General features: G+C 62.5%; 46 protein-coding genes, 2 rRNA genes and 2 pseudogenes (2 of these 50 cut by a window edge). 21 read left to right on the forward strand and 29 right to left on the reverse strand.

The window, feature by feature from the left end; translation table 11 throughout:
* The 9 genes from WJU18_RS25465 to egtB all read left to right on the forward strand — a co-directional run.
* Positions 1 to 111: the end of a PulJ/GspJ family protein gene (locus tag WJU18_RS25465; protein ID WP_423456614.1), read on the forward strand. 543 nt of this gene lie to the left of the window's left edge; only the last 111 of its 654 coding nucleotides appear in the window; its start codon lies beyond the left edge, outside the window; its stop codon occupies positions 109 to 111.
* A gap of 49 nt (positions 112 to 160) precedes the next feature.
* Positions 161 to 1186 carry a type II secretion system minor pseudopilin GspK gene (gspK, locus tag WJU18_RS25470; RefSeq protein ID WP_423456616.1) on the forward strand — a complete coding sequence of 342 codons (1026 nt, stop codon included), beginning with the start codon at positions 161 to 163 and terminating at the stop codon, positions 1184 to 1186.
* Positions 1187 to 1250: 64 nt separating this feature from the next.
* Positions 1251 to 2513: a type II secretion system protein GspL gene (gene gspL, locus WJU18_RS25475; protein ID WP_423456618.1), complete on the forward strand. Its 1263-nt coding sequence runs from the start codon at positions 1251 to 1253 to the stop codon at positions 2511 to 2513.
* Positions 2510 to 3025, forward strand: coding sequence for a type II secretion system protein GspM (gene gspM, locus WJU18_RS25480; RefSeq protein ID WP_423456620.1), 516 nt, complete (start codon positions 2510 to 2512; stop codon positions 3023 to 3025). Before gspL ends, gspM begins: the two co-directional genes overlap by 4 nt.
* A 60-nt stretch (positions 3026 to 3085) precedes the next feature.
* Complete coding sequence (gspN, locus tag WJU18_RS25485; RefSeq protein ID WP_423456622.1) at positions 3086 to 3802, forward strand: type II secretion system protein N; 717 nt, start codon at positions 3086 to 3088, stop codon at positions 3800 to 3802.
* A gap of 79 nt (positions 3803 to 3881) precedes the next feature.
* Positions 3882 to 6224, forward strand: a complete 2343-nt coding sequence (gene gspD, locus WJU18_RS25490; RefSeq protein ID WP_423456624.1) for a type II secretion system secretin GspD — start codon at positions 3882 to 3884, stop codon at positions 6222 to 6224.
* 15 nt (positions 6225 to 6239) lie between these two features.
* Positions 6240 to 7640: a GspE/PulE family protein gene (locus tag WJU18_RS25495; RefSeq protein WP_423456625.1), complete on the forward strand. Its 1401-nt coding sequence runs from the start codon at positions 6240 to 6242 to the stop codon at positions 7638 to 7640.
* 88 nt (positions 7641 to 7728) lie between these two features.
* Entirely contained in the window at positions 7729 to 8634 is a 906-nt protein-coding gene (gene egtD, locus WJU18_RS25500) for an L-histidine N(alpha)-methyltransferase (protein WP_423456627.1), read from the forward strand.
* Entirely contained in the window at positions 8631 to 9839 is a 1209-nt protein-coding gene (egtB, locus tag WJU18_RS25505) for an ergothioneine biosynthesis protein EgtB (protein WP_423456628.1), read from the forward strand. The genes egtD and egtB overlap by 4 nt, the downstream gene beginning before the upstream one ends.
* Positions 9840 to 9868: 29 nt before the next feature.
* Here the strand turns inward: egtB and WJU18_RS25510 are convergent, their stop codons facing one another.
* The 5 genes from WJU18_RS25510 to WJU18_RS25530 form a co-directional block, all read right to left on the reverse strand.
* A complete protein-coding gene (locus WJU18_RS25510) occupies positions 9869 to 10609 on the reverse strand; it encodes an ABC transporter ATP-binding protein (RefSeq protein WP_423456630.1) in 741 nt (246 codons plus the stop codon).
* A gap of 17 nt (positions 10610 to 10626) precedes the next feature.
* The gene (locus tag WJU18_RS25515; RefSeq protein WP_423456632.1) at positions 10627 to 11694 is read right to left on the reverse strand and encodes a dihydrodipicolinate synthase family protein; all 1068 of its coding nucleotides are present in this window, start codon (positions 11692 to 11694) and stop codon (positions 10627 to 10629) included.
* A gap of 102 nt (positions 11695 to 11796) precedes the next feature.
* Entirely contained in the window at positions 11797 to 12861 is a 1065-nt protein-coding gene (locus WJU18_RS25520; RefSeq protein WP_423456634.1) for an NAD-dependent epimerase/dehydratase family protein, read from the reverse strand.
* On the reverse strand, positions 12858 to 13682 hold the full coding sequence (locus WJU18_RS25525) for an ABC transporter permease (protein WP_423456636.1): 825 nt from the start codon (positions 13680 to 13682) through the stop codon (positions 12858 to 12860). Before WJU18_RS25525 ends, WJU18_RS25520 begins: the two co-directional genes overlap by 4 nt.
* Positions 13683 to 13790: 108 nt before the next feature.
* Positions 13791 to 14531, reverse strand: a complete 741-nt coding sequence (locus WJU18_RS25530) for a TetR/AcrR family transcriptional regulator (protein ID WP_423456638.1) — start codon at positions 14529 to 14531, stop codon at positions 13791 to 13793.
* 107 nt (positions 14532 to 14638) lie between these two features.
* Between WJU18_RS25530 and WJU18_RS25535 the strand changes: the two genes are divergently transcribed.
* A complete protein-coding gene (locus tag WJU18_RS25535) occupies positions 14639 to 15619 on the forward strand; it encodes an ABC transporter substrate-binding protein (RefSeq protein WP_423456640.1) in 981 nt (326 codons plus the stop codon).
* A gap of 60 nt (positions 15620 to 15679) precedes the next feature.
* On the opposite strand, the gene WJU18_RS25540 is transcribed toward WJU18_RS25535, so the two are convergent.
* Positions 15680 to 16420, reverse strand: coding sequence for an ArsR/SmtB family transcription factor (locus WJU18_RS25540; protein ID WP_423456642.1), 741 nt, complete (start codon positions 16418 to 16420; stop codon positions 15680 to 15682).
* Positions 16421 to 16524: 104 nt separating this feature from the next.
* Here WJU18_RS25540 and WJU18_RS25545 point away from each other — a divergent pair, with 104 nt between their 5' ends.
* Positions 16525 to 16881, forward strand: a complete 357-nt coding sequence (locus WJU18_RS25545) for an NIPSNAP family protein (RefSeq protein ID WP_423456644.1) — start codon at positions 16525 to 16527, stop codon at positions 16879 to 16881.
* A 79-nt stretch (positions 16882 to 16960) separates the two neighbouring features.
* On the opposite strand, the gene WJU18_RS25550 is transcribed toward WJU18_RS25545, so the two are convergent.
* Positions 16961 to 17830 (reverse strand): pirin family protein, encoded by an 870-nt coding sequence (locus tag WJU18_RS25550; protein ID WP_423456646.1) that lies wholly within the window; start codon positions 17828 to 17830, stop codon positions 16961 to 16963.
* Between the two features lie 150 nt (positions 17831 to 17980).
* Here WJU18_RS25550 and WJU18_RS25555 point away from each other — a divergent pair, with 150 nt between their 5' ends.
* Positions 17981 to 18925, forward strand: coding sequence for a LysR substrate-binding domain-containing protein (locus WJU18_RS25555; protein ID WP_423456648.1), 945 nt, complete (start codon positions 17981 to 17983; stop codon positions 18923 to 18925).
* Positions 18926 to 19440: 515 nt separating this feature from the next.
* On the opposite strand, the gene WJU18_RS25560 is transcribed toward WJU18_RS25555, so the two are convergent.
* Together WJU18_RS25560 and ffh are read right to left on the reverse strand one after the other, a co-directional pair.
* The gene (locus WJU18_RS25560; RefSeq protein WP_423456650.1) at positions 19441 to 19965 is read right to left on the reverse strand and encodes a low molecular weight protein-tyrosine-phosphatase; all 525 of its coding nucleotides are present in this window, start codon (positions 19963 to 19965) and stop codon (positions 19441 to 19443) included.
* A gap of 7 nt (positions 19966 to 19972) precedes the next feature.
* Positions 19973 to 21388 (reverse strand): signal recognition particle protein, encoded by a 1416-nt coding sequence (gene ffh / locus WJU18_RS25565; protein WP_423456652.1) that lies wholly within the window; start codon positions 21386 to 21388, stop codon positions 19973 to 19975.
* A 101-nt stretch (positions 21389 to 21489) separates the two neighbouring features.
* On the opposite strand from ffh, the gene WJU18_RS25570 reads away from it, so the two are divergent.
* The 7 genes and pseudogenes from WJU18_RS25570 to WJU18_RS25600 all read left to right on the forward strand — a co-directional run bounded on the left by WJU18_RS25570 (position 21490) and on the right by WJU18_RS25600 (position 32233).
* Positions 21490 to 22299: a cytochrome C assembly family protein gene (locus tag WJU18_RS25570; protein WP_423456654.1), complete on the forward strand. Its 810-nt coding sequence runs from the start codon at positions 21490 to 21492 to the stop codon at positions 22297 to 22299.
* A gap of 253 nt (positions 22300 to 22552) precedes the next feature.
* A complete protein-coding gene (locus WJU18_RS25575; protein WP_423456655.1) occupies positions 22553 to 24289 on the forward strand; it encodes a two-component system sensor histidine kinase NtrB in 1737 nt (578 codons plus the stop codon).
* Positions 24290 to 24389: 100 nt separating this feature from the next.
* Positions 24390 to 25915, forward strand: a pseudogene (locus WJU18_RS25580) (sigma-54-dependent transcriptional regulator).
* Positions 25912 to 26495: pseudogene (gene ampD, locus WJU18_RS25585) on the forward strand (1,6-anhydro-N-acetylmuramyl-L-alanine amidase AmpD). Before WJU18_RS25580 ends, ampD begins: the two co-directional pseudogenes overlap by 4 nt.
* Positions 26496 to 27263: 768 nt before the next feature.
* A complete protein-coding gene (locus WJU18_RS25590; RefSeq protein WP_423456657.1) occupies positions 27264 to 30182 on the forward strand; it encodes a ribonucleoside-diphosphate reductase subunit alpha in 2919 nt (972 codons plus the stop codon).
* A 107-nt stretch (positions 30183 to 30289) separates the two neighbouring features.
* Positions 30290 to 31486 carry a ribonucleotide-diphosphate reductase subunit beta gene (locus tag WJU18_RS25595; protein ID WP_423456659.1) on the forward strand — a complete coding sequence of 399 codons (1197 nt, stop codon included), beginning with the start codon at positions 30290 to 30292 and terminating at the stop codon, positions 31484 to 31486.
* A 198-nt stretch (positions 31487 to 31684) separates the two neighbouring features.
* Complete coding sequence (locus WJU18_RS25600) at positions 31685 to 32233, forward strand: histone (RefSeq protein WP_423456660.1); 549 nt, start codon at positions 31685 to 31687, stop codon at positions 32231 to 32233.
* An 84-nt stretch (positions 32234 to 32317) separates the two neighbouring features.
* Here WJU18_RS25600 and WJU18_RS25605 read toward each other — a convergent pair whose 3' ends face one another.
* The 8 genes from WJU18_RS25605 to WJU18_RS25640 form a co-directional block, all read right to left on the reverse strand.
* Positions 32318 to 33217, reverse strand: coding sequence for a carbohydrate kinase family protein (locus tag WJU18_RS25605; protein ID WP_423456662.1), 900 nt, complete (start codon positions 33215 to 33217; stop codon positions 32318 to 32320).
* Positions 33218 to 33290: 73 nt separating this feature from the next.
* Positions 33291 to 34493, reverse strand: coding sequence for a DUF3426 domain-containing protein (locus tag WJU18_RS25610; protein WP_423456663.1), 1203 nt, complete (start codon positions 34491 to 34493; stop codon positions 33291 to 33293).
* A 152-nt stretch (positions 34494 to 34645) separates the two neighbouring features.
* Entirely contained in the window at positions 34646 to 34939 is a 294-nt protein-coding gene (locus tag WJU18_RS25615) for a hypothetical protein (protein WP_423456665.1), read from the reverse strand.
* A gap of 317 nt (positions 34940 to 35256) precedes the next feature.
* A complete protein-coding gene (gene prmA, locus WJU18_RS25620) occupies positions 35257 to 36153 on the reverse strand; it encodes a 50S ribosomal protein L11 methyltransferase (RefSeq protein ID WP_423456667.1) in 897 nt (298 codons plus the stop codon).
* 163 nt (positions 36154 to 36316) lie between these two features.
* Complete coding sequence (accC, locus tag WJU18_RS25625) at positions 36317 to 37666, reverse strand: acetyl-CoA carboxylase biotin carboxylase subunit (protein WP_423456669.1); 1350 nt, start codon at positions 37664 to 37666, stop codon at positions 36317 to 36319.
* A gap of 16 nt (positions 37667 to 37682) precedes the next feature.
* A complete protein-coding gene (accB, locus tag WJU18_RS25630) occupies positions 37683 to 38150 on the reverse strand; it encodes an acetyl-CoA carboxylase biotin carboxyl carrier protein (protein WP_423456671.1) in 468 nt (155 codons plus the stop codon).
* A gap of 82 nt (positions 38151 to 38232) precedes the next feature.
* Entirely contained in the window at positions 38233 to 38787 is a 555-nt protein-coding gene (locus WJU18_RS25635) for a TlpA family protein disulfide reductase (protein WP_423456673.1), read from the reverse strand.
* Positions 38784 to 39368 (reverse strand): hypothetical protein, encoded by a 585-nt coding sequence (locus tag WJU18_RS25640; protein WP_423456675.1) that lies wholly within the window; start codon positions 39366 to 39368, stop codon positions 38784 to 38786. Before WJU18_RS25640 ends, WJU18_RS25635 begins: the two co-directional genes overlap by 4 nt.
* A gap of 230 nt (positions 39369 to 39598) precedes the next feature.
* Between WJU18_RS25640 and mpl the strand changes: the two genes are divergently transcribed.
* Complete coding sequence (gene mpl / locus WJU18_RS25645) at positions 39599 to 41011, forward strand: UDP-N-acetylmuramate:L-alanyl-gamma-D-glutamyl-meso-diaminopimelate ligase (RefSeq protein ID WP_423456676.1); 1413 nt, start codon at positions 39599 to 39601, stop codon at positions 41009 to 41011.
* 634 nt (positions 41012 to 41645) lie between these two features.
* Here the strand turns inward: mpl and WJU18_RS25650 are convergent.
* From WJU18_RS25650 to WJU18_RS25690, 9 genes are all read right to left on the reverse strand, one after another.
* Complete coding sequence (locus WJU18_RS25650) at positions 41646 to 42398, reverse strand: isochorismatase family protein (RefSeq protein WP_423456678.1); 753 nt, start codon at positions 42396 to 42398, stop codon at positions 41646 to 41648.
* Between the two features lie 38 nt (positions 42399 to 42436).
* A complete protein-coding gene (locus tag WJU18_RS25655; protein WP_423456680.1) occupies positions 42437 to 43195 on the reverse strand; it encodes a cysteine hydrolase family protein in 759 nt (252 codons plus the stop codon).
* Entirely contained in the window at positions 43188 to 44474 is a 1287-nt protein-coding gene (locus tag WJU18_RS25660) for an MFS transporter (RefSeq protein WP_423456682.1), read from the reverse strand. Before WJU18_RS25660 ends, WJU18_RS25655 begins: the two co-directional genes overlap by 8 nt.
* A 129-nt stretch (positions 44475 to 44603) precedes the next feature.
* The gene (locus WJU18_RS25665; RefSeq protein ID WP_423456684.1) at positions 44604 to 45599 is read right to left on the reverse strand and encodes an ABC transporter substrate-binding protein; all 996 of its coding nucleotides are present in this window, start codon (positions 45597 to 45599) and stop codon (positions 44604 to 44606) included.
* A gap of 101 nt (positions 45600 to 45700) precedes the next feature.
* Entirely contained in the window at positions 45701 to 46633 is a 933-nt protein-coding gene (locus WJU18_RS25670; RefSeq protein ID WP_423456685.1) for an ABC transporter permease, read from the reverse strand.
* 14 nt (positions 46634 to 46647) lie between these two features.
* Positions 46648 to 47445: an ABC transporter ATP-binding protein gene (locus tag WJU18_RS25675; RefSeq protein ID WP_423456686.1), complete on the reverse strand. Its 798-nt coding sequence runs from the start codon at positions 47443 to 47445 to the stop codon at positions 46648 to 46650.
* 125 nt (positions 47446 to 47570) lie between these two features.
* Positions 47571 to 48500, reverse strand: coding sequence for a LysR family transcriptional regulator (locus WJU18_RS25680; protein ID WP_423456688.1), 930 nt, complete (start codon positions 48498 to 48500; stop codon positions 47571 to 47573).
* A gap of 165 nt (positions 48501 to 48665) precedes the next feature.
* Positions 48666 to 48977, reverse strand: coding sequence for a hypothetical protein (locus WJU18_RS25685; protein WP_423456689.1), 312 nt, complete (start codon positions 48975 to 48977; stop codon positions 48666 to 48668).
* A 289-nt stretch (positions 48978 to 49266) separates the two neighbouring features.
* Positions 49267 to 50391, reverse strand: a complete 1125-nt coding sequence (locus WJU18_RS25690; protein ID WP_423456691.1) for a 3-deoxy-7-phosphoheptulonate synthase — start codon at positions 50389 to 50391, stop codon at positions 49267 to 49269.
* 372 nt (positions 50392 to 50763) lie between these two features.
* Here WJU18_RS25690 and WJU18_RS25695 point away from each other — a divergent pair, with 372 nt between their 5' ends.
* Entirely contained in the window at positions 50764 to 51420 is a 657-nt protein-coding gene (locus WJU18_RS25695; RefSeq protein WP_423456693.1) for a choice-of-anchor C family protein, read from the forward strand.
* A gap of 185 nt (positions 51421 to 51605) precedes the next feature.
* On the opposite strand, the gene tldD is transcribed toward WJU18_RS25695, so the two are convergent.
* The 3 genes from tldD to WJU18_RS25710 form a co-directional block, all read right to left on the reverse strand.
* Positions 51606 to 53066: a metalloprotease TldD gene (tldD, locus tag WJU18_RS25700; RefSeq protein WP_423456695.1), complete on the reverse strand. Its 1461-nt coding sequence runs from the start codon at positions 53064 to 53066 to the stop codon at positions 51606 to 51608.
* Positions 53067 to 53441: 375 nt separating this feature from the next.
* Positions 53442 to 53554, reverse strand: a 5S ribosomal RNA gene (gene rrf, locus WJU18_RS25705).
* A 117-nt stretch (positions 53555 to 53671) separates the two neighbouring features.
* A 23S ribosomal RNA gene (locus WJU18_RS25710) occupies positions 53672 to 55557 on the reverse strand; it runs 985 nt beyond the window's last position.

Raw genomic sequence — 55557 nt, forward strand, 5'->3', positions numbered from 1 at the left:
ATAACGCATGGACGAACCCTCTATCCAGCTCATCCGAAGGCAGCGATGCCACGGCCACGGTTCCTGACGGGGTACGGCTCATCATCACACTGGCACCGGGACAGGCCCTGACCGGCCCCTTGGTGGTGGACTGGATACGGCCCAACTTCGGGGGCGACTCATGAGCGCCGTGACCGCCGCAAGACAAAAAAGCTCCAGCGAGCGCGGCGCGGCCTTGCTGGCGGCCATGATCACCGTGGCCCTGGTGGCCACGCTGGCTGCCGCGGCGCTATGGCGCCAATGGCGTGGCGTTGAAGTCGAGACCTCAGAGCGGGCACGCGTTCAATCCAGTTGGATCCTGGGCGGCGCCCTGGATTGGGGACGGCTGATCCTCGCGGGCGATGCCCGGGAGTCCACAGTGGATCATCTGGGAGAGCCCTGGGCAGTGCCGCTGGAAGAGGCCCGCCTGTCCACCTTCCTGGCTGGCGGAGAAGCCAGCACCGAAACCGAGCGAGAAGCTTTTCTTTCAGGCCAGATCACTGATTTGCAATCACGCCTGAATATCATGAACCTGCTGATCAGCAAGGACACGGGGACAGATGACGGCAAGCAGCCTATCGATCGCTTCCGCCGCCTGTTCGAGCTCCTGGGCCTTCCCGCCGGGGAACTCGACGCCTTGCAGCGCAACCTGATCAATGCGCAGGCCGCGATGCAAAGCACCGAGACACAAAAGAGCGACGACGCGCCCCTGATGCCTCAGCGCTTCGATCAGCTCCTCTGGCTGGGCTTGACGCCCGCCACGCTGGAAACCCTGCGCCCCTATGTCACGTTGCTACCCCTGCTGAACAACAGCCCCACGCCAGTGAATCTCAACACCGCCAGCGCCCAGGTCATCTACGCTGCAGTCCCCGGGCTTGACCTGGCGGGTGCCGAAAAGCTCGTCAGTTCCCGCAGCAGCGCTTATTTTCAAGACACCCAGAAGGCCCTGAATATCGTGCAGCGCAGCGGCAGCGATGCCTTGACTTCCGACTGGGTCAGCACCACGACCAATTTCTTCGAAATTCGCGGCCGCCTGCGGCTGGACGACATAGCACTCCAGGAGATCTCGGTGGTACGGCGCATTGCCTCACCTCAGCGCCGCACCGTGCTGACATTGTGGCGCCAGCGGACCGCGCTCAATACCCTCGTGCCCGGCATGGGGCCGTAACGAAAGCTCTGGATCATGACCATGAATACGCATCCAGGCCTGAAGCGCCCTCTCACCCTCTAGAATGGCCCGCTCACATGAGCCTGCTTCTGATTGCCCTCCCCCTGGCCCGCCCGGCAGCTATGACTTCGCCACTTCGCGCGACGGTCAGACACTGGCCGCGCACGGAAGCGCTGCCCCAGCGCTGCTGCCGGATGCGGGGCGTGGGGTGGAAGTCGTCGCCGTGATTCCTTCTGCCCAACTCTCGTGGCAACGCGTGCAATTGCCCAAGGGTGTGGGTCCGGGCTCACCGCGCCTGCGCGCCACGTTGGCCGGCCTGCTGGAAGATCAACTGCTCGACGATGCGGAACAACTGCATTTCGCGCTTGAACCCGGCGCCAGCGGCGGCGGACAAGCCTGGGTGGCCGTGTGCGGCCGAGCCTGGCTCGCGGCCCACATGCATGCCCTGGAAGCAGCCGGCCGCGCGGTCAATCGCATTGTGCCCGAGCTAAGCCCCAGCAACGGGCCACTGCGCCTGCTCGTGACGGGCACGCCCGAGCGAGCCAGACTACTGGCCAGCGGCGATGCCGTACCCGGCGGCGTGCAAGCCCTTCCTTTTGAGCCAGGCGCGCTTTCGCTGCTGCCTCATCCGCCGGGCCATGCAGCCCCGCAAGCACCCGAGAGCGCACAAGGAACGCTCTCGACGGAACTCTTCGCCGAACCTGCCGTGGCGGCGCTCGCCGAGGAAGTCTTGGAACAACAGCCTGTCATTCAGCAAGCGGCGGACCGCCTGTTGGTGGCCAGCCGCTCACCTTGGGATCTGGCCCAATCCGATTTTTCGCGCGGCGGCCGCGCACGCGCAGCCAAGCGCGCTGGCGCGCTATGGCGCGACCTGATGCATGCGCCGGCATGGCGCCCTGCGCGCTGGGGTGTGGTCCTGCTGGTACTGGCGCAATTGATCGGGCTGAACTGGTGGGCCTGGGAGACACGCGCCGACCTGGCGGCACGGCGCACACGCATCGATGCCGCGCTCACCCAGACCTTTCCGAAGGTCAAGGTGGTCGTGGACGCGCCGGTACAAATGGCACGCGAAGTCGCCACGCTGCGCCAGGCCACCGGCGCCTTGTCGGCCCGCGATCTCGAACCTACCTTGAGCTCTTTTGCCTCGGTGGCACCGGAAGGCGCTGCGCCATCGGCCATTGAATTCGCAGCGGGTGAACTGCGCGCGCGCGGCGTGCAGATGGCCGCCAGCGCGCTTGCCGAAGCCAATCAACGGCTGCGGCCGCTGGGCTATCAGTTGCAGACAGAAGCCGATGCCGTGGTGCTGCGGCCAGGAAGCGCGCCATGAAGACAACCGCCCGCACAAGCCTTCAACTCGCGGCCGCGCAATGGGCGCGCCTGGATGCCCGTGAACGCCGGCTGATCAGTGTGGCGGCCACCGTGGTGGTGCTGGCCTTGCTGTGGTGGCTGACGCTTTCGCCCGCCATCAATACGCTGCGCGTGGCCGGCGAGCAACGCCAGGCGCTGGAAGCCCAGGCCCAGCAGATGCAACGCTTGCAAGCCGAGGCCGAAAAACTCAAGGCCTTGCCGAAGCTGAGCCAGAGCGAAGCCCTCAAAGCCTTGGAAACCGCCGTGAAGGATCGGCTGGGTACCGGCGGAAAGCTGAGTGTGGTTGGTGACCGGGCGAACGTGACCCTGAAAGATGTGCCCGCCGACGCCTTGGCCGAATACCTCGCCGATGCCCGCGCGAACGCCCGGGCCACGCCAGTCGAGGCGCGCCTGACCCGCGCCCCCGGCAGCGCCCCTGGCACGCCGGCACGCTGGAACGGCACGCTCTCATTGAGCCTTCCGCAACCATGAGCGCCAAGGAACGCCCCCTGGGGCTGGGCATTCGCCGGGCTGCTGATTGGCCTGCTGCTGGTGCTGGCCGTCACGGCACCAGCGCGCTGGCTGGCCGCAGCGGTGGCACTGGGGACCCGCGACATGGTTCAACTGCGCGACCCACAAGGCAGTGTCTGGTCAGGTTCCGCACGGCTGGTACTCACTGGCGGCGCCGGCAGCCAGGGCAGCGCGGCGCTGCCAGGACGGATGCAGTGGCGCCTGGAAACCTCCGGGTTGGGCGTGCGGGCGCGCGTCACCTCCGATTGCTGCACGCCGGGCGAGCCGCTCGATCTGCGCGTGATGCCGCGCTGGGGCGGCGCGCAACTGATGTTGGCCGACAGCAAGACCCAGTGGCCCGCGGCCGTGCTGACGGGCTTGGGGACGCCGTGGAACACCATTCAGCCTCAGGGGGAGCTGTCACTGTCCACCAAAGGGCTTTCAGTAGAATGGTTGGCTGGCCGGATAGCCATGGAAGGCGGCGCGGAACTTACCGCGCGCCATATGTCTTCACGGCTGTCCACCTTGCAACCCATGGGCTCCTACCGCATGACGCTCACCGGCGGCGACTCTCCCTCATTCGATCTGTCCACTCTGGAAGGCGCGCTGCGCCTGTCCGGCAAGGGCCAGTGGGTCGGCTCGCGCCTGCGTTTCAATGGGGAAGCCAGCGCGGCCCAGGGCATGGAAGCCCAACTGGCCAATCTGCTCAACATCCTGGGCCGCCGCCAAGGCGCGCGCGCCATCATCACGCTCGGTTAATCTCTGCATGAGTGCTCTACCTTCCAGCCATCCGGCAACGCCCCGATCTTCTGCCTGGCGGAGCTGGCCGAAGCAGCGGATGGCCGTGACCATCCTGGCCGCTTGTGCGAGCTCTTTCATCGCCGGCAGCCACGTGCACGCGCAGGACACCCCGAAAGCACACGGCGGTAACGTTACGCTGGATTTCGCCAATGCCGAAATCGATGCCGTGGCACGCACCATGGCCACGATCACAGGCCGCAATGTGGTGGTGGATCCGCGCGTCAAGGGCACCATGACGCTGACCTCCACTGCGCCAGTGAACGCCAGCCAGGCCCTGCGCCTGTTCCAGACCCAGTTGCGCACGCAAGGCTTCGCGCTGGTGGAAAACAACGGCATCTACCTGGTCATCCCCGAATCCGAAGCCAAGCTGCAAAGCGGCAGCGTATCGGCAGGAACCAAACCGGCGGGCGGCGGCCAGATCCAGACGCAGATCTTTCGCCTCACGCACGAGAACGCCAACAACCTCGTGCCCGTTCTGCGCCCGCTGATCAGCCCCAACAACACGATCAACGTCAATCCCGGCACCAACTCGCTGGTGATCACCGACTACGGCGACAACCTTCAACGTCTGGCGCGCATCATTGCCTCTCTCGACGTGTCCAATGCGACCGGCGTGGAGGTGGTGCGCCTGAATTACGCCGTGGCCTCCGATCTCGCACCGCTGATCGCCAGGCTGCTTGAAACAGGCGGCAGCGCCGGAGGGGCGGTCACGCCCAGCGCCGTGCCAGGCCAACCAACTCAAGCCACCGCCGCTGCCGCGTCGGCCGCCAGCGGCGGCGATGGCAGCTACCGCACCACATTGGTCCCCGAGCCGCGCAGCAATGCCATCATCGTGCGCGCCGCGAACTCTGCTCGGCTGGCCCAGGCCAAGGCGCTCATCGAGCAGCTCGATCAACCACCCGCTACCCGCCCAGATGGCTCCAACGGCAACATCCACGTGGTGTATTTGAAAAATGCCGATGCCACCAAGCTAGCAGTCACGCTGCGCGCAGCGCTGGCGGCGCTGCCTGGACAGAACTCCCCCACGGGTGCGGGCGGAGCTCCCAGCGCCATGGCAGCCAGCAGCAGCGGCCTGACCAACAGCACGCCCTCCTACAGCGCGAGCAACCAGAGCACGTTCTCAGGCACGAGCAGCAGTTCCAGCAGTGGCGGCAACGGCCTGGCCAGCGGGCCGAGCATCAATGCCCAGGCCAATAACCAGCCTTCCACGGGTGGCCAGATCCAGGCCGACCCGTCCACCAACTCGCTCATCATCAGTGCGCCCGAACCTGTCTACCGGGAGCTGCGCGCCGTCATCGACCAATTGGATCAGCGCCGCGCGCAAGTATTCGTCGAAAGCCTGATCGCCGAGGTGCGCGCCGACAAGTCGGCTGAACTGGGCATCCAATGGCAGGGGCTATTCAAGGGCGGCAATACCGTTGGCGTGCTGGGCACTAACTACTCCACTGCCAACGCCAGCGGCAGCGGGAGTACCACCAACCTGATCGACTTCGCGGCCCAGTTCTATGGCTATGGGACCAGTTCCTGGAAAGGACCCACGGTGTCACCCAGCAATGGATTCAATCTGTTGCTGGGTTCGAGTTCGCTGGGCATATTGGCCAACTTCCTCCAATCCACCGGCACGGGCAATGTGCTCTCGACCCCTACGCTGCTGACACTGGACAACGAAGAAGCCAAGATCATCGTCGGGCAGAACGTGCCTTTCGTTACCGGCAGCTATACCAACACCGGCAGCAGCAGCAACACTTCGGTCAACCCCTTCCAAACCTACGAACGCAAGGACGTGGGGCTGACCTTGCGTGTGCGTCCGCAGATCAGCGAAGACGGCACCATCAAGATGGTGATCTACCAGGAGGTGTCCGACGTGGTTCCCGGCACTACCAGTTCCGCCACGGGCCCGACCACCAACAAGCGCGCCATCGAATCCAGCGTGCTGGTCAACGATGGTTCCGTCGTGGTGCTGGGCGGGCTGCTCGAAGACAAGTTCTACCGCAACGAGGACAAAGTGCCGCTGCTGGGCGACGTGCCGGTGCTGGGCAACTTGTTCAAGTCGCAAAGCCGCGCGCTGATCAAGACCAATCTGATGGTGTTCCTGCGCCCCGTCATCGTGCGCGACTCCGCCGCCACCGAGAATTACTCTCTCAACCGCTACGACTACATGCGCCGCGCGCAGGAAGGCAACCAGCCGCCCTCCAGCGTGGTGCAGCATGCCAACCAAGCTCCCGTGATGCCTGCCGTAGTGCCGGTTCACCCTGACGCATGGAAGCGCCCCGCCCCTCCGGAGCCGATGATCCCCCCCACCAGTTCACCCATGCCTGCCAGCGGCGAGAACAACTACTACGGCGGCGACAACGAGCGCAGCGATCTCTTCAGAAACTAGGGGAAAAGGCCGTCCATGCGCTATCCCCTGCCCTATGCCTTCGCCCGTACCGCAGGCTTGCTGCTGGAAGACGACGGCCAGGGCCTGACCCTGTGGCACAACGGCCGCCCTGAGGCGAGCGCTCTCGGCGAGGTCATGCGCCGCTTCGGAACGACGGAGCCGCCCCTGACACTGCAACTGGCCGATCCACACACGCTGGCCCAGCGCATCAGCGCCGCCTACTCCCAGAGCGAATCGAGCGCCGCCGCCGTGGTGAGCGAGGTGGAATCCGATGCCGATCTCTCCCGCATCATGCAGGAACTGCCGGCCGTGGAGGATCTGCTCGAATCCGCGGACGATGCGCCCATCATCCGCATGCTCAACGCCCTGCTCACGCAGGCCGCGCGCGATGGCGCCAGCGACATCCATATTGAAGCCTACGAGCGCCACAGCGCGGTGCGCTTCCGCGTGGATGGCGCGCTGCGCGAAGTCGTGCGCCCCAATCGGGCCCTGCACGCCGCGCTGATCTCGCGCCTGAAGATCATGGCCGACCTGGACATTGCCGAAAAACGCCTACCGCAAGACGGCCGCATCAGCCTTCGGTTGGGTACCCGGGCGATCGATGTGCGCGTGTCCACCATTCCCAATGCGCACGGCGAACGCGCGGTACTGCGTCTGCTCGACAAGTCCGAAAGCAAGCTGAGCCTCGAATCGGTCGGCATGCTGGGCGATGTGCTGCAGAAATTCGAACGCCTGATTGCCCAGCCGCACGGCATCATTCTGGTGACCGGCCCCACGGGCAGCGGCAAAACCACCACCTTGTATGCCTCGCTTGCGCGGCTCGATGCCACGCGCAACAACATCATGACGGTGGAGGACCCGATTGAGTATGACTTGCCCGGTGTCGGCCAGACGCAGGTCAACCCGAAGATCGACCTGAACTTCGCCCGCGCCCTGCGCGCCATCCTGCGCCAGGATCCCGACATCGTGATGATCGGCGAAATCCGCGACATCGAAACCGCCCAGATCGCCATCCAGGCATCGCTCACCGGCCACCTGGTGCTGGCCACACTGCACACCAATGATGCCGCCAGCGCCATCACACGCCTGACCGACATGGGCGTGGAGCCCTTCCTGCTCAGTTCCTCCCTGCTCGGCGTGCTGGCGCAGCGGCTGGTCCGCAAATACTGCACCACGTGCCATGGTGCCGGCTGCGACACTTGCGGCGAAACGGGTTATGCGGGCCGTACGGGCGTGTTCGAACTGCTCATGGTCGACGACCAGATCCGCGCCCAGATCCACAATCAGACCGCGGAAGCCGACATCCGGAAGACGGCTCTGGCGCATGGCATGCAATTGATGCGTGATGACGGTGAACGGCTGGTGAAGCTCGGCATCACGAGCCAGGAAGAAGTGCTGCGCGTGACGCGGGATTGAAGGTGTCAAGTAAGGCATTGGCCTACACACACCTTCACCGAAGAAGTGCAGAATGAGGTTCTCTTTGGGCAGGCCCAAGACCCCACCTATGCATCAAGACATCATCGACGGCTTGCTCCAGCCGGTGGCCCGCATTTCACCCAAGTACTTCTACGACCAGTGCGGCTCCGAACTGTTCGAAGCCATCACGCGCCTGCCCGAGTACTACCCTACCCGAACCGAACGCACCCTGCTGAAGGAGCGCGCCCACGACATTGCGCAAGCGGTGGGCGCCGTACGCACCGTGATCGAGCCAGGCGCCGGCAACGGCGAGAAAGGCCGCGTGCTGTGCGGCATTCTGCAGCCGACGCATTTTGTCGGGGTCGACATTTCCACCGAAATCCTCCAGGAAGGCATGGCACGCCTGCGCCAGGAGCAGCCCACCGTCGATGCCCGCGCCGTGACGGCCGACCTCACCAACCATCTGGAACTGCCCGAAGACATTCCCTTCGCCCACCGCCTGGTGTTCTACCCAGGTTCGTCCATCGGCAACTTCGATCCGCCGCAAGCCCTGGAATGGCTGCGCCGCGCACGCACATGGATCGACAACACCGGCGGCTTGCTGATCGGCATCGATCTACCCAAGGAACTGGCGGTACTCGAAGCCGCCTACGATGACGCAGCTGGCGTCACGGCCCGCTTCAACCGCAATGTCCTGGCGCATGTGAACCGGTTGATCGGCAGCGATTTCGATGCATCGCAGTGGTCTCATCGGGCGTTCTTCAACACGAAGGCATCGCGCATCGAAATGCACCTTGAGGCCGACCGCGGGCAACTCGTGCGCTGGCCGGGCGGCCGCCGCGAATTCGCTCAAGGCGAGCGCATTCATACGGAAAACAGCTACAAGTATCCGCTGCCGGCATTCAGCGCCATGCTTCGTGAAGCCGGCTTCACACGCGCCCGCTGGTGGACAGATGAGCGCCATTGGTTCGCACTGATCCACGCCCAGCCATGAACTTCGCACATCATGCCCATCCGCTGGCCGCGCGGTATGACGCCGTACGCGCCCATACGTTGGCGCTCGTGGCGCCACTGTCCGCCGAGGACTGCGTGGTTCAATCCATGCCCGATGCCAGCCCTGCCAAATGGCATCTCGCGCATACCACCTGGTTCTTCGAAACCTTTGTCCTGGCGGCACACGAACGCGGCTTCGCGCTGTTCCGGCCTGAGTTTCGCGTACTCTTCAATTCCTACTACCACGCCGTAGGCGATCGCCATCCGCGCCCGCAGCGCGGCCTGCTCACGCGCCCCACACTGCAGGACATACTGGCCTACAGGAAACAGGTAGACGACCGCATGCGGGCTCTGCTGACGAGCAGCAGCGGCGACGCACCCTGGCATGCGATCGTCACCTTGGGCCTGCAGCACGAGCAGCAACACCAGGAATTGCTGCTGACCGACATCAAGCACCTGCTCTCCTGCAACCCTCTCTGGCCCGCCTACCAGGACGACGCGCCGCCCCCGGCTCACATGGGCGCGCCACTGGCATGGCAAAGCTTCGATGGAGGACTCGCCGAAATCGGCCATGAAGGCACGGCCTTCGCGTTCGACAATGAATCACCACGCCATCGCGTGTACCTGGCTCCTTATGAGTTGGCCTCGCGCCTGGTCACCAACGGCGAGTTCGCCCGCTTCATTGAAGCCGGCGGGTACGAGCAGTCGACCCATTGGCTGGCCGAAGGCTGGGATTGGCGCATCGCCGGCCACGCGGACCATCCGCTGTATTGGCAGCGCACAGCCGACGGAGCCTGGGAAGAATTCACGCTGGCGGGCCGCAAGCCGCTCGATACCGCGTCTCCTGCGCTTCACATTTCCTACTACGAGGCCGACGCCTATGCCCGCTGGGCCGATGCGCGGCTACCCACCGAAGCCGAGTGGGAACACGCGGCCTTCACCTCCGGTGCGCAGGATCAGCCGGCGAACCAATGGTTCGGCTTGGCCTGGCAGTGGACACAGTCCTCCTACGCTCCCTACCCCGGCTTTCGCGCCGCCGCTGGTGCCGTGGGGGAATACAACGGCAAATTCATGGTCAACCAATATGTGCTTCGCGGCAGCTCCTGCGCCACCCCGGCCGGCCATGCGCGGCTGAGCTACCGCAACTTCTTCCCGGCCACGGCACGCTGGCAATTCACTGGCCTGCGGCTGGCACGCGACGCTTGATGCGGCTTCGGCCCTGGCCTTTTCGGCCGCTACTCCACGCCAAGCAACGAATACACGCGCGACACATATTGGCCAAACTCCGGTGTCGTCTTGAGGTGCAGTTTTCGCGGTGACGGCAGATCAATGGGAAAGCTGTCGGCCATCCTGGCGGGACCGGCTGTGAGCACGGCACATCGCGAACCCAGGAATACGGCCTCCTGAATACTGTGCGTCACCACGACGAAGGTCTTGTGGGTCTCTTCCCAGATCCTCAGCATCTCGAGATTCATCTTCTCGCGGGTGAGCGCATCCAGCGCGCCAAACGGCTCATCCATGAGCACCAGTTTGGGATCGTGGATCAGCGCGCGGGCGATGGCGGCGCGCTGCTGCATGCCCCCCGACAACTCATACGGCATCTTGTCCGCAAAACCCGCCAGCCCGACCATATCGAGCAATTGACGGGCACGCGCCTTCGCCTGCCGCCGGTCCAAACCGAGAATGTCCGCCGGCAGCAGCACGTTGTCCAGGATGTTGCGCCACTTCAGAAGGAGCGGTTGCTGGAAGACCATGCCGACGTCCCGCCCCGGATTGAAGCGCGCTGCCCCGCCCATCTGCAGCTCTCCGCCGTCGTGCGCATGCAGGCCTGAGAGGATTTTCAGCAGTGTCGACTTGCCGCACCCGGAGGGCCCCACCAGCGAAACCATGTCACCCTCGAAGATGTCCATGGTCACATCGGAGACGGCGAGAAACTCGGTGTCGCGCTTGCGGTAGACCTTGCGAAGGTTGCGCATGCGAATCAAGGGCGCCTTCACGATAGCCACCGCTCCAGGTTGCTGCGGACGAAGGCATCGTCGGCGAATTCCCTGTGCTGCCTGTAGACGCGGTCTATCTCCTGCGCCTGCCCGCTGCCCAGCCCCTCCTGCGGATCCAGGCAGAGGATGTTGTCGAGCAAGCCCTGACGCCGCAGCACTTCATGGCATCCGGCGATGCAACCATGGAAGTTGTTCGCCACATCGAAGAAGGCCGCGTTGCAATCCGTGACCCTGGAATCCAACGCCAGCACCTCAGGCGGGAGCGCGCCCCCGGCTTTTGCCAGCGCGGCCTTGACCCACGCCAACTGTTTCACGGCGGTGGAAGTCCACACGGACCAATGCCCCAGGAGGCCACCCCGGAAACGCACCTCTATCGGCCGCCCTTCGCGCATGGCCGTGAAGGGTAGCGCCAGGTCCAGCACGATGTGGTCATCATTGCCGGTGTAGAGGAACACCCTGTCCTCCGCGCCTGCGTCGACCACACCGCGCACCACATCCAGGGTCCGGTAACGGTTGAACGGGGCCACCTTGATGGCCAACACATTGGGAATGAGGGCAAAGCGCCGCCAGAAATCGCTCGACAGCACGGGACCTCCGACCACCGTCTGGAGGTAAAAACCCACGAGCGGGATCTCTGCGGCCACTTCAGTGCAATGGGCGATCAGCTCGTCCTCGCTGGCACCCGCCACCGCCGCGAGACTTAACAGCCCCGCATGGTAGCCAAGACCCACCGCAGTCCTGGCTTCAGCCACGGCCTGCGCCGTCTGCCCGCACAATCCGGCGATCATGACCATGGGCCGGCTGCTCCACTGCAGCCTGTCTTGCATCGCCGACTCCAGCACCGCGGCATACAGGCCGCGCTCACGGATGGCGAACTGGGTGGTATGCACACCGACAGCCAAGCCGCCGGCTCCTGCATCCACGTAGTAACGAGTCAGGGCGCGCTGCCGCCGCCGGTCGAATTGACGGTTCGCATCCAGCGCGAGCGGATGCGCCGGAATGACCGTGCCCTGCGCCAGCAGCGAGAGCACGTCCTGCGGAAGATCGGATCGGTTCAGGGGCATCGGAATTCCTCGGTAACGTATGGGTCGGCCACAAAGTTCAAACGTATTCAGGGACGATGGCCGTTTCATCCCTGGGCAACTGAAGAGCGCTCCTGCTCCTGATCAATATTTGCCATCCCGCTGCTCGAATTTGGTGGGCTTGCCGTACATGCGCTGCTCGCGCGAGACCCAATCAGCCACCCAGGCCATCATCTGCTTGAGCGGCACCCGCGGATAACCGAACAGGCGCTCGGCTTCGCCGGTGTTCATCAGCCAGGCGCTGGGCGCCTCCTGCCCCTGGATTTCCACGGGACGGCCGAAACGGCGCCCGAACTCCTGTGCCAGCCAGCGAATGGAGGTCGTCTCCGGCCCGCTCACGTTGAGAGGGGAAGTGGGCACGGTCGCCACCTTCAGGCACCGCAGCGCTTGTGCGTTCGCATCGCCCTGCCAGATCACATTGACATGCCCCATGGTGACGTCGACCGGCTCACCGCGCCACACCTTCAGGGCCACATCCGCCAGGACACCGTAGCGCAAGTCGATGGCATAGCTCAGGCGGAACAGCCGCCCGGGTGTACCGTGTTGCTGAGAAAAATGCTCGAACATGCGCTCCCGGCCCACGCACGATTGGGCGTATTCGCCGGGCGGGTCAGGCGGCAGGTCTTCCGGTGCGCCCTGCCCGATAACCGGGACAAACGGGTAAACGCAGGCCGTCGAAAAGGCGACGATGCGGGACGCCCGGAAGTGCTCGGCCACCATGGCCGGGACTAGCGCATTCATGGCCCAGGTCAGCGGCAGGTTGCCCTCGCCACCGAATTTGCGCCCCGCCATGAACACGATGTTCTCGCAAAGGGGCAGCGCCTGCAGCGCCGCGCGGTCAAGAAGATCGCAAGCGATAGTTTCGACGCCGTAGGCATGCAGCGCCTCCTGCACGCCCGGCTCGCTGAACCGGGCCACTGCAATGACACGCCGGTTCTTCGCCAGGGCATTGCGCGCCAGGCGAGCCAGCGTGGGCCCCATTTTCCCGGCCGCCCCCAGGATCATCAGATCACCTTCCGTGGAGGCCAGGTCATTCGCGAGATCGCGTGACGGCAAGGCCAGGTAGTCTTCCAGTTCGGCTTCGGAGGCAAATTGCCCGGGCAAGGGCTGTTGATCCAGGAAAGGACCGTTCAAGTGATCAGTAGTCATTGGAGTCTCGCGTCACGAGTGATAAAGAGCCGCTCCAGAAGCAGAACCAGCCCATAGAGAACAACGCCCAGTGCGGTGATCAGCAGCACGGCCATGAAGACCGCAGGTGTATCCAGCGAAGCCTGCACCTGAATCATCAAATAACCGAGGCCCTTGTCGGAAGCAATGAATTCACCCACCACCGCGCCCGCCACCGCCAGCACAGTGGCGACTTTCATGCCCGAGAACAGATAGGGCAGCGATCCCGGCAACTGGATATAGCGGAACAGTTGCCAGCGCGAGCCTTTGAGCGCCTTGACGAGATCGAGCAGCTCAGGCTCCGTTTCATTGAGCCCGCGGATGGTGGTCAGCAGGATCGGGAAAAAGCACAGGCTGAAGGTAATAAGGATGTTGGGCCCGATGCCATAGCTGAACCAGACGATGATGAGCGGCCCCATGGCCACCTTGGGCACCATGTTCAAGGTGACGAGCACAGGAAAGAGCAGCAGCATGAGCCGCTTGCTTGTCACGAACAGCAGCGCCCCCAGAACGCCCGCCACCAGGCCGAGCGCATATCCCCCGAACACCTCTGCGGCGGTCACGAGCGTGTTGGAAAACCAGGCATGGTTGGGGTTGCCCAATGTCGCCAGGATGGCCGACGGCGCCGGCAGCACAAAGCTGCGCACATCGAATGCGCGCACAACCACTTCCCACAACACGACAAGCGCGGCGTGAACACCCACGATGCCGGCCCATCTGTACCAGGCCGGGCTCTCTCCCGCTGCCGGCATTGGCATGCCGCCGGCCTCCACGGATGCACCTACTGCAGGGGAAATGCTCATTCGCACGGTTCCTTGACGGCGGGCTTTACCTCCGAAAGCCCATGCGCCGGATCTTAGGATTTGCCCGCGCCAATGTCAACTAATTAGTTGATAAGAATTTTTCTGGCCTCAGGAAGCATCCGGACGCAGCGCGTGGAGGGCGAAGTCGATCACGTGCTTGCGGCGGTTGGCGAGCGCGGCCCGGGAATCGAGGCGCTTGCCGAAAATGACCGACAAGGTATGGTTGTTGGAGAAGAAGAAGTACGACAGGCCTGCCACTGAGATGTAGAGATTGACCGCGTCGTAGTCGCTGCGGAATACGCCGCTGGCGACACCCCGGGCCAGTGTGGCTTCCAGCAGTTCCACCAGCGGCAGATGCATTTGCAGAAGCGGCTGAGACTCTTTTATATGCTGGCCCTTGCTGCGGTTCTCATCGGCCAGCAGCGATATGAATTCCGGGTGCTCGTTCAGATAGTCAAAAGAGAAGCCCACCAGCGCGCTCATGGCCTCGGCCGGCGCCATGTCGGCCAGCGACAAGGCCTGCTCCTTTTCCCGCAGTTGGGCGTATACGGTCTCAAGCGCCTGACGGTACAGGCCCTCCTTGCTGCCGTAGTAGTGATAGACCAACTGCTTGTTCACACCTGCCGAAGCGGCAATCACATCCACGCGCGCGCCCGCGAAGCCGTTTCGCGCAAACTCTTCTGTCGCTGCCGACAGCAGCGCTTCCTGCGTGGCGGCGGCGTCCCGGCGCGGCAGATTGGCCAATGCGCGGGCTCTGCCCCGCACCGGTGGCATATCCACGGATTCAGCAGGCGCTGGGGTTTCGCGGACGGCGACGGCCCGCGGCGCCTTTCGCTGTGAAGTACTCATCAAAGTCTCCGGCGTTTGAAAAAGCGAAATGCGGCGTCTTACCCATTGCCTATCAACAAAACAGTTGATATAAATGATACACGAATCACCCCGTTGGAACCTGTGCAATGAAACTTCTGATCACCGCCCTGTGCGCCGCCTTCACGACTTTATCCGCATCCGCGGCGGATCTGAGCCTGATGCTCAACTGGACGCCCACGGCGGACCATGCACCTCTTTACTTCGCCAAGGCCCAGGGCTGGTACAAGAAGGAAGGCATTGATCTGAACATCGAGACCGGCAAGGGCTCGGCCGCCACGGCTCAACGGGTAGGCGCGGGAGGCACGCCGCTCGGTATCGTCGACCTGCCCACCGCCATGCAGGCGCGCGGCAAGGGCGCGGACCTCACCGCACTGATGGTGATCTACGCCAACAGCCCCCAAGGTTTCTACTGGCTCAAGTCCTCCGGCATCACCGGCCCCAAAGACTTCGGCGGCCGCAAGATCGGCAACCCTCCCGGCGATGCCGCGCGTCTCATGTGGCCGGCCTTCGCCAAGAAGGCGGGGCTGGAGCCCACGGCGGTGAAGTTCGTCAACCTGAGCCCGCAGGCGAAGGTCGCTGCCCTGAAGGCGAAATCGGTGGACATCATCAGCGACTTCTACAACGAGCATGACCAGAAGATCAAGGAGTTCGGCAACGACCTTGGCTTCGCGCCCTGGAGCTCGGTCGGGCTGAACGTCTATGGCAACTCCATCGTCGTCAATCACGCTTTCCTTGAAAAGAACAAGGATGCCGTCGCGAAGTTCACGGCCGTCACCCAACGCGCCTATGCGGCCTGCGTGCAGGCATTCGACCCCTGCCTGCAAGCCTTGATGGCGGGCGCGAGCGGGTTGAACGCCGACAACCAGCGCGATCAGTGGGAACGCATCAAGACGCTGATGCGTGATGAGACGACCACCAAGGTCGCCTTGGGCGCTATTGACGGGGCGCGCGTGAAATCAGACTACGATCTGGTGAGCTCGTTGATCGGCATCGACAAGGCTTTCGATCCGGCCCTGATGTTCACGAACGAGTTTCTGGACAAAAAGACACGCATGGCAGCGCAGTGAGCGCGCGCGGAGAGAAGATGGCGGCAAGAGTCCATGCCACCGGATGGCCTGCCGTTGAAGTCATTGACCGCCTTCCCGGTCGGGAGCCTCTATCGCAGCCCAGCGCTCCGCACCTAGCCACGCGCTCAAAGCCTTCGCCCCAGGAGGCGTGATCGCAAGCGACCGGTTTGCCGTTTTCGTGAGCCACCCCTTCTCCAGGCAATGACGGCAGATCACAGCGCCCAGGCGTCCGGCCACGTGCATGCGCCGCTCGCTCCAATCCAGGCATGGGCGGCAAAGCGGGCGGTCATGGGCGCGGCGAGCCTGGCCCGCTTCGGCCTTAACCATGGAAATACCCATGTGTTCCAGCACCGCCTGCGCCGCGGGAGTGACGAAGTTGCCGCTCAGGTCATCCCAGATGATCGCGCCGGATTGCTGCAAGGCCTCGGCAATCGCCACCCCCAATCTCCCCGCGATATGGTCATAGCATAGGCGCGCGACACGCATCGGCACGTCCTTGGGGCCGACGAAAGGCCTCGCGGCACTTGCCTGAACGGAGAGCTGCATGATGCCCTCCAGAGTCTGAGCGACTTCCGGGGACGACAGCCTGAAATACCTGTGCTTGCCCTGCTGAACCACATGAAGCAGAGAAGCCTCCACCAGCAAGGCGAGATGGCGGCTGGTGGTCGCCGCGGACAGGTGCGCGGCGCGGGCCAGTTCCCCAGCCGTGAGCGCCCGCCCATCCATCAACGCCACCAGCATGGCGGTGCGCGCCGGCTCCCCCATCAACGAAGCGATCCGCGCAATCTGGTTGGTATTCATGAGCCCAAGTATGGCCCCGTGCGCTGAATCACGCTTCGTTCCGGAGCGAAGCATGAGGCTGCCCGCATGGACGACGATGAAGTCCTACTACCTGGAGCTTCTTCATGTCCATGACCTGTTTCATCCGCTATGAAATCGACCCTTTCCAACTCGGCGCCTTTCGCGAGTATGCGAACAACTGGGGAAAGATCATTCCTCGATGCGGAGGGCACCTGATCGGCTACTTTCTTCCCTGGGAAGGAACCAACCATGAAGCATGGGGGCTCATCGCCTTTGAAAGCCTGGCCGCCTACGAAACCTATCGCCAGCGTCTTCGCGACGATGCCGAAGGCAAGGCCAACTTCGAGTTCGCGCAGCGCCAACGTTTCATTCTGCGAGAACATCGGACCTTCACGGAGGTAGCTGAGCAGACCTTCGGAAAACCTGCTCGGCCAGTACCCGATCCGATGGTTCAGGCCTGACCCAGGCGTGCGAAAAAGGGGAAAAAGGGGGAAAGGGCGGGGGTAGTGATAAGCCCGCCTTTTCTGCCCGCCTTTTCTTTCAGTGCTCCGCGAAGCGCCCGCTGTTGAAGTCGTTGATCGCCTCGCGGATCTGGGCTTCGCTGTTCATCACGAACGGCCCATAACCCACGACCGGCTCCTCAATCGGCTCCCCCGACAGCAGCAGCAGCTTCGCGTCGTTGTTGGCCTCGATCTCCACGCCAGCACCCGCCGTGGACAGCGTCGCCATCTCGGCCGCGCGCAGCACCGTATCGCCGTTGACCGCCACCGTGCCGGCCAGCACCACCAGCAAGGTGGTCCAGCCTTCGGGCTGCGGCAACTGCACCGTGCGCCCCGCTGCCAAACGCACGTCCAGCACGTTCATCGGCGAGAAGGTGTGCGCCGGGCCTTTGGCATCGCCATAGGCCCCTGCGACCACGCGCACCTGCCCCGCTCCATCAGGCAAAGCCACTGAAGGGATCTGCCCATCCGTAATGGCCTGGTAGCCTGCCGGCGCCATCTTGTCCTTGGCCGGCAGGTTGACCCACAGCTGCACCATCTCGAAAGGCCCGCCCTTGCGGCCGTACTCAGGAGAGTGGTACTCCTCATGGATGATGCCGCCGCCGGCCGTCATCCATTGGACGTCACCCTTGCCGATCACGCCGCCACCGCCGGTGGAGTCGCGATGCTCGACCTCGCCGTCATAGACGATGGTCACCGTCTCGAAGCCGCGGTGCGGGTGTTGCCCTACGCCACGCCGTTCAGTGGTCGGCTCGAAGCGGGTCGGCGCCGCATAATCAAGCAGCAGAAACGGGCTGCGCTCCGCCACGCCGTCGCCGTTGTAGCCGAACATGCCGTGGACCGGGAACCCATTGCCAACCCAATGCCTGCCAGGGGCGCTGCGGGTGTTCAAGACTGTTTTCGTGCTCATATCAAGCTCCTTTGCTCGACTTCGTGGGGCGCTTGGCCGTTCTGCCAGCGCATGTATTCATAGTAGAGGCAGGATGAACAGAAGAAAAGCCGTCAAAATGCCACACATCGTTCCACATGCGCAACAGTGATCCGATGTGCCGATGAACCCATGCAAGACCTGAACGATCTCGCCTATTTCGCGCTCGTGGCTGAGCATGGTGGCTTTGCCGCTGCCGAACGCGCCACGGGCATCCCGAAATCCAAGCTCAGCCGGAGGGTGGCCGAGCTGGAAGCCCATCTGGGTGTCCGGCTGATCCAGCGAAGCACGCGGCGCTTTGCCGTCACCGACATCGGCCAGCGCACACTGCAACATGCCCGCGCCATGTTGGCCGAGGCAGAAGCCGCGCAAGCGCTGTCGGCCGAGGAGATTTCCGAACCGCGCGGCACAGTCCGCTTGTCCTGCCCACCGGCTCTGCTCCAGCACGCTGTGGCCGATATGCTCGCGCAATTCCTGCGGGCCTGGCCCCAGGTCGCGGTGCGCGTGGAATCCACCAACCGCAATGTCGATCTATGGCACGACGGTGTCGATCTGGCGCTGCGCGTGCGCTTTCCCGCCGCAGACGGTACCATCCCTTCCCTGCACGCCGACGAAATCGTGAAATCGCTGGCGCAAAGCCCGCACGTGCTCGTGGCTGCCCCGGAGTTGCTGACCAACGCAGCGCCGCCCGCCACGCCAGCCGATCTGGCCCGCCTGCCCACGCTGGGCCTGGGCAACTCGGCCGACGAAACACGCTGGACACTGATCAATCTGGCCGGAGCCCACGCCGAAGTCGATCATCAACCGCGCCTGGTGGCCGATGACATGGGCACGCTGGTCTGTGCCGCGCTGGCCGGCGTGGGCTGTGCGGCGCTGCCGCGCCTGATGGTCCATGAAGCCTTGATCGAGCGCCGGCTCCTTGAGGTTCTGCCTGGCTGGGCGCCTCCTGCGGGGATGGTACAAGCCGCCTTTGCGTCGCGCCGCGGCATGCGGCCCGCGGTGCGCAAACTGCTGGATTTTCTGGCGGAGGAATTCGCCCAGTTGGCGCATCAAAAACGCTGCCTGCAGGCAGCGTGAGTCAAGACACTTCGACTGGGTCGGACGGCCGGTGTATCGCTATTTTCGGAGGACGTTGAGCACGGAAATGCGGAGAATGGGAAAGGAACAGCCGGGTGGAAGTGGCGCTGTGAAAGCCCCCATCCCCGCCTTCCCCCAGAGGGGGAAGGAGTAATACAGCGAAGCCCGTTGATTCGCGGGCCGAGCGCAGCGATGGCCCGAGCCACGGGTCCCCTCTGGCCGTGCCGAGGAGCGCAGAGCGTGGGGTGGGCAAGGGCACTGCAAGATGCCCTTGCTTCGTGCTCTGACTTGCCGGCGTTGTTTGAGCGGCGTGAACGAAGTGAACATAGCGAGTTCGACGGCACCACCCCTCGATTGAGCACCACAGGTTGCCCGGAGCGCAGCGCAGGGACACGTCCAGTGGGGTCGCCTTTCTTCTGCCTACTCTTCTTTGGCGACGCAAAGAAGAGTAGGTGCACTGCCGGGGGCAATCCCGGCCTCCGACCTCAAATCAAATAACTGAAAGCCATCAAGAATCAAGAGCGAAGGGCCCGATCTGCTGTCTTCAGTATTTGCAAAAGCCGCTCGCACCCGTTCTCCACCAGATCCAGCACACGCTCGAATCCGGCGGCGCCGCCATAGTAGGGATCAGGCACCTCATCGACCCCGTCCGCCGCACAGAAATCCGTCAACCGATGGAGCTTGTGCCGCAGCCGCGGCGGGCATAGGGCATGGGCTGCGCGCTCGTTGGCGGCATCCATCACCAGAATCAGATCGAAGTCCTCGAAATCCCGTGCCGTTAGTTGGCGCGCGCGCTGCGCGCTCAAATCCACACCGCGCCGTGCCGCATGCTGCTGCGCGCGCTCATCAGGCGGCGCGCCCACGTGGTAGCCATGCGTGCCGGCCGAATCCACATGGATGCGCTCCTGCTGATCAGCGGCCTTCACCCATTTTTCCAGCACGCCCTGCGCCGTGGGGCTGCGGCAGATATTACCCATGCACACCATGAGCACCCGCACCACGCCGGCGCCGTTCAGATAGGACAGATCAGGAGCGGCCATCACGTTCCTAGAACGGCAGCTTGCCCCCACCGCCAGGACCGCCCATGCCCGGCGGCAGGCCACCGCCGCCGCCCATCAACCCCTTCATGCCCCCCATTCGGCGCATCATCTTCATCAGGCCGCCGCCCTTCATCTGCTTCATCATCCCCTGCATCTGCTCGAACTCCTTGAGGAGGCGGTTGACTTCCTGAACGTGAACACCCGCGCCCGCAGCGATGCGGCGCTTGCGGCTGGCCTTAAGCAGTTCGGGTTTGCGGCGCTCGCCGGGCGTCATGCTGTTGATGATGCCCTCCTTGCGCTTGATGTCTTTCTCGGCGCGGCTCAGATCGGCATCGGTGGCCTTGGCCGTCATTTGCGTGGGCAGCTTGTCCATCAGGCTGCCGAGCCCGCCCATCTGCTTCATCTGCTGGAGCTGGCCCAGAAAATCCTGCAGATCGAAGCCGCTGCCGCTCTTGACTTTCTCGGCCAGCTTCTTGGCGGCCTCCAGATCGACGCCGGTCGCCACCTGCTCCACCAGCGCCACGATGTCGCCCATGCCCAGGATACGGCCCGCATGGCGCTCGGCATCAAATACTTCCAGGCCGTCGATTTTTTCCGAAACGCCCGCGAACTTGATCGGCGCGCCCGTGATCTGCCGCACCGACAGCGCGGCACCGCCGCGGGAATCGCCGTCCATCTTGGTCAGCACGATGCCCGTGAGCGGCAACGCCTCCTTGAAAGCCTTGGCGGTGTTGGCGGCATCCTGGCCCTGCATGGCATCGACCACGAACAAAGTCTCGACCGGGTTCAGCGCGCCATGCAGGGTCTTGATTTCCTGCATCAGCGCCTCATCGATCGCCAGACGGCCGGCGGTATCGACCAGCAGCACATCGTAGAAATGGCGCCGGGCGTGATCGAGCGCGGCGCGTGCAATGTCCAGCGGCTTCTGGTCTGGCGTGGAGGGGAACCAATCGGCGCCCGCCTGCTGGGTCACCGTCTTCAATTGTTCGATGGCAGCCGGGCGGTAGACGTCGCCTGACACTGTCAGCACCTTCTTCTTGCGCTTCTGGATCAGGTGCCGCGCCAGCTTGGCCGTGGTGGTGGTCTTGCCGGCGCCCTGCAGGCCGGCCATCAGGATCACGGCCGGCGGCTGAGCCGCCAGATCGAGGTCGGCCACGCCCTCGCCCATGGTGGCCGCCAGTTCTCGGTTGACGATGCCCACCAGCGCCTGGCCGGGCTTCAGGCTGCCCAGCACCTCCTGGCCCATGGCCTTGTCTTTCACGCGGGCGATGAAATCGCGTACGACGGGAAGCGCCACATCGGCTTCGAGCAGCGCCATGCGCACCTCCCGCAGCATGTCGGAGACGTTGCTTTCGGTGATGCGCGCCTGGCCGGAAATCTTCTTGACCAGACTGGAGAGTTTGTCGGTGAGTGCGGTGGCCATGGGGGAAAGGGGCACGCGCGGCAGATATCGCGTGCAAAAAAGCCGTATGAAGAGCACGGCTGGAACCTCTTGAGGGGAGGCCGAGCCGCTAAACTGTACCCATGATTTTAGCCAGCGCTTCCCCAGTCGGCCTGCTGCTTGGCGCGGCAGCGGCGGTAGCCTATGCCGTGCCCGCGCTGGCGGCACGTACTCTCGGCACCCTGAGCGCCCGGCGGATGCTGCTGCTGGCCTGGGTTTTGCACGGGGCGCAACTCGCCTGGAGCCTGCTCGGCGAGGCCCCGCGCTTCGGTTTTGCGCCGGCCCTGTCCATCACGGTATGGCTGGTGCTGACCGCCTACGTGGTGGAAAGCCAACTCTACCCACAGCTTCGGGCGCGCTGGGCGCTGGCGGGCTTCGGAGCGCTGGCCATTGTCCTGGCGCTGCTGTTCCCGGGCACGGCCTTGCCGGCCACTTCCTCGCCTTGGCTGCCGCTGCATTGGGCGCTGGGCATCGCCGCCTATGGCCTGTTCGCCGCGGCTGTGGCGCACGGCTGGCTGATGACGCGAGCCGAAGCGCAGATGCGGCACGCCCCGCAGGAGAACGATGGCGGTGTACCGCTGCTCACACTGGAGCGGCTGATGTTCCGCTTCGTCGGTGCCGGCTTCGTCTTGCTGACCCTCACACTGCTGGCCGGCACGCTCTTTGGAGAAACGCTCTACGGCACCACGCACAAGCATTGGCAGTGGGACCACAAGCGCGTGTTCACTCTCCTCTCATGGGTGGTGTTCGCGGTGCTGCTGCTGGGGCGTTGGCTCTGGGGCTGGCGCGGGCGGCGCGCGGTGCGCGTGCTCTACGTCGGTGCGGGCCTGCTGCTGCTGGGCTATGTGGGCTCGCGTTTCGTTCTTGAAGTCTTGCTGGGGCGTGCGGTATGAAGCTCTTGATCCTGTTGCTCGCCGTGCTGGGCGGTGTCTGGCTGTGGAAGCGCGGACGGCGTCTGGAACAACCGCGGCAAGCCCCCCTCAGAAAAAAGGACGCCAGGAGATCCTACCCATGCTGAGCTGCCCGGTCTGCGGCGTGCACGTGCCGCAAACCGATGCGGTAAAGGGCCAGCGTGGCAGCTATTGTTCCGCTGCGCACCGCCGCCAGGCGGAAGGTGCCTGAGCCGCTCGTCACGGAACTGATCCAGTGACCTCATCGACCACAGACTCCTCATCGTGGTTCGGCTCACTGCCGAACTCCACGGGCCGGCCTTCCCGGCGTGACGCGGAGCCCCCTCCGGGCGACGTGGAAGACTCGGATTTCGCGCGCCTCTGGAAAGCCTTCATGGGCGCGCGCGTGGTGATCGCCTTGGCGCTCCTGGGCCTGCACCTGGCTCTCTACGTACTGGGCAACGCCACACCGGCATGGCTGGTGGCCCTGTGCATCGGCTACCTCCTGCTCACCTCGGCGGTGGCGCTGCTGGCGCGGCCGCGGCAGCAGGGGCGGCACTTCGATGCGCAATGGCTGTACACCGTGGGCGCCGATCTGGCGCTTTTCAGCCTGATGTACTGGCAGCAGGTCGGCAGCATCAATTTCTCGCCGCTGCTGGCGCTGCCAGTGCTGATGGCCGCCATTCTGGGCTCGCGCGCACTGGCGCTCGGCACGGCGGCCCTGGCGGCGCTGTGCCTGCTCGGCCACGCGGCCCAATCGGCAGGGCTTTCCGAATGGGCCGGCCGAACGGAATGGGTCCAGGCGGCCCTGGCCGGCGGCGGGCTGATGATGCTCGCCTGGTTGATCAGCTACCTGTCGGAGCGCCTGGCGCTCGAAGAGCGGACCTCGCGCCGCAGCCAGGCGGAAGTGCGCGAGCAAGCTCTGGTCAACAATATGGTGATCGAAACCCTCTCCGATGGGGTGCTGGTCGTCGACGCCACTGGCATAGTGCGCGCGGCCAACCCGGCGGCCCGGTTGATGCTCGGCTCCGATCAGGACGTCACACCGCCCATCTTCAATCTTGACGACAACCCGGCCTGGATTCAGCTCGCCCAGATCGCCCAGATGAGCTTTGCCGAGACGCCGGTGGATTCAGCCAAGGTCATCTTGCGCCATGCCGACCTGCAAAGCTCCTATCTGCAGGTGCGCACCCTCCTCACGCCCTCGATGAACGACGGCAGCAAAAGCCTGTGCGTGATGTTCCTGCAGGATCTTCGTGAAATGGAGGCCCGCCTGCGCACCGAGAAACTCGCCGCCATGGGCCGCATGTCGGCGGCCGTGGCGCATGAAATCCGCAATCCGCTGGCCGCCATCAGCCAGGCCAACGCGCTGCTGGAAGAAGACCTCGAGCAGCCTGCGCAGCGGCGCCTCACGGCCATGGTGCGGCAAAACGCCCAGCGCCTGGATGATATCGTCGATGATGTGCTGGCCATCGCGCGCGCGCAGCATCATGGCCATGACAGCCTCGGGCAATCGCTGCCGCTCAACGCCAGCGCCGACACTTTCTGCCGCGATTGGGCGCAGCAGAACCATGCCATCCATCTTCTACGCCTGGAGTTGCGCGCGCCGGAGGTACAGGTGCGCTTCGCCCATGACCACCTGAGGCGCCTGCTGGTCAACCTACTCGACAACGCCCTGCGCTACAACAGCCGCTCCGCCGGTTCCATACAGGTCAGCATGCGCGCCATGCGCGACGGCCCGGTGCGGCTCGCGGTCTGGAGCGACGGCCCGCCCATGGAGCCAACCGTCCGGCGCCACCTGTTCGAGCCTTTCTTTTCTTCCGAGAGCCGCTCCAGCGGCCTGGGTCTCTTCATCTGCCGCGAATTGTGCGAGCGCCACGCCGCCACCATCAGCTACGAACGCGCGCCGCGCGAGCGAGAAGGGGGTATGGTGGAGGGCAACGAATTTTCCGTGAGCTTCCAGCGCATGCGCGGCGGCTTGCCCAGACTCTAAGAACGTGTTCACGATCTAAAGACCTCCACGCCATGACCAATGGCCCCACTTACACCCAGCCGCGCAGCGCCGTCAAGGCTACGCCGCGAGCTTATTCGCCATGAGCGCCACTTCATCCTTTCCCGCGCCGGCACACGTGCTGGTCGTCGACGACGAGCCCGACCTTCGCACGCTCTATGAACTGACCTTGCTGCGCGAAGGCCATCGCGTGCAGGCGGCCGGCACCCTGGCCGAAGCACGCGGACAACTGGATCAGCAGCGCTTCGACATCATCATCACCGATATGCGCCTGCCGGATGGCCTGGGGCTGGAGCTGCTGCGCGAAATCACTGCGGCGCGGCGGCAGGAGCGCAGCATCATGATCACCGCGTATGGATCGGCCGAGAACGCGGTGGAAGCGCTGAAGGCCGGCGCTTTCGACTATCTGACCAAACCGGTGGATCTCAAGCAGTTCCGCGCCGTGGTGGCCTCGGCGCTGCAACCGCCCAGCGCCGCGCCAACCGCCCCCGCTGTGCCCCTGAACCTGCCCATCCATACGCCCGCCCAGTCGAATGCAGCCTCGGTCCCCCCAGCCAGCGACACCGCCGGCACCGCGCTGGCGCGATTGGTCGGCGAGTCCGCCGCCATGCGCGGCGTCAAGCAGCGCATCGCCAAGGTCGCCACCAGCATGGCCCCGGTGTTGGTACAGGGCGAATCCGGCACGGGCAAGGAACTGGTGGCCGTGGCCATCCACGCCTGCAGCCATCGCGGCACGGGGCCGTTCGTCCCGGTCAACTGCGGTGCCATTCCCGAGAGTCTTCTGGAAGCCGAATTCTTCGGTGCCCGCAAGGGCTCCTATACCGGCTCGGTGCAAGACCGCGAAGGTTTTTTCAGGCCGCGCGCGGCGGCACGCTGTTCCTGGATGAAATCGGCGACCTGCCGATGGCCATGCAAGCCAAATTGCTGCGAGCCATTCAGGAGCGGCGCATCCGTCCGCTTGGCGAAACACAGGAAGAACCGGTGGATGTGCGTATCGTGAGCGCCACCCACAAGGATCTGGCGGCGGAAGTGCAGGCTGGCCGCTTCAGGCAGGACTTGTTCTACCGCCTCAACGTGATCGAGATCCTCGTGCCGCCGCTGCGCGAGCGCCGCGAAGACCTGCCCTCGCTGTGCCAGGCCTTGCTCGCGCGCATCGCCGCTGATTCAGGCATTCCGGCTCCCCCAGTCTCACAGCGTCTGCTGCAGGAAGTGAATGAAGCGCCGCTGCGCGGCAATGTACGCGAACTCGAGAACTTGTTGCACCGCGCGCTCGCGCTGGGTGATGGCAGCGAATCCGGTCTCGACGATCTGTTGGCGGCGCCCCCGAGGATGGCCCCGCCACCGGCCGAGCCCGCTGCATTCGCGGCCTCCGTAGACCCCGGCCCCAGCGCATGCCCCATCCCCAACGATCTACAAGCCTGGCTCGACGGCCAGGAAAAGGACATGCTCGTGCGCGCGCTCGACGAAACCGGCTTCAACCGCACGGCCGCGGCCACGCGCCTGGGGCTCAATCTGCGCCAGATACGCTACCGGATGGCGCGCCTGGGCATCACGGCGCCAGGCGGCAGCGACGCCGGCGACGACAATGACCCTGGAAACGGCAGTTGAGCACACCTGAAGCCTCTTCCGCGTTATGGGATGCGGGCTGGTACCGGCACGCGCGCCTTCTGCGCTCGCCCAATTTCGGCCCTCGCCCCGCGGGCATGGATATCAGCCTGATCGTCGTGCATTCCATCAGCCTGCCCCCGGGCAATTCGGAGGAGAGAACGTACAAGCGCTCTTCACCAACACCCTCGACTGGAGCGCACACCCTTACTTCGAGCTCATTCGCGGTATCGAGGTATCGGCTCATTTCTATATACGCAGGGATGGCGCCCTGTGGCAGTTCGTCAGCTGCGACGACCGCGCCTGGCATGCCGGCGCCTCAAGCCACGGTGGCCGCCTGAACTGCAATGATTTTTCCATTGGGATCGAACTGGAAGGCCTTGAGGGTGGCGCGTTCGAGCCGATGCAGTATGAAACCCTGGCCAGCCTCAGCGCGGCCGTCGCCGGCCAGTATCCGATCAATGCCATCGCCGGCCATGAGCATGTAGCCCCCGGCCGCAAGCAGGATCCAGGTCCGGGGTTTGATTGGCCATTGCTGCAGCGCACATTGGGCTGGCCGGCTGAGCAGTTTCCTGTGCGCTGAGAAGCCGGGCGCGGGGAGTAGCAGCGGTCAAGAGGTGGCGCGGTGAAAGCCCCTCCCTAACCCTCCCCCAACGGGGGAGGGAACAAGACCACCGAGCGTAGCGAGGTCTGTTGATTCGCGGGCCGAGCGCAGCGATGGCCCGAGCCGGGCCCCCACCCCTCTGCCCGCGCTGAGAAGCGCAGGGCAAGGGGCGGGCAAGGGCACTGCAAGATGCCCTTGCTTCGTGCTCTAGCTTGCTGCAGCTGTTTGAGCGGCGTGAACGTAGTGAACATAGCGAGTTCTGCAGCACCGCCCCTTGACCGAGCATCGCAGGCTGCCCGGAGCGCAGCGCAGGGACGCGGGCAGTGGGGTCGCCTTTCTTTGGCCTACGTTTCTTTGGCGACGCAAAGAAAGGTAGGTGCACTGCCGGGGGCAATCCCGGCCTCCGACCTCAGATCAAATAGCTGAAGGTCATCAGGGAGCAGAAGGCCGTTCTGATCGACCTCCAGTGAAAGCCCTCACCCCAACCCTCTCCCAGAGGGAGAGGGAGAAGAAGAGAGAGAGAAGAAGAAAGATTCAAAAGAAAAACGTATCAAATTTTCTCTAACGCTCTTTTTCACGCCTCTTAGTAGATACACTACAGATAGTGGCTTGAACTCAAAGCCGACACTATATATAGTGTGTATTTGAACCCCGCGTTGAACACCCAAAAAGCGCCCACCCAAGCAGTGGCCGCCTCGAACTCATCTGCACCACAACGCCACAACAACGCTTTACCGAGAGGATCTCATGCAAACAGCCCATGGCACCGCGCCCGCCCATTCCCCCCGCCTCCAAGCAGCAGAAGACCACTCCTCCAGCGCCCCGAACGCTGGGAAAGCACTCACCAGCTACCAGATCATGCGGCGCAATGGCGCCGTTGTCGCTTTTGAGCCCAGCAAAATTGCCGTGGCCATGATGAAGGCCTTCCTGGCTGTCCATGGCACGCAAGGCGCGGCCTCCGCCAGCGTGCGCGAGGTCGTCGACGGCCTCACGCAAACCGTGGTGCGGGCCCTGATGCGCTCGCGTCCGGGCGGCGGCACCTTTCATATTGAAGACGTTCAGGACCAGGTCGAGCTCGGCCTCATGCGCGGCGGCCACCATGAAGTCGCCCGCGCCTACGTGCTCTACCGTGAGCGCCGCACGCAGGAGCGCGCGCAGCACAAGGCCGAAGAAGCCGCCATCCAGGCGCCTGTGCTCCACGTCATCGACAAGGGCGAGCGCGTCGCGCTCGACATGCAGGCACTGAAAGTGCTCGTCGACCAGGCCTGCGCCAACCTCGGCACTGAAGTCCAGGGCGCCCCCATCCTCACGGAAACCCTGCGCAACCTGTATGACGGCGTGCCCGTGGAAGAAGTCTACAAGGCCGCCATCCTGGCCGCCCGCACGCTGATCGAGAAAGAGCCCGACTACACCTACGTCACCGCCCGCCTGCTGCTGCACACCATCGCCAAGGAAATCCTGGGCGAAACCGTGAGCCTCACGCAACTGGCCGAGCGCTACGCCGACTACTTTCCGCAGTTCATCAAGAAGGGCATCGAAGGCGGCCTGCTGGACGAGCGCCTGCAGCAGTTCGATCTGGCCCGCCTGGGCGCGGCCCTCAAGCCCGAGCGCGACCTGAAGTTCGACTACCTGGGTCTGCAAACGCTCTATGACCGCTACTTCCTGCACCTGCGCAAGATCCGCATCGAGCTGCCCCAGGCCTTCTTCATGCGAGTGGCCATGGGCCTGTCGCTGAACGAGATCGACCGCGAAGCGCGCGCTATCGAGTTCTACGAAATCCTGTCCTCGTTCGACTTCATGAGCAGCACCCCCACGCTGTTCAACAGCGGCACGCTGCGCTCGCAGCTCTCCTCGTGCTACCTGACCACGGTGCCTGACGATCTCGACGGCATCTACGAATCCATCAAGGAAAACGCGCTGCTCTCCAAATTCGCTGGCGGACTGGGCAACGACTGGACGCGCGTGCGCGCCCTCGGCAGCCACATCAAAGGCACCAACGGCGAATCGCAGGGCGTGGTTCCGTTCCTGAAAGTGGTCAACGACACCGCCGTGGCCGTCAACCAGGGCGGCAAGCGCAAAGGCGCCGTCTGCACCTACCTGGAAACCTGGCACCTCGACATCGAGGAATTCCTGGAGCTGCGCAAGAACACCGGCGATGACCGCCGCCGCACCCACGACATGAACACCGCTAACTGGATTCCGGACCTGTTCATGCGGCGCGTCATGGAAAAAGGCGAGTGGACGCTGTTCTCCCCCGCCGACGTGCCCGACCTGCACGACAAATTCGGCGCCGACTTCGAGCAGGCCTATACCGCCTACGAGGAGCGCGCGCGGCGCGGCGAGATCAAACCCAGCAAGGCGCTGCCGGCCGTTGATCTGTGGCGCAAGATGCTCTCGATGCTGTTCGAGACCGGCCACCCCTGGATCACCTTCAAGGACGCCTGCAACGTGCGCAGCCCGCAGCAGCACGCCGGTGTCGTGCACTCCAGCAACCTCTGCACAGAGATCACGCTCAACACCAGCGACACCGAGACCGCCGTCTGCAATCTGGGCTCGGTCAACCTCCTGCAACACCTGAAAGATGGCGGCATCGATCACGCCAAGCTCCAGCGCACCGTGACCACGGCCATGCGCATGCTCGACAACGTGATCGACATCAACTACTACGCCGTCAAGAAAGCGCGCGACTCCAACATGCGCCACCGCCCCGTCGGCCTCGGCATCATGGGCTTCCAGGATGCGCTGTATGAACTGCGCATCGCCTACGGTTCGCCCGAAGCGGTGGCCTTCGCAGACCAATCCATGGAAGCCGTGTGCTACCAGGCCTACTGGGCCTCCACCGAGCTCGCGGCCGAGCGCGGACGCTACTCCAGCTACCACGGCTCGCTGTGGGACAAAGGCATCCTGCCCCCCGACACGCTCGATCTGCTGGCTCAGGCCCGCGGCGGGTATGTCGAAGTCGATCGCTCCTCCACCCTCGATTGGGATGCGCTTCGCCGCAAGATCGCGCAAGACGGCATGCGCAACTCCAACTGCGTCGCTATCGCACCCACGGCCACCATCTCCAACATCGTCGGCGTCGATGCCTCCATCGAGCCGTGCTTCGGCAACCTCTCGGTCAAGAGCAACCTCTCCGGCGAGTTCACCGTCATCAACCATTACCTGGTCAAGGACTTGAAGCGCCTGGGCCTGTGGGACGACGTGATGGTGATGGATCTCAAGCACTTCGATGGTTCGCTCGCGCCCATCGACCGTGTGCCGCAGGAGATCAAGGCGCTCTACGCCACTGCATTCGAAGTCGAGCCGCAATGGCTGGTGGAAGCCGCATCACGGCGCCAGAAGTGGATCGATCAGGCGCAGAGCCTGAACATCTACATGGCAGGCGCCTCCGGCAAGAAGCTGGACGAAACCTACAAGCTGGCTTGGCTGCGCGGTCTCAAGACCACCTACTACCTGCGCACCACCAGCGCCACGCACGCTGAGAAATCCACCGTGCAATCAGGCCGCCTCAACGCGGTCTCCTCCGGCAGCGCCGCCCCCTCCAGCAGCGCCAAACCACAAGCAGCACCTGCTGCTCAAACACCGCAAGCGACGGAGATCGAGACACCTGCCACAGACATCAAGTTCTGCGCGATCGACGATCCAGGTTGCGAAGCCTGCCAGTGAAAAATCTACGTGGCGATGCCACATAACAACAGAAAACGGGTAGCAACAGGCACGAAGACTTTTCAATTCGTGTTGTTGCTCCCATAATTGAAGCATTGGAAATTTCTATGTTGACCTGGGACGAAGAAGCACGGCCTGCGCTGCAACCCGCAGTGCAGTCTCTTACGCCAACACCAAGCCACGAACGCGGTGCTGGTGATCGCCTTTCTGCCTCCGCTCCTTTCTCTTCCGCTGCGTCTTCCACTTCGGCGGCAGCCCCCACTACCTCCACCCACACATCAGGCGCACGCCGCGTCAACGCGGCGGACAAGCGCATCATCAACGGCCAGACTGACGTCAACCAGCTCGTGCCGTTCAAGTACAAGTGGGCTTGGGAAAAGTATCTCGCCACCTGCGCCAATCACTGGATGCCGCAGGAGGTCAACATGAACCGCGACATCGCCCTCTGGAAAGATCCGAACGGATTGACCGAGGACGAGCGCCGCATCATCAAGCGCAACCTGGGCTTCTTCGTCACCGCCGACTCGCTGGCCGCCAACAACATCGTGCTGGGCACCTATCGCCACATCACGGCGCCCGAGTGCCGCCAGTTCCTGCTGCGCCAGGCGTTCGAGGAAGCGATCCACACGCACGCCTACCAGTACATCGTCGAATCCCTCGGCCTCGACGAATCGGAAATCTTCAACGCCTACCATGAGGTCTCCTCGATCCGCGAGAAGGACGAGTTCCTGATCCCGTTCATCGACGCCATCATGGATCCGCAGTTTGAAACCGGCACACCCGAGGCCGATCAAACCCTGCTGAAGAGCCTGATCGTCTTCGCGTGCCTGATGGAAGGCCTGTTCTTCTATGTCGGCTTCACGCAGATCCTGGCCATGGGCCGACAGAACAAGATGACCGGTGCCGCCGAGCAGTACCAATACATCCTGCGCGACGAATCGATGCACTGCAATTTCGGTATCGATCTGATCAACCAGATCAAGCTGGAAAACCCAGGCCTCTGGACGCCTGAGTTCAAAGCCGAGATCAAAGGCCTGTTCGACAAGGCCGTCCAACTCGAGTACCGGTATGCCGAAGACACCATGCCGCGCGGCGTGCTGGGTCTCAACGCATCCATGTTCAAGGGCTATCTGCGCTATATCGCCAACCGGCGCGCCACGCAGATCGGCCTCGACCCGCTCTTCCCGAACGAGGAAAACCCGTTCCCATGGATGAGCGAAATGATCGATCTGAAAAAAGAGCGCAACTTCTTCGAAACCCGGGTGATCGAGTATCAGTCGGGCGGCGCTCTTTCCTGGGACTGAAGGAAAACAGCCTCATTTCATGTGCGTTCACGTGGTCACTTTTTCGCAGCCTCTCATCTCCGCCGCCAGCGGTGGGGATGGCGCTGCACCCGTGTTCATGGCGCTGAAGCCCCTGCTTCAGCGCCATGAATCGCTTCGTGCGCTCAACAGGCACGAAGTGTTCCCTGTTGATAGTTCAACTTGATCAAGGAGAAAAACATGGCAACTGCGAAGAAAGCGGCCGCAAAGAAGGCCCCAGCGAAGAAAGCCGCACCGGCTAAGAAGGCCGCACCGGCCAAGAAAGCCGCACCGGCGAAAAAGGCAGCTCCCGCCAAGAAGGCCGTAGCGAAGAAAGCCGCACCAGCGAAGAAGGCAGCGCCTGCGAAGAAAGCGGCCCCAGCGAAGAAAGCTGCTCCGGCTAAGAAAGCCGCTCCGGCCAAGAAAGCCGCTCCGGCGAAGAAGGCCGCACCGGCTAAGAAAGCCGCTCCAGCCAAGAAGGCAGCACCCGCCAAAAAAGCAGCACCCGCTAAAAAAGCGGCTGCTAAAAAGGCCCCGGTGAAGAAAGCCGCTGCGAAGAAAGCAGCGCCTGCCAAGAAAGCGGCTCCGGCGAAGAAAGCTGCAGCCAAGAAAGCGCCTGCTGCCAAGAAAGCTGCCCCTGCGAAAAAAGCGGCAGCTAAAAAGGCTCCTGCCAAGAAGCCTGCCCCTGCGGCTCAGACGACCCTGAACCCTCAAGCAGCTTGGCCGTTCCCCACGGCCAGCAAGCCCTGAGGTTGACTTCATCAGCCCTCACAGGCTGATGAACGAAAGCCCGGCACTACGTGCCGGGCTTTTTTGTTTCGGTACGTCAGGTGTTCAGGATGTGACCACGCCGTCCAGGTTGTAATTCTGCGGCCCCCGCGACGCGATCTTCAACGCGCCCACCTGATTGCCCAGGGCCGCGCACTTGAGCAGCGGCCAGCCTTGCTCCAGGCCATACAGCAGCGCACCGCGCCAGGCATCGCCACAACCGGTCGGATCAACTATCTCAGCGGCCTTCACGGCAGGCACATGGGTCTTCTGCCCGTCTTCCCAGAGCTCGCATCCTTCGCCACCCAAGGTCACGATCAAGCCCCGCACACGGCGCGAAAGCTCCGCCAAATCGACACCCATGCGGTCGCACAGCATCTTGCCTTCGTAATCATTGACGGTGACCCAAGTGGCCAATTCGACAAAGTGCGCCAGATCTCGCCCGTCGAACATCGGCAAACCTTGACCCGGATCGAAGACGAATGGAATGCCTGCGGCATGGAATTCCTCCGCGTGCTGCAGCATGGCGTCGCGCCCATCGGGCGAAATGATGCCCAGGCGAATATCCTCACGCGGTGCGATGTGCGTGATATGGGCCTGCATCATCGCGCCTGGATGGAAGGCGGTGATCTGGTTGTTGTCCTGATCGGTCATGATCATCGCTTGCGCGGTGTAGGTGTCCTCCACTTCCCGCACGAACTCCGTCGAAATACCCAGCGTGCGCAGGCGCTCCATATAACTTGCACCGTCATTGCCGACCGTGGCCTTGGGCAGCGGCGTTCCGCCGAGCAGGCGCATCGCGTAGGCGATGTTGCCGGCGCACCCACCAAAATCACGGCGCAGCGTCGGCACCAGAAATGACACGTTCAGGATGTGCAACTGCTCAGGCAGGATCTGGGCCGCAAAACGCCCCTCGAAGCTCATGATGGTGTCGAATGCGAGCGAACCGCAGATCAGGGTAGCCATGGAATGGGGCAGGTCCTATTGAAAAGAAGGCTGAAAGAAGGCTGAAAGAGGGCTTCAGAACGTGTTCACGTTCTTAGGGATAAAAAGCGACGAGCCTATAGCCGACGATCGCCGTAGGGTCGGCGACATCCACACTGAGTGCGCTGGTGCCGTTGAATTCACCTTGCGCCGCCAGGGTGGCTGGAGCAGACAGATCCTGCACCTTTAGAACACGGCGCAGCAGCGCCTGATCCTGCGCATCGGTCAACGTCAGCTCCAGCGCGGGCGTGGCCACGGGCAAACTCCCTTTGTTGCGCAAACCAAAGCCGAGTTGAAACGAGTTGGGCGACATACGTTGAAAACTGGAGCCATCGATCACGATGGCATTCAGATCGCGATAAGGCGCAATGGCGCATCCCGCCGGTCGGCAAAGCAGCTCCAGCATGGGCGTCAGGCGCGGCTCGCGCGCGGCCAACCAGTCACGCTGTTGAACCATCCATTGCCACCCCAACCCCAATGCCACCAGCACCACGGCCAGCCCAATAGCCGAACGGACGCCACGCGAACGCCAGAAGGCATTACGCTGGGCTTGCCGCACGAAGGACGGCACCTCCTCCGCCGGCTCAAGGGTCTCATCTTCTGCCGACGCGTCTTGGGCGATGGCATCGAGCCACGATTCCGAATCCGACGGTGCCGTATTCTTTTTCTCGGCTGGCGCGGCCTCCTTGCGAGGCCGCCCTGGGGCAAAACGGGCGTACCCGCTTTCATCTGGAGGAGCAGCTTCCTGCTCCGGCCCCGACACAGGTTCTTCCACGCTGGCCGGACGCGCGAACAGCGCATCGGCACGGGGCGGCGTCTGATGGAGCGCCTGATTGAAACCGTTGCTACCGGCGGGTGGCGCAGCAACAGCGGCGCCCACGGACTCATCGGCAAGCTCGGCAACAGGTTCGTCGGCGGATGGCTCAACGGATCCGCTCCTCGGCTCCGCCACTACAGCCACATCAACGACCGGTAACTCCTGATCCGCCACGTTATCGAAGCTTGAAGGGCGGCCACTTTGCTCAGCAGGGTCCTGGGCCACCTCCGAGGGCTCCGACGGCAATATCTGAACGACAGGTATGGAAGCCGACACCGCCGACTCCAACTCCTTGCTTTCAGCGGCCAACAGCATCTGCGCCGCGGCGTCGAACACCTCGGCGCACACGCCGCAACGCACCCAGCCGGCCGAAATGCGCAGCTGATCGGGGACGACCTTGAACATGGTCGCGCAGGCTGGGCAACGCGTGATCAGACTCATAAAGAGAGAGCTGATTCTAAGCTGCCCTTGGGCCTCTCACGCACCCTCTCCCACCAAGGAATCGCTATCTGCGCGCGCAAAAAAAACGAGATGGCGATCCATCTCGTTCATTCTTTGCCTTGAGCGGCCTCAAGAGACCGCTGCGAGAACGATCAGCCCGCGTCGCCGCTCTGCACGCGATAACCATGAGCGATGGCTTCACGGGTTTGCTTGCGCACTTCAGCACGGGTGTACTGGCTCTTGATGTTGCCGGTGAAGACGGTCGCGTTGGTCGCAGGCGGGTTGGCAATGGCTTGCTTGGTCACTTCAGCACGGGTCAGGGTGCTGGCCACCACCGGCTCGTTCAGAAACAGAGGGCCTTCGCCAGACTCAGGCTGGGCTGCGAAAGCGCTGCCAGCGAAAGTGGCTGCCAGCAGAGTAACGAGGGCGATGTTCTTGGCTTGCATGATTTTTCTTCCTTCAATTCAACTTGGTACAGCGACAGGCTGTCTACCGGACAACCTCATATTCGTTGAGTCCGCTTAAATGCATATGGACTCACCGCGGAAATGGGGCTTGACTTTTAAGGGTTTTACCCAAGAGTCTTCTTGCCGATTCCGTGGTATGAATTTTGAGGGTATTGAACTGTTTTAAAAATCACCAAGATGGAACAAGACTATTTCCATTTAGGAAGGAATCTTTTCCAAGGAATCTAATCCACGCTATATGTAACCGAATTTCTCTTGGCCTCTCCTACAAGGGCAGGGAAAACCGAAGGCCAGGCTCAGCGGGCCTTGCCCACCAGCAAAACCCACCCTTCCTGGGTATCGCCCACCTGGAGGTCGATGAAGGGTCTGTAGGCCTCCTGCAATTCAGCCGTCTGCCGCTCCAGCACGCCAGCCAGCACCAGCGAACCGCCGGGTGCGACATGGCTGCATAGCAGGGGCGCCAACACCTTGAGCGGCGTAGCCAAAATGTTGGCCAGCACGACGCCATACGCTCCCTCCGCCTTGTCCGGCAAGCCCGCCATCAGCGTCACGCCGTTGGCCTGGGCGTTGTCAATGGTGGAAGTGACCGCGGCTTCATCAATGTCCACGGCATCCACCGACGACGCGCCGTGCAGGGCGGCACCGATAGCCAAGATACCGGAGCCGCAGCCGTAGTCGAGCACGCGCTGCCCCTCCATGCCCCCGCCCGCCGCCTGAGCCGCGATCCAGCGCAGGCACATCCGGGTCGTCGGGTGAGTGCCCGTGCCGAAAGCCAAACCGGGATCAAGCCGGATCATGCGCACGGCGCCCGCGGGCGGCTCATGCCAGGTGGGCACGATCCAGAATTCGGGCGTGATTTCCACCGGCGCGAACTGCGATTGCGTCAGACGCACCCAGTCTTCATCAGGCACCGCCGCCACAGATTGCACATTGCAGCCACTGAAGAAATCCTGAACGGCCAGCAATGCCGCAGCCTCCTGCGCCGCAGCTTCGGAGACGAACAAAGCCACCACGCGCGAACGCTCCCAGCTATTGGCTGGCGGCGGCAACCCCGGCTCACCGAACAGCGCCTGCTCCGCGTCGGTGTCGGCATCTGCGTCCTCCACCGACACGCTCAGGGCATCGAGCGCCTCCAGCGCCTCGCAAATCGGCTCAACCCGGTCCTCAGGGCAGATCAGTCGCAATTCGAACATCTCAGTCATCCATGGCGTTGCGTGCCACCCACATCGCATGAAACACAAAGATTCGAAAGGCCGCGGAGCAGGCCATTCAAGGGCACCCGCGGAGCTGGCTTTGCCAGGCCGCGAGGTGCGTCCCCCTGGGGGAAGGCGCGTCAGCGCCTCAGGGGGGACCACATCATCGCTGGTGATCGCTCAGCCACTTTTCCAGGTAGTGGATGTTGGTGCCGCCAGCGATGAAATTGGCGTCCACCATCAACTCGCGATGCAGCGGAATATTGCTGCTGATGCCTTCGATCACGGTTTCGGCCAACGCCGTCTGCATGCGGGCGATGGCCTGCTCACGCGTGTCACCGTGCACGATGAGCTTGCCGATCATCGAATCGTAGTTGGGCGGAACGAAGTAATTGTTGTACACGTGCGAATCCACCCGCACCCCCGGGCCGCCCGGCATATGCCAGGTGGTCACCCGGCCCGGCGAAGGCGTGAACTTGAAGGGATCCTCCGCGTTCACCCGGCATTCGATGGCATGACCCCGGATCTGGATCTGCCGCTGCGTGAAAGGCAGCTTTTCGCCAGCGGCCACCATGATCTGCGTGCGCACGATGTCCACGCCGGTGACGCATTCGGTCACCGGGTGCTCCACCTGCACGCGCGTGTTCATCTCGATGAAGTAAAACTCGCCGTTCTCGTACAGAAACTCGAAGGTGCCGGCACCGCGATAGCCGATTTTCTTGCAGGCGGCCACGCAACGTTCACCGATACGCTCGATCAGGCGGCGCGGAATCCCGGGCGCCGGCGCCTCTTCGATCACTTTCTGGTGGCGCCGCTGCATGGAACAATCGCGCTCCCCCAGGTAGACGGCATTGCGGTGCTTGTCCGCCATCACCTGGATCTCAATATGGCGCGGGTTCTGGAGGTATTTCTCCATGTAGACCGCCGGATTGCCGAAAGCCACTCCGGCCTCGGCCTTGGTCATCTGCACAGCGGCGAGCAGCGCCGCCTCGGTGTGCACCACGCGCATGCCGCGCCCGCCACCGCCGCCGGCCGCCTTGATGATGACCGGATAGCCCACCGACTTCGCGATGCGCTTGAGCGCGGCGGCATCGTCCGGCAACTCGCCTTCGGACCCGGGCACGCAGGGCACGCCCGCCTTGATCATGGCTTGCTTGGCCGACACCTTGTCGCCCATGATGCGGATCGACTCGGGCGTGGGGCCAATGAACTGGAAGCCGCTCTTTTCCACCCGCTCGGCGAAATCGGCGTTCTCGCTCAGGAAACCGTAACCGGGGTGAATGGCCTCGGAATCCGTCACCTCGGCGGCCGAGATGATGGCAGGCATGTTCAGGTAACTCTGACCCGATGGCGCCGGGCCTATACACACCGCCTCTTCCGCCAGGCGCACGTACTTGGCATCGCGGTCAGCCTCGGAATACACCATGACGGCCTTGATACCCAGCTCACGGCAGGCGCGCTGCACCCGCAAGGCGATCTCGCCCCGATTGGCGACCAATATCTTTTTGAACATCCGCGTTCCCTGGGGCTTATTCGATCACGAACAGGGGTTGACCGTACTCGACCGCCTGCCCGTTTTCACCCAGGATCTTGGTAATGGTGCCGGATTTATCGGCTTCGATCTCGTTGAGGATCTTCATGGCTTCGATGATGCACACCGTATCGCCTTCCTTGACCTGCGAGCCCACGTCGACAAAAGGCTTGGCGCCCGGGCTGGCTGCACGGTAGAAAGTACCGACCATGGGCGACTTGACCGTGAAGCCGGTCTCGGAAGGCGCAGCCGCCGGAGCAGCCTCCTTGGCCTCGGCCAGCGCAGGCGCGGCAGCCGCTTGCGCTGCAGGCGCAGGAGCCGGCATGGGTGCGTACACCACAGGCTGGGCTACTCCCGTGCCACCCTTGACGATGCGAACCTTGCCTTCGGCCTCGGTGATTTCCAGCTCGGAAACGTTGGACTCCGACACGAGGTCGATCAGGGTTTTGAGTTTGCGCAGATCCATGAAAAGAATGCTTTTATGTGAAACAGGGCGAATTTACATCAAATTACCATCAATTCCGGTAATTTAACAATATTTCGCTCAGTCAGAATTTCGAACGCCAAGCTTGCAGGTCCGCTTCCTGCACTTGCCCAATCTTACGCTCTGCGACTCGCCCGTTCGGCCCGAAGACCACGGTATAGGGCAATCCTCCGGCTGCATTGCCAAGCGACCGGGCCAGTTCCGTGCCTTGCATGCCGGCCATGCCCACGGGAAAATCGAGAGGCAGGCGGGAGAGGAAGCGCTTGACCGGATCGGTCTTGTCGACCGCCAGACCGATCAGTTGCCAGCCTTTGTCCTTATTTTCGCCGTAAAAGCGGTTCAAAAGAGGCAACTCTTCCACGCATGGCGGACACCAGGTCGCCCAGAAGTTGACCAGCAGGGGGCGCCCCTTGAAAGCCTCGAGCAGAAGCGGCGCGCCGCCATCTGGCGGCGGAAAACTGAGTGACCAGAAGTTGTCAGGCTCCTCGGCATGGGGCTCGAAGCGCTGCCAGGCTATACCGGCACCCGCCGCGGCCGCCACCACGCCCACGGCGCCGGCCATCAGCCAGCGGCGGCGGTCGTTGGAAGGCGGCGTGCTCATGGCTGGGGACTCACTCATAGCTCGGGCTCCTGCAGAAGCTTGCGGACCGCCTTGGCATCGCCGCGAAGGGCTCGGGCATCGGGGCCGCGCGGCAGCAGGGCGCCGCGCAAATCGTCGTGGTCGTAGATCATCAGGTGAATACCGATCGTTTCGCCCAGTTCAGGGCAAAGGCTTGAAAAGCTCAGCGCTTCCACCGGTTCGCCGTGAAAGCCGCGCACCGTGCGGGGCTCATAGGCAATGCGATGGTCGATGAGGGCAATTTCAGCCGACTTGGGATCATCGCAGAATAACTGCAGATGAATGTCAGATAGCCGCGTGGCGGTTCCGTTCCATACCGCTCCCGTCAGATACGGCCGGAACTCGGCGAGGCGGTCCATCCAGAGCAACGCCTGCTGCCTGAGGGCTTCCAGCTCCGCAGGTTGGGTGTCACCGTAGAACAGCGCCAGATAGGCGCGCACTTCGCTTTCAAGCAGGTCATTATCCGGCAAAGCGGCGCGCGCGGGCGCGCCCAGGACCTTGACGGCCCGGCGCTTGGCAGCACCGTAGTCCAGGCCTTCTTCCACGACCAGTCGCGCAGCCGTAGCGGCAATTTCGTGCATCAGGGTTTCCATCTACCGGATTCTGCCTTGCCTGTCTCTTAGAGCGTGCTCAAAGTCCCTGCACGGGTCCGTTGTGCCCGTTGCACGGCGCCCGCAAAAAACGCGTCTGCGGCGTTGAAAAGCCTCGCGATACCACGAGGTATCCCTACGTTTTTCGCCTTGCATCCACGATTTTTCGAACACAACAGCCCTCGCGCCGAGACTTTGAACACGCTCTTAGAATCCCTTTCATGCACATTCATATCCTGGGTATTTGCGGCACCTTCATGGGCGGCGTGGCCGCGCTGGCACGCGAAGCCGGACACAAGGTCACCGGCTGCGATGCCGGCGTCTATCCCCCCATGAGCGATCAATTGCGGGCTCTGGGTATCGAGCTGATCGAGGGCTACGGGGCGGATCAGCTGGCACTCAAGCCCGATGTCTTCGTCATCGGCAACGTGGTCAGCCGCGCGCGGCTGGCAGATGGCACACCCAAGTTTCCGCTGATGGAAGCCATCCTGGATGCCGGCGCGCCCTACATCAGCGGGCCGCAGTGGCTGCTCGAGAATGTCCTGCAAGGCCGCCACGTGCTGGCCGTCGCGGGCACGCACGGCAAGACCACCACCACGTCGATGCTGGCATGGATCCTGGAGAGCGCCAGCCTGCATCCAGGCTTCCTGGTGGGAGGCGTTCCGCTCAACTTCGGCATTTCCGCCCGGCTGGGGGGCCCGGCTACAGGCGAACGGCCGCTCTTCGTGATTGAGGCCGACGAATACGACACGGCCTTTTTCGACAAGCGCAGTAAATTCGTGCACTACCGTCCGCGAACAGCCGTATTGAACAACCTCGAGTTCGACCACGCCGACATTTTTGACGATCTTGCCGCCATCGAACGGCAATTTCACCATCTGGTGCGCACCGTGCCCCCTTCCGGCCGGGTCGTCTTCAACGGTCTGGAGGAGAGCCTGACGCGTGTCCTGGGGCAAGGCTGCTGGAGCGAGCAGCGCAGTTTTGGCAGCGCCATCAGCGATTTCACGGCCCAGGGCGAGGCATCCGATTTTGAAGTCCTGCAGCGAGGGCGTCCGGTAGGCCGCGTCAGCTGGAGTCTGTCCGGCGTCCATAACCAGCTCAATGCCCTCGCGGCCATCGCGGCGGCCGAGCATGTGGGCGTGGCCCCGCAGGACGCCGCCCAAGCCCTCGGCAGCTTCCAGAACGTGCGCCGGCGGATGGAGGTGCGCGGCAGCGTGCAGCGCGAAGGGGGTGCCATCACCGTCTACGACGATTTTGCGCACCACCCCACCGCCATCCGTACCACCGTCGATGGACTGCGCCGCCAGCTGGATGCCGCCGGACGGACAAACGAGCGCATCCTGGCCATCTTCGAGCCCCGCAGCAACACCATGAAGCTGGGCACCATGAAAAGCCAGCTCCCCTGGAGCCTGGAGCAGGCCGATCTGGCCTTTTGCCACTCTGGCGGACTGGACTGGAACGCGTCCGAAGCCCTGGCCTCCATGGGCTCTCGTGCAAAAGTGGCCGCTCACATCGATGAGCTGGTGAATCAGGTGATGGCCGCTGCCCAACCGGGTGACCACCTGCTTTGCATGAGCAACGGCGGCTTTGGCGGCGTGCATGAGCGCCTGCTGAAAGCGCTCTCGGCGTCCTGATTTGCAGGTCTATGAGTCGCGCCCTGCTTCACTGGGTCAGAGTGCCGGCATCCTGTCATTTCCGGAGGACAACCGGGCACGGGAATGCGGAGAGTGGAATAGGCAACCGAGGCGAGGTGGCGCCGTGAAAGCCCCCACCCCAGCCCTCCCCCAAGGGGGAGGAAGTCAAGACAGCGAAGCCTGTTGATGCCAGGGCCGAGCGAAGCAATGGCCCGAGCCACGGGTCCCCTCTGCCCGCGCTGAGAAGCGCAGGGCAAGGGGCGGGCAAGGGCACTGCAAGATGCCCTTGCTTCGTGCTCTAGCTTGCTGCAGCTGTTTGAGCGGCGTGAACGCAGTGAACAAAGCGAGTTCTGCAGCACCGCCCCTTGACCGAGCATCGCAGGCTGCCCGGAGCGCAGCGCAGGGACGCGGGCAGTGGGGTCGCCTTTTCTTCGGTTACCTTCTTTTGGCGACGCAAAAGAAGGTGACTGCACCGCCGGGGGCAATCCCGGCCTCCGACTTCAAATCAAACAGCAGAAGGTCATTTGGAAGCAGAAGGCCTTTCTGATCGACCTCCAGTGAAAGCCCTCACCGGATGGCCTGCCCCGCCCACCCCTCTCCCAAAGGGAGAGGGAGCAAGACATCCGCCCTCACGCTAAACACCTCGGGGCAATTCGAAAAGCCCTTGCGGCAGCGACGCGATGTGCTCAAGCACGTCCTCATGCGGCACCACATCCGCATACTTCGCGTGCATGTCTGCCAGATTGACGGCGTGATTGGCCTGGACGCGGTCAAAACATCCATCGGCGATCACGGCGACCCGGAAATTCCGGCTGAACGCGTCAATCACCGTCGCCCGCACGCACCCTGAGGTGGTGGTACCCACCACATAGACCGAGTCGCAACCCAGCAGTTGCAAATAGGAGTGCAGATCGGTACCGAAAAAGCCCGAAGGCTTCCGCTTGTAGACCACCAGGTCTTTCGGTTGCGGCGCGATCTCCGCCACGATTTCATTGCCATCCGGCAGGCCTACCTGGGCCTGCTCGCTCGCCGATTTGTTGGCTTCCTCGATGCGCGCGTTCTTCCAGCCCCAACTGCCCATGTCCCATTTGTCTTCGCGCACCACGCCCGTGGTGTAGATCACCGGGACGCCTTTGGCGCGGCACGCGTCAGCCACCTTGCCAATGACCGGAATCGCATCCCAGGCCACCGCTCCACAGGAGTTGGGCCAGGTCTTGATGGACTCCAGCACGGGCTCCGCCTGCTGGCCGCAAAAACCGTACGACACGTCGATGATGAGAAATGCCGGCCTCTTGCCGAACCCGCCCCTGGCGCCAAACCCCGAAGCCGCGAAGACCTCCTGGTCACGAGGTGTGAGAAAAGAGGACCAGATCTGATTTTCATTCATGATGTACATCCTTAAGCAATGGGAAGCTCAATGCCGGATCAATACCAGACGCAGCTGGTGTCGACGCCTGCACCGGAGGGCAGATCGAATTGATGGGCGGGGTAGCTGGCGAGATGATCCAGCACGGTTCGCGACGGCAGCACGTTCGCGTACTTGGCATTCATGTCGCAGAGGTTGATCGCATGGCTTGCCTGCGATCTGTCGAAACACCCATCCTCCACCACGGTGGTTCTGAAATTCAGCGAAAACGCATCGAGCACCGTGGCGCGCACACAGCCGGAGGTGGTGGTGCCGGTGACGATGACCGAGTCGCACCCCAACAGTTGCAGGTAACTCTCGAGCGGTGTGCCATAGAAGCCCGAGGGCTTTTCCTTGCGCACCACGAGATCGCGCGGCCCGGGTTCGATCTCCTTGACAATCACATTGCCATCCAGGCCATGGGCAGTAGTGGGCGCTTCCTTCCGGCGGCCATTTTTCCAGGACCATGATCCGGAGGTCCAGCCGTCGGAGCGGCTGGTTCCCGTGGTGTAGATCACTGGAATGCCCTTGTCCCGGCATGTGCCGATGAGCTTTCCGATGACAGGAATCGCCTCCCATGCATCCTGCCCGCAGGCAGTCCGCCACTTCTTGATCGCCTCCATGATGGGCATGGCGCTTTCCCCCGCAAAGGCGTAGCTCACGTCGATCACCAGCAGCGCGGGCCGCTTGCCCCAGGAGGCGAGCGCGCCATAGCCTGAAGCCTTGAAAACGGCCTTGTCTTGTTCCGTCAGGAATTTGTCCCAGATACGTTCAGTCATGCTTGATTTCCTTGTGTGGAGGGTGAGTGGAAGCGAAAGCAGGCGCACGCCACAGGGCGCACGCGAATGCCATGGCGGCGATGCCGACGATGGCGGCGTTCACAAGCAATGCGCCGCCATGGCTGGCATGGAAAAACTGCATCACGGCCCCCAGCAGGACGGGGCCGCACACAAAACCCAGATCGCCGCCAAAACGGAGCACGCCCATCGTGGGACCGAACTGCGCATTGGGCGCGTGCTGCGCCGCAAAGGCCGCGATGGCCGGTGCCACGAAGCTGCCGGCAATTCCGAAAAGCACGGTCCCCAGCGAAAACATGGTCACATCCACCGCTACCGCCACCAGCACGAGCGCCAGCACGGTGAGCAAGGATGACGCCATGATGATCACGCCATTGCCAAACCGGTCCCCCAGTGTTCCGGCCCACGGCAACGCCACCAGATTGAGCAGGGAAGACAGTGCCAGCAGCGTGCCGAGCTGACCGGCCCCCAGGCCCAGTCGCTCGATACCCAGCAAGGGCAGCGCCGTCCACTGCCCTCCCGAGCGGGAGAAGAAAACGCTGAAATTGACCAGTAACAGCATCAGCAGCGGCATGGCTTTCACGACCGCCAGCAACGCCCCCATGCCGTGGCCTGAGCCAGGCTCGGCATGGGCAGCCGATTCCGAAGACAGTTGGCGCGTTTCCGGCATGCACAGGAGCACAAAGGCTGCCGTGCCGAAGGCCATCAACGCGGAAATCCAGAACGTGGCATGAACTCCGCCCAGATCAGCGCTCCACCCGCCGATGGCCGGCCCCAATCCCGCGCCGGTCAGCACTGCGGCCTGATAGAGCGCCATGACACGTCCGCGTGTGGCGGGCGTGGAGAGATCGGCGCAGACAATCGCCGCAACCGTCATGTAGATGCCGGACCCAATGCCCTGCATGAAGCGCAGCGCCACCAGCCATTGATAATCCTGCGTCAGCGCGGCCCCCAGCGATGCGGCCCCCGCGATAAGCGGGCCAAGCCACAGCCAGCGGCGCCGGCCATGCTTTTCCGCCAGCAAGCCGGCTGGAATGTCGGCCAGCAAACGCCCTACCCCGAAGACCGTCATCACCATGCCGATCGCGATGGCTGTCACGCCGAACGAGCCTGCGTACACCGACAGCATGGGCACCAGCGCGCCGTTCATGATCATGTGGCCCGCCACGCTGAACATGATGACAATGAGCGCGGGCTGCGCACGCAGGATCTGACGGTAGCTGCTCGCGCTGCGGGTTCGAATGGCAATGCTTTGGGACATGCGGACGGCAAGACTCTCCCCCGGCAGGCCAGGCGTAAGCCCGCTCTGCCGCGGCAATGGGTCGAAGGAACGAAGAAAAACAAGGCGCGCGCCGAGCGCGCCTCACGAAGCGTTCAGCTCACCACGTGCTCAGCTCACGAAGCGCTGGTCGATCACATCGGCGTAGGCGACATCGGTCTTGAGCAGGTTGGCGGTGCGCACCACCCTGGAACAGGTGCTCCAGGCGCCGGGGGCTATCTTCCCGTCCTTGCTCCACATGCTGTCCGCGAAGGAGCGGTCTATCGTGGCCTTCATGTCGTCGAGCGACATGGTGGGGAACTCCTTCTTCGCGACATTGGCTGCCATGGCGGGATCCGCATAAGTGGCTTTCAGGCCTTTGACCATCGCGCGTGAAAACGCGGCCACCACTTGAGGATCGGTATCGATTGATTCCTTGCGCACGTTGATGGTCGAATACGCATAGTCGCCCAGTTCCTTGGGCACATTGAAAAAGGGCTCGTCCCAGATACCCTCGCGCACGCCGCGCGTCAGCAACGGCTCCGTCGTCACGGCGACGTCGGCATTGCCTGTCTTGACCGCTGATAATGCCGCAGCCCCGCTGATCTCCTGCAACTGTACGTCGGTCGGTGCCAGCCCCCACTCTTTCAGCAAGTACCTGGTGATCGAATTGGGCGTGCCGCCATAGGGCTGGGTCGCGATGCGTTTGCCTTTCATGAAGGCGGCGAGATTCTTGTCTTTCGGACCCATGCCTTTGCGGGCCACCAGATAGACATTGCCCCGGTTGACCACATTGACGATGGCCCGCAACTCCGCGCCCTTGGCCTTGGCGAAGGCGTTGTGTTCAGGGCCGCCGAGGAACGCGAAAGCCTGCTTGGTCAGCACGGCGTTGGTGTGCCCCGCCCCGCCTTCCACCGTCAGGATTTTCAGCTTGATCTTCTCTTCGGTGAAGAAGCCTTGGTCCACGGCCACGTAGAGCGGCAGATAGCCCGTGGAGTGCAAGGGCTCGGCGACGACCAGCTCGGTCAGCCCTGATTGCGCCTGTGCCATGCGCGGCAAGGCCACGCTCAGGCCCACAAGGCCTCCCAAGGTGGTCTGCGTGAAGCGGCGGCGGTTGATGGGGTTCATGAAAGGCTCCTTGAGTGACGATGGAAACAGTGATGAAAGCGAAATCACGTGGCGGCTTTGAACAGATCGGGAACACGCTCCTAGGGACTTTGAACACGCTCTTAGCGCTTGACGTGTTTCAGAAGCACCTTCTCGAGCCAGGAAACGGCGAGGTACATGGCGATCGAAAGACAGGAGAGAACCAGCACGGATACCCAGACCAGCGAGATTTCATAGGTCTGGCCGGCGTAGAGAATCGTGCGGCCCAGCCCGTGCTGTGAGGAGATGAACTCCCCCACGATCGCGCCGGTCAGCGCCAGGCCGATATTCACCCTGAGCACGGAGATGCCCCAGGGCAGCACCGAAGGCACGACCACCTTGCGGAAAACCTGCCAGCGCGAGGCGCCCATGGAATACATCAGCCGCGGCAGGTCTGCGTCGATCGACTTCACGCCGGAATACGTGGTGAGCGTGGAAACCACCACGGTCAGCGCCACGGCGATGGCAACCTTCGAAGACACCCCGACCCCGAACATCAGGATGATCAGCGGCGCCAGTGCCAGCTTCGGGATGGACTCAAAGCAGATGATGTAGGGCTGCGCGAAGTTGGCGTAGTTGCGTGACCACCAGAACGACAAGCCGATCAGGCTGCCGAGACTGGTGCCCAGCACGAAGCCAAAAATGGCGGCGCGGAAAGTGAACCCGATGTCTGTCCAGGCATTACCCTCGCTGAAGAAGATCTTGAGGGTCGCCCAGATCTCGCTCGGCCGGGACCAGAAGAATGGATCGATCCACTTCTGATCGGCAGCCAGCTCCCAGAACGCCACGGCGGCGATCATCGTGATCAGTTGCAGAACCACGAAGAGCCAGTTCGGCCACAGCCGTTCGGCGGGAAGCCTGCGCAACTGAATAGGTGCCATCCGAGGCTTGGCGGGCGCGCTCTTCAAGCCGGTATCCCCCGTACCGGAAGCTGAGCGTGAACGATTCACCGAATCCTCAGCGGCCATCAGGCTATGGGGTTTGTTCAGAGATTGAGAAGTCATGGCGGCGGTCATGGCGAAGCTCCTGCTCAATGCGCGGACGCGGTCTCGTGCTCGGTGGATTCGAAGTGCCCCAGCAAGCTCAGGCATTCGGCTTTCATCTCCCGGAACTCGCGGCTCATCGCCACCGAGCGCGGCCTCGGCCTTTCGAGCGGGACATTGATGTGCGAAATCACACGCCCCGGCCGCGCGGCCATGACGTAAATTTCATCGGACAGATAGACGGCCTCTTCCACGTCGTGGGTGACGAAGATGACCGTCTTCTGGAAGTCATGCCAGATCTGAAGCAGCCACTCCTGCATGTTCGAGCGCGTCTGCGCGTCCAGTGCACCGAATGGCTCGTCCAGCAGGATCACATCGCTGTCGAACAGAAGTGTCCGCAGCAAGGCCGCTCGTTGGCGCATCCCTCCTGAAAGCGACTGCGGATACGCGTCGGCGAAACCGCCCAGCCCATATTTCTCGAGAAAAGGCAGCGCATAATCCCGCGCTTGCCGGGTCCCCACGCCGCGCACTTCCATGCCCAGCACGATGTTCTCGATGACCGTCCGCCACGGAAACAGCAAGTCCTTCTGCAGCATGTAGCCCACCGCCCCCACCATGCCCGTCGACTGGCGGCCATTGATGATGACTTCGCCATGCGTGGGCTGCTGCAGCCCGGCCACGATATTGAATATGGTGCTCTTGCCGCAACCGGAAGGCCCGATCAGACTGACGAACTTACCCGCCTCGATCCGGAGCGTGACTTCTTCCAGCGCCGTGAAGACATCCGTTCCGCCGCGCGAAAATTGCTGCGAAACCCCGCTGAGTTCAACCTTGGTCCTGGCCACGCCACCTCCGAGAAAAGCATTCGTCTGACTGTTGCCGGCTTTTTTGCTGCACTGCAACAACGAAACTTCATCTTAGGGAAGAGGCCTCGTTTCCGAAACGCTCGAAAACGTATAGACCGAATTGATCAGATCAATGGAGGGGTACATACCTCCGCAAACAGATCGGCGATCTGGTTGCGCAGCCACCGGTGGCCCGGATCGTGATGGTTGCGCTCATGCCAGAAGGCGTGCACGTGAAGGCGGTCCGTCTCGAATGGCAGCGGCAGGGTCCGGAAGGCTTCGCGGTTGTGCAACCTGCTGAACCAGCGGCCCGGTACCGCAGCAATCAGGTCCGTCCGCGCGAGCACATCGGCCACCGGCGCCGTACTGGAGACCTTCATCACAATGGCTCTCTCCGACGCCTTCTTGAGCAGCGCGCGCCGTACGAGCAGCTCGCTCTGGAATGTCTCGGAAAACACCAGTTGAGGCGTACGCAGGAAACGCTCCAGCGTCAGCTTCCCGTCGAGGGGGTGCCCGCGGCGCATCAGGCAGACCAGCGAATCCTCATAGAGATGACGCTGCACGAACTGGCCCGGCGGCAGGCGCCCCACGCCCAGATCGACCGTGTTGTCCTCCAGCGCATCGCGGTATTGCTCGCGCGCCAGCGCCAACGACATGATCTTCACCTGGGGCGCCAGCTGTTGCAGCCGCCCGATCAGGTCCGGAAGAAGCTGCAGCTCACCGAAGTTGTTTTGAAGCAGCCGGAACGTGCGCGTGGAAGTGGCGGGCTCAAACGACGTGCGCTGTTCGAAAGTCTGCCGGATGGTGTGCAGCGCGGCCGACACCGGCTCGAACAATTCGATCGCGAACGAGGTGGGCTCCATCCCCGTTGACGTACGCACGAACAGTGGATCCTGGCAATGCAGGCGCAGACGGTTGAGCGCGTTGCTGGTCGCCGATTGAGTCAAACCCAGGCGCGCCCCGGCACCGGTAATGCTCTTCTCGCTCATGATCGTGACGAAGATCTTGAGCAGATTCAGATCGACGCTCGGAAGGTTGACTTGATCGACATTCATATGGACCGGTGCATCCATCAGATGGATCTGGAATTGCACCAACGCCGGGCAGACCACCGCCCAGCCCTATGAATGACAGCAACATTCGCGCCAGAAACCTTCCCTATTTCGGTGCAGATCTAGAGGAGATGCCGCGGGGTGTGCGCACCCTACCGTGTCAGGGGTTCAATATGAAACGGTCATGCCTGCCAGATCGATGCGCACCACAGGCTTGCCCAGCGCAGCGCTGGCGGCCTGCGCGAAGCGCGGCCCCCATTCGGCATCCGAGAGCAGCTTGGCACCCGCATCACGCGCCACCACGAGGACCATGTCGGCCAGCAGGAGTTTGCCGGTGGGGCGCAAGGGCTCGGACCCCAGCCGAAGAAACTGGGCATCCAGCCATTCGCGGCCTTCGGAGCCCGTCATGGCCAAAGATTCATTCAGCTCGAAGCACCATTCAGTGCGCTCATCCTGGAAGACGCGAACTTCGCTTTGCATGACGGATCTCCGTGAGGCTGGGAAAATTTCGTGAGCACCGCTAGTGTCCTGAGTTGTAAGTTCGTTGATAAATAAATCTGCCGAAATCGACATCAGGCAAGCGGTGCGCCGATGCGACGCAAAACGCAGCGATACCGAGTGGTATCGCGAGGCTTTGCAACGCCGCATGATGTTGATTCTCGGCAGATTTATTCAACGAATTTGCAATTCAGGACACTAGATTCTGAGCACCATTCTCGTCATTCCCGCCTGCACGGGAATGACGGGGAGGATTTTTGCGATGCCCTCTTCAGCCTAGTTTACGCCGCGCGCGCACCGCTTCGGCCAACACGTCCAGCACGGTTTCCGTGCCGTCCCAGCCGATGCAGGCATCGGTGATGCTCTTGCCGTATTCCAGCGCGTTCACGTCGTCCTTGCCTGGCGTGAATTTCTGGGCGCCGGCATGAATATGGCTTTCCACCATGGCGCCGAAAATCCGCTGCGAGCCGCCGCTGATCTGTGCGGCCACGTCGCGGGCTACATCGATCTGGCGTTCATGTTGCTTGCTGCTGTTGGCATGGCTGAAATCCACCATCAGCCGCGGCGTCAGCTTGGACGCCTCCAACTCCTTGCAAGCCGCTTCCACGCTGACGGCATCGTAGTTCGGCGCCTTGCCGCCGCGCAGGATGACGTGGCAATCCTTGTTGCCATCGGTATGGACGATGGCCACCTGCCCGTTCTTGTGCACCGAGAGAAAATGGTGCCCGCGCGCGGCCGCCTGAATGGCATCGGTGGCAATCTTGATGTTGCCATCGGTTCCGTTCTTGAAGCCGATCGGCGCCGACAGGCCCGAAGCCAGCTCGCGGTGCACCTGGCTCTCGGTCGTGCGCGCGCCGATGGCGCCCCAGCTGATCAGATCACCAATGTACTGCGGCGAGATCACATCCAGGAACTCGCTGCCGGCGGGTACGCCCAGGCGGTTGATATCGATCAGCAGTTGGCGGGCGATGCGCAGGCCTTCGTCGATGCGGTAGCTTTCATCGAGGTACGGATCGTTGATCAGCCCTTTCCAGCCGACCGTCGTGCGAGGCTTCTCGAAATAGACCCGCATCACCACCTGCAGCGCATCGGCGTAGCGGTCGCGCAGCGGTTTGAGACGGCGCGCGTAATCCAGCGCGGCCTGCGGGTCGTGAATGGAGCAGGGGCCAATCACGACCAGCAAACGGTCGTCCTTGCCGTGCACGATGCGCCGAATGCTCTTGCGGGTCTCCGCAATCAGCTTTTCGGTGGGGGTGCCGTTGATGGGGAAAAAGCGGATCAAATGCTCGGGAGGCGGCAACACGGTGATGTCCTTGATGCGTTCGTCGTCGGTCTGGCTGGTGCGTTCCTGCGACGATGGCCACATGGGGGATGAGCTGACGGCTTTGGCATTCATGGCTGCGGTTTCCTTGAGGTGTACTTTGAAGTCGAAAGTGAAAGGCCATAAAAAAACCGCCGGGCTCGAAGCTTCGGCGGTCTTTGTCGGGAGGGTGCGCGCGGGCTACACGTTTGCCTCTCGTCCGCCGGGGACAGAGAACCAAAAGTAAAACCAGAACGCAGCACGCAGTTTCATAACGTTTCGCACTTTAGCACAGCCAGGAAAACAAGGTGGTGAGAGCCGCCGCCGGCGGTACCCTGGCGTTGCGCCGCCGCATCATTCACACCACCCCTAATTGAATCAAACATTAAGAGATATTTAGAATTAAAAAGTTACATGAACGGATAACCATCGAGTTCACCGGTTCATGGGCAGACCAAGGGAGATAACATGAGCAAGAAAACCATGGGGGCAGCAGCGGCCACGCTGCTGCTGGCGGCTACCGCCTATGCTGCGCCGTTCCAGAACGGTAGTTTCGAGCAGCCGGGCATTTCAGGCGGAGGTGATATCAACACGCTCCCGGCGGGAAACACTTACCTCCCCGGCTGGACCGTGACAGGCGTCAACGTTGATTACCTCAGCACCTATTGGCAGGCGGCCGATGGCACTCATTCACTGGATTTGAGCGGAACGGGTGCTGGCGGTGTCCAACAAACCTTTGATACCGTGGCCGGGCACCGCTACCGTGTTCGCTTCGCGTTGGCCGGCAATCCTGACGGCACTTCAAACCCGGTCAAGACGGTGGTGGTGCAAGCCACTGGCGGCACTGCGCAGACCTACACCTTCGATACCACCGGCCACTCAGGCAGCAATATGGGGTGGGTCACTGAAACCTATACGTTTGTCGCCACGGGCGCCTCGGCCACGCTGAGCTTCGTGAGCCAGGACAACTCTTTCTATGGTCCTGCCCTTGACAACGTGGCGGTGGCCGACGTCACGCCTACCGCTGTTCCGACCTTGTCTGAATGGGCATTGATCGGCCTGGCGGGCTTGCTCGGCCTGTTCGCTCTGCGGGGGCGCAAACTTATCTCGTCCTTGAGACCTTAGAACGTGTTTACGATCTCCTCGCGGGTCCGTTGCGTCCGAAAAACCGCGTCTGCCGCGTTGCAAATCCTCGCGATACCACGAGGTATCCCTGCGGTTTGCGCCTTGCATCCACGGCTTTTCGAACACAACAGCCCTCGCGACGAGATCGTAAACACGTTCTGAGCGCCGCCGCGGGGCTTAAAAACTCAAGCGGTGCCGCCCACGGTCAGCCCGTCGATCCGCAGGGTGGGCTGACCCACGCCCACCGGCACACTCTGGCCTTCCTTGCCGCAGGTGCCCACACCGGAATCGAGCCGCATGTCGTTGCCGATCATGCTGATTTTCTTGAGCGATTCCGGGCCGCTGCCGATGATGGTGGCGCCTTTCACGGGGTATTGGATCTTGCCGTTCTCCACCCAGTAAGCCTCGCTGGCCGAGAAGACGAACTTGCCGCTGGTGATGTCGACCTGGCCTCCACCGAAATTAGTGGCATAGAGGCCCTTCTTGATGCTGGCCACGATTTCGCGCGGATCCTTATCGCCGCCAAGCATGTAGGTATTGGTCATGCGCGGCATGGGAATATGGGCGTAGCTCTCGCGCCGGCCATTGCCCGTGGGCTTGGATTTCATCAGACGGGCATTGAGCGAATCGTGGATGTAGGCTTTAAGAATGCCGTCTTCGATCAGCACGTTGCGCTGAGTAGCATGACCTTCATCGTCCACGTTCAGGCTGCCGCGGCGGTCCGGAATGGTGCCGTCGTCGAGCACGGTCACACCCTTGGCCGCGACACGCTGGCCAATCCGGCCGCTGAAAGCACTCGAGCCCTTGCGGTTGAAGTCACCCTCCAGGCCGTGGCCCACCGCCTCGTGCAGCAGGACGCCCGGCCAGCCGGGGCCCAACACCACAGACATCTGGCCGGCAGGCGCGGGACGGGCTTCGAGATTGATCAGGGCAGCGCCCACGGCCTCGTCGACATAGGTGCGGATCTGCTCGTCGTCAAAATAAGCCATGCCGAAGCGTCCGCCGCCGCCGGAAGAGCCGATTTCTCTGCGGCCATTCTGTTCCGCGATCACCGTGAGTGACAAACGCACCAGGGGCCGGACGTCCGCCGCGATGGTGCCATCGAGGCGGGCCACCAGCACGACATCGTATTCACCCGCCAGGCCCGCCATGACCTGCACCACGCGGGGATCCTTGGCGCGTGCCCACTGCTCGACCTTCTCAAGCAGGGCCACCTTGGCGGTACTGTCGAGCGTGGCGATGGGATCCAGATCGCGGTAGAGCGAACGGCTCCGCGCGAGTTTGCGGGCCGGCAATTTCACGCGCCGGCCTTGCGCGGCCGAGGCAATGGTGCGCACGGTCGTCGCGGCGTCGGTCAGAGAGGCCAGCGAGATGTCGTCTGAGTAGGCGAAAGCCGTCTTCTCACCCACCACGGCACGGACACCGACCCCTTGGTCGATGCTGAAGCTGCCGGTCTTGACGATCCCCTCTTCCAGGCTCCAGCCTTCGGAACGGGTGTATTGGAAGTAGAGGTCGGCATCATCTACCTTCTGCTCGGCGATGAGCGCCAACGTTTTTCCAAGCTGGCCCTCATCCAGGCCAAAGGGCTCCAGCAACAAGTCTCGTGCTGTAGCCAAACGTTCAATAGTGATGTCGCGTGAAATCATGCATCTATTTTAGGCCTCCTGGGTTCGCCTCACTAGGCGAATGCCCATCGCGGCGGCCAGCAGCTTGCGCCACTGCTGCGGCTGATAGATCAAGTGGAAGGTACTGCAGCGCCGAGCGGATGGGCTTTTGGGCGCGTTTGAGGTGATTTAGGAGGGCTTTAGGGGAGCTTTAGGGGAGCTTTAGCGGCGTTTGCCGACTAAAGCCTCGTGATTGCTGAGTTCTTTTACCCGTCGTTCTTGAGGCAGCGGCGTTGGTGATGGAGACGCTGTCTGGATACCGGCGTTCGCTGGTATGGGGAGTTTTGAGTTTTGGTGAATCCCCAAAGACAAAACCCCCAGTCACTTGAATGACTGGGGGTTTTGAGGGCTGTAGAAGCCTGACGATGTCCTACTTTCACACGGGAATCCGCACTATCATCGGCGCTAAGGCGTTTCACTGTCCTGTTCGGGATGGGAAGGAGTGGTACCACCTTGCTATGGTCATCAGGCATAACTTGTTGTCGGCGAGTTTTTTGAACTTGCTGACGAATTCATAGAGGTTGAATCAGTGTGAATTTGATTGCGTCTTGGCATAACTGCTTTGATGGTAATTACATCAAAGTTATAGGGTCAAGCCGCACGAGCAATTAGTACTGGTTAGCTTAACGCATTACTGCGCTTCCACACCCAGCCTATCAACGTCCTGGTCTAGAACGACTCTTCAGGGGGCTCAAGGCCCCGGCAGATCTTATCTTGAAACGAGTTTCCCGCTTAGATGCTTTCAGCGGTTATCTCTTCCATACTTAGCTACCCTGCGATGCCACGGGCGTGACAACAGGTACACCAGAGGTATGTCCACTCCGGTCCTCTCGTACTAGGAGCAGGCTTTCTCAAATCTGCAGCGCCCACGGAAGATAGGGACCAAACTGTCTCACGACGTTTTAAACCCAGCTCACGTACCTCTTTAAATGGCGAACAGCCATACCCTTGGGACCGGCTACAGCCCCAGGATGAGATGAGCCGACATCGAGGTGCCAAACACCGCCGTCGATATGAACTCTTGGGCGGTATCAGCCTGTTATCCCCAGAGTACCTTTTATCCGTTGAGCGATGGCCCTTCCATACAGAACCACCGGATCACTATGTCCTGCTTTCGCATCTGCTCGACTTGTCAGTCTCGCAGTTAAGCACGCTTATGCCATTGCACTATCGTCACGATGTCCGACCGTAACTAGCGTACCTTCGAACTCCTCCGTTACGCTTTGGGAGGAGACCGCCCCAGTCAAACTGCCTACCATGCACTGTCCCCGATCCCGATAAGGGACCTAGGTTAGAACCTCAAACACACCAGGGTGGTATTTCAACGTTGGCTCCATATGATCTAGCGACCATACTTCAAAGCCTCCCACCTATCCTACACAGATCTGTTCAAAGTCCAATACAAAGCTACAGTAAAGGTTCATGGGGTCTTTCCGTCTTTCCGCGGGGAGATTGCATCATCACAAACATTTCAACTTCGCTGAGTCTCAGGAGGAGACAGTGTGGCCATCGTTACGCCATTCGTGCAGGTCGGAACTTACCCGACAAGGAATTTCGCTACCTTAGGACCGTTATAGTTACGGCCGCCGTTTACTGGGACTTCGATCAAGAGCTTGCACCCCATCAATTAATCTTCCAGCACCGGGCAGGCGTCACACCCTATACGTCCACTTTCGTGTTTGCAGAGTGCTGTGTTTTTAATAAACAGTCGCAGCCACCTATTTTTTGCAACCCGTTCATGCTCAGTTGTTCACCTCACACTAAAAGGGCACACCTTCTTCCGAAGTTACGGTGTCAATTTGCCGAGTTCCTTCTCCTGAGTTCTCTCAAGCGCCTTAGAATACTCATCTCGCGCACCAGTGTCGGTTTGCGGTACGGTCGTGTATAGCTGAAGCTTAGTGGCTTTTCCTGGAACCCCGTTCAGTCACTTCATGGGCAAGCCCACTCGATCGGCAGCCTCGGTATATGACAGGCGGATTTGCCTACCTGTCGCCTACTTCTGCCTAAACCAGAATCCAATAACTGGATGACCTATTAGAATCCGTCCCCACATCGCACTATACATCGGTACAGGAATATTGACCTGTTTCCCATCAGCTACGCATCTCTGCCTCGCCTTAGGGGCCGACTCACTCTACGCCGATGAACGTTGCGTAGAAAACCTTGCGCTTACGGCGAGCGGGCTTTTCACCCGCTTTAACGCTACTCATGTCAGCATTCGCACTTCTGATACCTCCAGCAGCCTTTACAAGCCACCTTCACAGGCTTACAGAACGCTCTCCTACCACGCACAGTAAACTGTGCATCCGCAGCTTCGGTAACTGGCTTAGCCCCGTTACATCTTCCGCGCAAGACGACTCGATCAGTGAGCTATTACGCTTTCTTTAAATGGTGGCTGCTTCTAAGCCAACATCCTGACTGTTTTAGCCTTCTCACTTCGTTTCCCACTTAGCCAATTTTAGGGACCTTAGCT

The organism is Ottowia sp. VDI28 (assembly GCF_049532675.1).
GTDB lineage: Bacteria > Pseudomonadota > Gammaproteobacteria > Burkholderiales > Burkholderiaceae_C > Ottowia.

Coding starts and splice junctions, on each gene's coding strand:
- WJU18_RS25590 (WP_423456657.1), top strand. CDS start 27,264: ATGCAAACAGCCCATGGCACCGCGCCCGCCCATTCCCCCCGCCTCCAA.
- WJU18_RS25690 (WP_423456691.1), bottom strand. CDS start 50,391: ATGAATGCCAAAGCCGTCAGCTCATCCCCCATGTGGCCATCGTCGCAG.
- WJU18_RS25660 (WP_423456682.1), bottom strand. CDS start 44,474: ATGTCCCAAAGCATTGCCATTCGAACCCGCAGCGCGAGCAGCTACCGT.
- WJU18_RS25525 (WP_423456636.1), bottom strand. CDS start 13,682: ATGAGCATTTCCCCTGCAGTAGGTGCATCCGTGGAGGCCGGCGGCATG.
- mpl (WP_423456676.1), top strand. CDS start 39,599: ATGCACATTCATATCCTGGGTATTTGCGGCACCTTCATGGGCGGCGTG.
- ffh (WP_423456652.1), bottom strand. CDS start 21,388: ATGGCCACCGCACTCACCGACAAACTCTCCAGTCTGGTCAAGAAGATT.
- egtD (WP_423456627.1), top strand. CDS start 7,729: ATGCATCAAGACATCATCGACGGCTTGCTCCAGCCGGTGGCCCGCATT.
- WJU18_RS25535 (WP_423456640.1), top strand. CDS start 14,639: ATGAAACTTCTGATCACCGCCCTGTGCGCCGCCTTCACGACTTTATCC.
- gspK (WP_423456616.1), top strand. CDS start 161: ATGAGCGCCGTGACCGCCGCAAGACAAAAAAGCTCCAGCGAGCGCGGC.
- WJU18_RS25655 (WP_423456680.1), bottom strand. CDS start 43,195: ATGACTGAACGTATCTGGGACAAATTCCTGACGGAACAAGACAAGGCC.
- WJU18_RS25665 (WP_423456684.1), bottom strand. CDS start 45,599: ATGAACCCCATCAACCGCCGCCGCTTCACGCAGACCACCTTGGGAGGC.
- WJU18_RS25550 (WP_423456646.1), bottom strand. CDS start 17,830: ATGAGCACGAAAACAGTCTTGAACACCCGCAGCGCCCCTGGCAGGCAT.
- WJU18_RS25510 (WP_423456630.1), bottom strand. CDS start 10,609: ATGCGCAACCTTCGCAAGGTCTACCGCAAGCGCGACACCGAGTTTCTC.
- WJU18_RS25530 (WP_423456638.1), bottom strand. CDS start 14,531: ATGAGTACTTCACAGCGAAAGGCGCCGCGGGCCGTCGCCGTCCGCGAA.
- WJU18_RS25650 (WP_423456678.1), bottom strand. CDS start 42,398: ATGAATGAAAATCAGATCTGGTCCTCTTTTCTCACACCTCGTGACCAG.
- WJU18_RS25635 (WP_423456673.1), bottom strand. CDS start 38,787: ATGAGTGAGTCCCCAGCCATGAGCACGCCGCCTTCCAACGACCGCCGC.
- WJU18_RS25685 (WP_423456689.1), bottom strand. CDS start 48,977: ATGCAAAGCGAAGTTCGCGTCTTCCAGGATGAGCGCACTGAATGGTGC.
- WJU18_RS25555 (WP_423456648.1), top strand. CDS start 17,981: ATGCAAGACCTGAACGATCTCGCCTATTTCGCGCTCGTGGCTGAGCAT.
- WJU18_RS25520 (WP_423456634.1), bottom strand. CDS start 12,861: ATGACTACTGATCACTTGAACGGTCCTTTCCTGGATCAACAGCCCTTG.
- WJU18_RS25640 (WP_423456675.1), bottom strand. CDS start 39,368: ATGCACGAAATTGCCGCTACGGCTGCGCGACTGGTCGTGGAAGAAGGC.
- WJU18_RS25570 (WP_423456654.1), top strand. CDS start 21,490: ATGATTTTAGCCAGCGCTTCCCCAGTCGGCCTGCTGCTTGGCGCGGCA.
- egtB (WP_423456628.1), top strand. CDS start 8,631: ATGAACTTCGCACATCATGCCCATCCGCTGGCCGCGCGGTATGACGCC.
- WJU18_RS25695 (WP_423456693.1), top strand. CDS start 50,764: ATGAGCAAGAAAACCATGGGGGCAGCAGCGGCCACGCTGCTGCTGGCG.
- gspL (WP_423456618.1), top strand. CDS start 1,251: ATGGCCCGCTCACATGAGCCTGCTTCTGATTGCCCTCCCCCTGGCCCG.
- WJU18_RS25605 (WP_423456662.1), bottom strand. CDS start 33,217: ATGGCTACCCTGATCTGCGGTTCGCTCGCATTCGACACCATCATGAGC.
- WJU18_RS25495 (WP_423456625.1), top strand. CDS start 6,240: ATGCGCTATCCCCTGCCCTATGCCTTCGCCCGTACCGCAGGCTTGCTG.
- WJU18_RS25545 (WP_423456644.1), top strand. CDS start 16,525: ATGTCCATGACCTGTTTCATCCGCTATGAAATCGACCCTTTCCAACTC.
- prmA (WP_423456667.1), bottom strand. CDS start 36,153: ATGTTCGAATTGCGACTGATCTGCCCTGAGGACCGGGTTGAGCCGATT.
- accC (WP_423456669.1), bottom strand. CDS start 37,666: ATGTTCAAAAAGATATTGGTCGCCAATCGGGGCGAGATCGCCTTGCGG.
- WJU18_RS25515 (WP_423456632.1), bottom strand. CDS start 11,694: ATGCCCCTGAACCGATCCGATCTTCCGCAGGACGTGCTCTCGCTGCTG.
- WJU18_RS25610 (WP_423456663.1), bottom strand. CDS start 34,493: ATGAGTCTGATCACGCGTTGCCCAGCCTGCGCGACCATGTTCAAGGTC.
- tldD (WP_423456695.1), bottom strand. CDS start 53,066: ATGATTTCACGCGACATCACTATTGAACGTTTGGCTACAGCACGAGAC.
- WJU18_RS25670 (WP_423456685.1), bottom strand. CDS start 46,633: ATGACCGCCGCCATGACTTCTCAATCTCTGAACAAACCCCATAGCCTG.
- accB (WP_423456671.1), bottom strand. CDS start 38,150: ATGGATCTGCGCAAACTCAAAACCCTGATCGACCTCGTGTCGGAGTCC.
- WJU18_RS25615 (WP_423456665.1), bottom strand. CDS start 34,939: ATGCAAGCCAAGAACATCGCCCTCGTTACTCTGCTGGCAGCCACTTTC.
- WJU18_RS25540 (WP_423456642.1), bottom strand. CDS start 16,420: ATGAATACCAACCAGATTGCGCGGATCGCTTCGTTGATGGGGGAGCCG.
- gspM (WP_423456620.1), top strand. CDS start 2,510: ATGAAGACAACCGCCCGCACAAGCCTTCAACTCGCGGCCGCGCAATGG.
- WJU18_RS25560 (WP_423456650.1), bottom strand. CDS start 19,965: ATGGCCGCTCCTGATCTGTCCTATCTGAACGGCGCCGGCGTGGTGCGG.
- WJU18_RS25680 (WP_423456688.1), bottom strand. CDS start 48,500: ATGAATGTCGATCAAGTCAACCTTCCGAGCGTCGATCTGAATCTGCTC.
- WJU18_RS25595 (WP_423456659.1), top strand. CDS start 30,290: ATGTTGACCTGGGACGAAGAAGCACGGCCTGCGCTGCAACCCGCAGTG.
- WJU18_RS25600 (WP_423456660.1), top strand. CDS start 31,685: ATGGCAACTGCGAAGAAAGCGGCCGCAAAGAAGGCCCCAGCGAAGAAA.
- gspD (WP_423456624.1), top strand. CDS start 3,882: ATGGCCGTGACCATCCTGGCCGCTTGTGCGAGCTCTTTCATCGCCGGC.